The following is a 47,057-nucleotide window of genomic DNA, read 5'->3' as shown; positions in this document are numbered from 1 at the left end:
CTTTGGTTTCGCCTGATAATATTGTATACTAACGCGAGTTTCGTATTAAGATGCCTAAATTATGGTTAATGAATATGCTATAATCCTTATCCTTTCAAGGTTTGTAAGAGGTATGACAAGTTTTACAATTTAATAGTTATAGTCAAAAAAGACAATTTACTAAAAATTTATGCAGTTTTAAGTACATTTTATAACAAAAACAATATTACTAATATCCTCATAACCCAGTTACTATCAGCTATTCAGTTCCTCTATTAATACGAAACTCGCGTTAATTGAATGTCCAAGGCTAAATATATTTTGATTAAAGATAGTAACAGAGCGGATATTTTTAGACATTCCCATTAATAATGATACTTCCCCTAAAAAATCTTCTTTAAGTTTTTTCTCTTACTCATTAAAATTTTATGCTGAGCCGAAATAACAAAATCGTTATCTTCAAATAGCTTCAATTTATAGTAAATAGAAGCATCCGTGCTTATGTTTTTTTCATTCAAAAATTTATCTTCTTTGTACAAAAAATGTACTCCAATATTTTGATTATCGGTACGTATTCTACAGTACTACTTACAAATTGCTCATCTTGGTAAGATGATAATTCTACTATCTTCTGCTCTAATCTTTTTATTTGTCGTAAGATTTTTGTATAAAGACTCGGCTGATCACTCACTTTTTTGAGGTATTCCCATAGATAAGCTACTCTTTCTCTTATGTATAAAACGGCTTCTTCTCTTTGCTTTTTCTCGTTTTTTGATATCTTATTAACTTTATTACCCCCTACAATATATCTATATCTTCCCTGCTCTAACAACCATGCCTAGGCATGCACTTTATTAATATTTAAAATAATTATAAGACATATTAGACAATAATATAATCTTAATGCCATAGACGCTTAAATTTAAAAAATACACTATAATAACAATTATAAATTGAATAAAGAGCTAAATTAAAAAAATTTTTAATTGAAGTAGTATATGGAATATTRTAGTAATGATTTTACAACTTAAAATTCATTCAAAGAGGAAAATATGAACGATCCGAAATATGGAACTATTACTTTTACCAAAGATAAGTAGAACAGCAAATATTAATATATCCCATGATAAAATAACAATTGGAGCTAATCAGCGTGTTACGTTTGAAACCATAGGTGATATTAAGGAATTGATCTTAGGACCATATAGTAATGTTAAAGTAACAGACCTTAATCATAAGGTATTTATAAATAATACCAATCGAGATAAGATAATTACATTATCAGGTGAACATATTGCTTTTGATTATAATCTATACGCTTAATAAATATGTTATTCCTGTGGAAGCTTGATTGCGTGGATACATGAACCGTCGTTGCAAGGAGGCATTGTTGCATGGACCGGTAAAACCCACTTTGTCATCCCGTGGTCAAGCCACGGGATGACAAAGGTGAAATTGATCCATGCAACAATGCTTTGCGAGGAGCGAAGCAACACGGTAATCCAGAAAAATAACAAAAAAATGCTATAAATCAGCATTTTTTACTGGATTGCTTCGTCAATAATAACGGGAAAACTGATCCACGTAGCAACTTTCTAAGACCCAAGTAGTACTTGATTTTGTAGTTTAAACAATTCTGCCACGCCGCCTTTGGCAAGTTTTAACATTGCTAAAAACTGCTCTTCGGAAAAAGGATTTTTCTCTGCCGTGCCTTGTACTTCGATTAAATTACCGTTACCTGCAAACACAAAATTACTATCCACTTCGGCATCACTATCTTCCAAATAATCCAAATCTAGTATTGCCTCGCCTTTATATATACCGCAAGAAATAGCTGCAATTTGACTAATTAACGGATTCACCTTTAAAACTCTCTTTTTCATCAAGGATCTAATAACTAGGTGCAATGCTACATAGCTCCCTGTTATTGCTGCCGTTCTAGTACCGCCGTCAGCATTAATAACATCACAATCTATGATAATTTGCCTCTCCCCTAGTTTCTTCAAGTCAATTACACATCGCATCGCCCTACCTATCAAACGCTGTATCTCTTGCGTTCTTCCGCCTTGTTTTCCGAGTGCTGTTTCTCTTTTAATACGCTGTGATGTAGAACCGGGAAGCATACCGTACTCGGCAGTAATCCAACCTTGATTTTGTCCCCTCAAGAATGGCGGTACGGTAGTTTCACAAGTAGCACTACACATAACATGCGTATTACCGATTTTAATAAGGCATGAGCCTTCCGCATTAACAAGCGGGGATAATTCTAATGAAATAGGACGTAATTGGTTGCTTTTTCTTCCTGACTGTCTCATAATATTAATTTACCATTGAAAAAATTTTTATTATATCTATATATATCTCAAAAAAGAATATAAATATAAAGTAAATAATATGATAGATGATAATATAGAAAATAATGAACAAACAATAAATGATATTGCTGAAGAGATAGTTGAAACAGCAAATCCAGAGATAACAGCGTTAAAAGCAGAAATTGAAGAGCTAAAAGACAAGCTAATTAGAACTACTGCCGAAATAGACAATACAAGAAAGCGTTTAGAAAAAGCACGTGACGAAGCAAAAGATTATGCAATTGCTACATTTGCTAAAGAACTACTAAATGTTAGTGATAATCTTTCAAGAGCATTAGCACATAAACCGGCAAATTCTGATATAGAAGTCACAAATATTATTGCAGGCGTTCAGATGACTAAAGATGAGCTGGACAAAATCTTTCATAAACATCATATTGAAGAAATAAAGCCGGAAATAGGTTCAATGTTTGACTATAATTTACATAATGCAATTTCGCAGATAGAACATCCTGATCATGCACCGAATAGCATTATTACTTTAATGCAATCAGGATATAAAATTAGAGATAGACTACTTCGTCCTGCTACCGTACAAGTAGCTAAAAAATCTTAATACTAAGGTAGAGCTTCAAAAATTGGCTCAATGTTCTACAAGAGCTTCGGTTCGAACTATATTAAGTATACGCAGCTTACCTTGCCTTGTGAACTCCTAGCTCTTTTTGAAGTTGATCTTCGTATAGAAAATGGGGAAAATAATATGAATAGAACCGCTATATTTTGGCTAGTTTTTTTAGGGCTTTTTATAAGCGGTTTTATGCTAATTTCAGACGCAGTAAAACCATTTTTTATCGCATTTATAATATCTTACTTACTACAACCTGCTATAGGTTTTATCGCATCAAAATTTAAAATATCAGATAAATTTGCATCAAGCATAATTTATCTGATATTTTTGAGCATATTTTTCTTAAGCTTAACTATTTTAGTGCCGATAATTTATAGACAAATTTTTACTTTTATAAATAATATTCCAAAATATAAAAATTATTTACAAGCAGAAATATTACCGCCTATAATGGCAAAAATTTATTCGATAGAACCTGATATTGCCGATAAAATCAAGAATTCTTTAAGCAATTTTATAAATAGTATATTTACTATACTTGGCAGTATTGCTAATAATTTTTGGCGTTATACCATTATTACCATTAACATATTTGTTTTATTTTTACTTATACCTATAATATTATTCTATTTCCTACGTGATTGGGCTAAAATTATTGCAAACATGAAATCATTATTACCTATAAAAACCCGACCGAAAATCCTTGAAATATTATCGGCAATTAATAATCTGTTATCTGCTTACATAAGAGGACAGCTAAATATTTGCTTATTATTATCTACTTATTATAGTATTGCATTTACCGTAATAGGTATTGATCTCGCTCTTTTACTTGGCATTTTAACGGGATTTTTAGTTATTATTCCTTTTATCGGTACTTTTATATCGTTTCTTTTGACTCTAATTATCGGTTATTTAACTTTCGGCATGACCGCAAAATTATTATATATAATGATAATTTATTTAGTTGGGAATATTTGTGAGTCTTATATTTTAACTCCTAAAATTATCGGTGATAAAATAGGGTTGCATCCTCTTTGGATTATATTCTCGATTTTTGCCTGCGGCAGTTTATTTGGAATTATTGGAATATTTTTTGCTATACCGATTGTAGGGATTACAAAAATTTTACTCCTGAATCTAATTAAATTTTATAAATCTAGCAAATTCTATCGAACAGATGGCTAAAAAATTCTTATAACAGTGCAGCAATATATATTTCGTTTTACTACTTCTAATAAATATCATCCTGATGAGTTTATTGTTTCTAGTTCTAACGATCAAGCTTATAATATTATAAAAAATTGGCAGTGCGGCTTTGGCGTTAATCCTTATAAATTTACTTTATTAATTAAAGGACCTTCTTCGTCAGGCAAAACTTATTTAACCAAAATATGGCAAAATTTAAGCAATGCCTATATTATTAAAGATATTTTTTTTAGTGAAGAAATTTTAGAAAAATATAATGCTTTTATCATTGAAGATATTGAAAACTGGCAAGAGCCGGAATTACTTCATATATTTAATATTATTAACGAAAAACAAAAATATCTTTTACTTACCTCATCTGATAAAAGCAGAAATTTTACTTTACCCGATTTATCTTCACGTATTAAATCAGTACTTAGTATTGTATTAAACTCACCTGACGATGAATTAATCAAAATTCTAATATTTAAGCATTTTTCTATTTCTTCGGTAACAATATCCAGACAAATAATAGATTTTCTTTTAGTAAATTTGCCTAGGGAATATTCTAAAATTATAGAAATATTAGAAAATATTAACCATTTTGCTTTAATTTCCAAAAGAAAAATAACAACTTCATTAGTCAAAGAAGTTTTAAATAACTATAATCATAAAATATTGTAACTTTTTCCTTGACTTTAAATCTTCTCAATATAATCTTTCTATAAATTAACTTTTTAACGCGAGTTTCGTATTAATAGAGGAACTGAATAGCTGATAGTAACTGGGTTACGGGGATCTTGATAATACTGTTTTTGTTATAAAATGTACTTAAAACTGCATAAATTTTTAGTAAATTGTCTTTTTTGACTATAACTATTAAATTGTAAAACTTGTCACACCTCTTACAAACCTTGAAAGGATAAGCATTATAGCATATTCATTAACCATAATTTAGGCATCTTAATACGAAACTCGCGTTATTTTAAAATGAATTCACACAACAACACTAACTAATGTGAACCATCACATTTAAGGTTTAAAATTTTTATTATTCGGATGATCAGCTCCGAATTTTTCTATTTGATTATTACGGAATTTTTCATACCAAAATTTCTTAGGTAAAGTGCAACTAGCTTTAGCGGCTGCAAGATACATATTAACGCGAGTTTCGAATTAATATAGCATAGGATTTAGCATATCAAGAGAGATGTAATAGAAGGTTTATTATCAGACATTTGATAATTTATCAGTGCTGCAACCATATGCACAAAGGCATTTGTAACTGATCTATGCCTTGAATGCTCAAACTTCCCCAATAGTTTAATTTTACTAAACACAGATTCTATTAATGCTTTTTTAAGCAATAATATTTTATCCAACATAGACATAAGTTTATTTTTCATATTTTTCTTTACCCTAGTTACCATAAAAATTCCTTGCTCTAAAAGTTGTAGAAATAATTGTTGCGAAATATAACCACGATCTCCGAATACTTTACCAAAAAGATTTTTGATTATCAGTTCCAGCTGTTTTCTATCATCCTTATTGCCAGGGCTAAAAGATGCTTTAACTATACCACCGGCTCTATTAATTATTAGATGTAGTTTAAGTCCATAGAACCAACCTTTTGTTGTCTTACTGCTTGCTGCTATGCCGGCGAACACTTTATTCATTGAAATACGGTATCTCTTACATACCTCTATACTACTTGAATCTACAAAAGAGAGTCCGTCACACTGATCCAAAATAGAATTGAATATTAGTACTAATAGTGGTAAATGTGGACCTATTATTTTTATAAATTGACTATAGCTTACTAATTGAAAATCTCTTTGATGATGAATTCATATTTGCTTCAGATAATAATTCTTAAAACAATCATAAGATGACTGCCAGTAGCCTATTATAATTGTTATTACCTCACTTCTGTTCAGTCGACTTTTAGGACCAGATTTGTTGTTATGGTTAGTAATTGAATTTGTATGCTTGTCTAATTCTTGAAAAAAATCATCGACGTAACAAAATATTTCTGTAAAATCCATTATCATAGGTTATTGCTCTTAAAGTTTTTTCAATAACCTATAAACTTTTTTCTAATACTATAAATACCATATTTTAATTAGCAATTTGTATTTTGTACTCACTTTATAACAAAAACAGTATTATCAAGATCCCCGTAACCCAGTTACTATCAGCTATTCAGCGACTTTTTGAATACGAAACTCGCGTTAACATCTTTCTCCTTTTGGGCTCCAGCCATGTTCTCGACACGCATTATCTTCTATTCCTGATTCATCCAAAAACACTAGTTTATCTTTGTCTATGGTGGTTATCTTTTCTATAAACTCATTTCTTAATTTATGATTTCTTTTGGGATGAAGAAAAGTTTTTTTATAGCTGTAACCAACTTTTCTAATCATGTTTATTATAGTTCTTGCTGACACTTTACTAGGATACAAGATGGCTAGCTCTCGACTGCTTTTATCTTTATTAGATTCCAAAAATTTTTTAAATCCTTCCATATCTGTTATTTTATGACTATGCCCTTTTTGATAGCCAGTTTTTAATTGAACATCTCCTGTTTCTTTCTTTAATTTCTTCCAATCATATATTACTTTACGGCTGATATTAAATACTTGACTTGCTTCTATTATTCTTTTCCCTGACTCAATATATTGAATCACTCCCTTTCTTAAATCATATGAATATGGACTTGGCATAACTATTTTCTAATTACTTTACCATATCCTTTTATTAATATCACTATCTTAATTGCCTATGCTATACTAGCAGGGTGATCGCTAACTTGATCGATTACATAATAATTATATCCCCAACCTTCTAAAGTTTTTGTTTCCAGCTTACCGCCAAACCAAACACGATTACAATCTTTCATTGCATCTTTTGTAGCTTGTAATTCTACTTTCAACCTTTCCTCATTAGGTTCTGTAGGTAAATGAATTACATAACGCTTTTGATTTTCAAGTGGCGTAGGATAGAGTGCAATATCTTTTAACCGCTTATCGCTATTAGCCTAGTAAATGAGTATTTAAAAAACATAATGTAAGAAGTAGTATAATTTTGTTTATCATATTATTATTTTTTAATTCAAATCTATTATCTCGCCTAAAGGAGTTATATAAGAAGAATTTATTTTGCCATCGGCTATATCAGCACTAAAGCCTTCATTATAGTCAACATCACCATTTTCGTTTATTTTTTTACTTAAAAATAATATAGCATTTTCAAATTTATTTTCTTTTAATATAGGCTGATTATTTAAACTAAAAACTTTCATGGCAAGCCTTTTATTATTAGGTAATCTAAAATATATTTCTGATCTGTTATTGGATTCAAAAAAATTACATTTATTATTAGCACCTAATAATAAATTATTTAATACATCTATGGTAACTTGTTCTTCAAGGTTTATAATTTTAGGAAATAATATGTAATTATTGTGATTATTTTGTATATTTGAAATAAGAATACTCTGAGAGTTATATTGCTGTTTTTCCAAATATATATTTGCAAAATTATTTTGTTTTAATTCTGTAAAAACTAGTTCAGCTTTATATTTTTGTTTATCACTAGAAAAGTTAGGTAGTGTTTCTATTAAACTAAAGAACCCTCAGCTATAAGCTGAGGGGTTATAAAGTGGAATCGATTAGAAATCGATCATCATTCACAGGTTCACCTTCCTGTTCATCAATATAGTGCTGTATCATTTCATCAGTTATATTACCTGAACTGACCGCCATATAGCCCCTAGCCCACAAATGATTGCCCCAAAATTGTTTTCTTAAATGAGCAAATTCTTGCAATAAAATTCTTGAGCTACTACCTTTTAAATACTGTACTAACTTGCTAAGAGATATTTGTGATTTATATGAGATAAACATATGCACGTGATCACATGATATTTTCCCTGAAATTATATATACTTCATGTTCCATACAAATCTGCCTTAGTAAATCTCTAGCCCTTTCCGCTACTTTGCCTATCAATACTCTCTTCCTATATTTTGGTATCCATATAAGATGTACTTTTAAATCATACTGACTATGACTATTCTTTCTATAACTTCTCATGTTTCTTGATATAAATTCATTGCTAAAGCAATTTCATTTAAAATCAAGAGAGGTTTCACTAAATCTTGTATTCAGCATATTATTTTGATTTAATTCGATAAAATCTAATTCGGCATGTATGTTGCTCCATCAATGTCTAAACTATATACAGGCTTATCTCCCAATATCTCTTCAAATAAATCTTCCCATAGCTCTTGTAAAAAATTTTGAGCATGTTCTTTAGTTTTACAAACATCAGTTTGATTTGCAAAGCTTTTTGCTATAAAAAACTTTAAATCTTTTTGATCCGATAAAGATAAATCATGAATGTGACATTTAAATGTTTTATTTATATAATTTATTAGTGATGCAATATCTGCAGGAAAATTTTCAGTTATTTCTAATAATTCTTTTTTATTCTGTTCTGAAATTATATTCATATTCTAATCTAATCCCGTTTCTTTCTTAAAAAAGCCGGTATTTCATGAATATCAGATTCTTTATTATCTTGATCTAGAGTACTAACAACAACGTTTTTGTGTTCTAAAGTTTGATTATTTGAAGCACGCAGAGAGCCCCATATTTTCCCTAAAAATGATGGTTTTGGTGAGTCATCTTCAGATTTGTTGAAAGTATTTGCATGTAACCCTAGCTCTTTTTCATTTCCGATAAAATTTTGATTCATTGGAGAGTCGGTAATTTCAATATTTTCGGTACTGTAGCTGTTAAAATCAGGAATTTCTTCTATTTGTGTAGGTTGTGCTATAGCTTCATTATAAGTTTCTTCAGGAACTGTATTGGTAGTTTCAGCTATTGCGGGTTTATATGTCGGTACTTTATCAGTATCAATACCGGTAGCAACAACCGATACTCTGATAATTCCTTTTAGTTCCGGATTAAATGTTGAACCGAAAATAATATTAGCATCAAGGTTATCTACTTCTTCTCTAATTCTATTAGCAGCGTTGTCAACTTCAAATAAGGTCATGTCGGAACCACCGGTAATATTGATTAATACACCTCTTGCACCGCACATTGAGCTATGATCTAGCAGCGGATTTGAAATTGCAGATTCTGCCGCTTTAATAGCTCTATCTTCGCCACTAGCTTCACCCGTACCCATCATTGCTTTACCCATTTCGCTCATTACTGCTTTAATATCGGCAAAATCAAGATTAATAAGTCCCGGCATAATCATTAAATCCGTTACTCCTCTAACGCCGGCATGCAATACGTCATCTGCCATTTTGAAAGCATCGGCAAACGTCGTTTGTTCATTAGCAATACGGAATAGATTTTGGTTCGGTATTACAATTAAAGTATCAACGAATTGCTGTAATTCAATAAGTCCTTTATCGGCAGTTTTCATACGATGACCGCCTTCAAAATGGAAAGGTTTAGTTACTACCCCAACCGTAAGGATGCCTAGTTCTTTAGCAATGCGTGCAATAACCGGTGCAGAACCGGTACCTGTACCACCGCCCATACCTGCCGTAATAAATACCATATTGCTATTTTCTAGGTAACTAAGAATTTCGCTTTCTGATTCTTGAGCAGCAAGTGCTCCAACCTCAGGAGAAGCTCCTGCCCCAAGACCTCTAGTCGTAGAAACACCGAGTTGTATTTTGTTGGTGCATAAAGAATGTTCAAGCGATTGTGCATCAGTATTAGCTACTACAAAATTAGCACCTTGCAGATTAGCACTAATCATATTATTTACTGCATTACTACCTGCACCCCCAACGCCGAAAACCGTAATGGTCGGCTTTAATACTATATTTTCAGGGGCTTTTATATTTAAAATCATGATAATCTAACATTTATTTTATATAATTAATGTTTAAGTATAATAAAAGATTTAGAAATTTCCATAAACTTTTTATGAAAAATGTGGATTATTTTCTTTTATAGTGAATTAACTTGAATTAGGGATGGAATTAGGGATGATTTATAAGAAATATTTTATTTTTTTAAGGGCATAGTGAATACCGCTAATGCTAATCCATTTACGGTATATAGCATAGGCAATTAAGATAGTGATATTAATAAAAGGATATGGTAAAGTAATTAGAAAATAGTTATGCCAAGTCCATATTCATATGATTTAAGAAAGGGAGTGATTCAATATATTGAGTCAGGGAAAAGAATAATAGAAGCAAGTCAAGTATTTAATATCAGCCGTAAAGTAATATATGATTGGAAGAAATTAAAGAAAGAAACAGGAGATGTTCAATTAAAAACTGGCTATCAAAAAGGGCATAGTCATAAAATAACAGATATGGAAGGATTTAAAAAATTTTTGGAATCTAATAAAGATAAAAGCAGTCGAGAGCTAGCCATCTTGTATCCTAGTAAAGTGTCAGCAAGAACTATAATAAACATGATTAGAAAAGTTGGTTACAGCTATAAAAAAACTTTTCTTCATCCCAAAAGAAATCATAAATTAAGAAATGAGTTTATAGAAAAGATAACCACCATAGACAAAGATAAACTAGTGTTTTTGGATGAATCAGGAATAGAAGATAATGCGTGTCGAGAACATGGCTGGAGCCCAAAAGGAGAAAGATGTTATGGTGAAAAAGTTTATCAGCACAAACACAGAATTAGTATGATTGCTGGCCTATTTAATAGCAATATTGTAGCACCTCTAATATTTGAAGGCAATTGTAATAAAGCTATTTTTGAGACGTATGTCAAGGATATACTCATTAAAGAATTAAGGGCAGGACAAGTCGTAGTAATGGATAATATTAATTTTCATAAAAACTCTAAGGTAAAAGAATTAATTGAATCGGTAGGGGCAAGTATTTTATTCCTTCCTACTTACAGTCCTGATCTTAATCCTATAGAACATTATTGGTTTAAAATTAAACATCAAATTCTTACTACATGACAATTTTTAGAGATGTAAGGACTAAAGGATTGAATTTTGCTGATAATTCATGATGATAACGGGGAAAGAACTTGGTTTACATATGAAAGATCATTCCGCCCCTCTAGTCGAATTATTACAAAAACATATTTCACTTAATTTATCAAGAGCAAAATGTTTAGGATTATTTATCATTTCAATGCTTAACAGCAGGACAGTAAACATGTCATTGTTATGCAATAGAATGCCGTCTGGGATTAAAGCAGCTTCATGGTATAGAAGGATGCAAAGATTTATCTCTGAAATCTCAATATCATGGAGAGTATTACCTGTTATGTTAGTCATGATGACTGGGTTTGAGCAGGAGCAAAAATGGGTATTGTGTTTAGATAGAACGAATTGGAAATTTGGTAAACGACATATAAATATTTTATATTTAGCTGTCAGTTTTCATGGTATAGCGATCCCCCTTTTTGGAATTTTCTAAGTGATAAAAAGTGTGGTAACTCTGATTATATTGAGCGTATTGATCTGATGGAGTGTTTTTTAGAAGTTTTTGACAAAAACCGCATTGAAGCATTAACCGCTGATAGAGAATTTATAGGTAAGGAATGGCTCTCTTGGCTTAGAACAAATCAAATAAGATACGTTTTTCGAGTTAGAGAAAATRGACAATATATCAGTAATGCAAGGGGAAAAATGGTTAAAATACAAGAGTTATTTCGCCCTCTAGCCATAGGATCGCATGTGAGTTTGTCACAACGTAGAATTGATACAAAAGGTGAAATATTTAATGTAGTAGGGATCAGAAATAAGAAGAGTGAACTTGCAGTCTTAATACATAGTGATGAGATCAAAAATCCTGCTGAGATATATGCTCAAAGATGGCAAATTGAAACAATGTTCAAAGCTTTTAAATCAGCAGGATTCAACTGTGAAGCAACTCATATTACTAATGATTTACGATTAGATACATTGATGCAAATATTGTCTATTGCATTTTGCCTAGCTTATCAAACTGGAGAGATTATAGTTTTAGATAAACCAATAGTTATTAAAAAACATGGTTATAGGCAAAATAGTATATTTCGTGTTGGATTAGATACATTGGTTAATATCTTGTATAATATTTCTACTCAATTAGTACGTTGGATACAGCTGTTGTCCTTGATATTCCAATATCCAAAGATGATAAAATGAAAAATTGTCATATAGTAAGCATCAAATTAGAAAAGATACTAGTAACTTTACATATTTTTTTGATGCTGTTTATCACGTATTACAAAAAGTAACTACCTTACCTGCTTAAGCTATATACTAGAAAAAATTAAACGAGTATATATGTTTTTAAAAAATTAAAAGATGATATAGAAATTGTCCGTAATTCAAGTTAATTCACTATATAATAGCGGGATGTCGTTATTATGACATGCTTTGATTAATGCTTTATCGTTAGTGGCCATAGGAAGCCCTTCATGCATGGCAGTTAATATACGCGAGTTTCGTATTAATAGAGGAACTGAATAGCTGATAGTAACTGGGTTACGAGGATATTAGTAATATTGTTTTTGTTATAAAATGTACTTAAAACTGCATAAATTTTTAGTAAATTGTCTTTTTTGACTATAACTATTAAATTGTAAAACTTGTCACACCTCTTACAAACCTTGAAAGGATAAGGATTATAGCATATTCATTAACCATAATTTAGGCATCTTAATACGAAACTCGCGTTAGTAAGGGTAAAACATTAGCTCCTTATACTATTAAAGAGCTTAGAGATGAAGGTAGAAGATGAATAACCGCTCTTTTATATTAACGCGAGTTTCGTATTAAGATGCCTAAATTATGGTTAATGAATATGCTATAATCCTTATCCTTTCAAGGTTTGTAAGAGGTGTGACAAGTTTTACAATTTAATAGTTATAGTCAAAAAAGACAATTTACTAAAAATTTATGCAGTTTTAAGTACATTTTATAACAAAAACAATATTACTAATATCCTCGTAACCCAGTTACTATCAGCTATTCAGTTCCTCTATTAATACGAAATATCTTCCCTTCGCCTGAAGGCGAGGGATTTCTTATCCCCGAAGGGGGACATACTCGCGTTTACTAAATTCAGCGAATTTTTCTACTATATTATCCATTTTAGGCTTTTGAGTTATAGGTATAATTTTTGCAACCGGCGTATTATGCTTACAAATGGTAATTTGCTCTCCGTCTTGCACACGTTGTATGAGGTTTGAGAAATGAGTTTTTGCTTCGAGTAGGTTAATTTGATTAGATAAATTTTGTTTCACATAGATAATATAATAAATAGACTAATTTAATATTATCCTATTTATATTATAAGATTTTGTACAGTAATAGTTTAAACTAATATCTTTATCTAAAATCTAAGATTGACCAACCATTTTTTCAGGTACTACTATTTTATCAAACTCTTCTTCGGATAAAAGATTGAGTTTTTTAGCTGCTTCTTTTAAAGTGATCCCGTGCTTATGTGCTTCTTTAGCAATTTTTGCGGCATTATCATAGCCGATATGCGGATTAAGAGCTGTAACAAGCATTAGCGATTTATCACGTAAATCATTAATGCGTGCTATATTGGGTTCTAATCCTTTAACACAGTGAGTAACAAAGCTATTTACGCTATCGGATAACAGCTCTATAGATTGTAGGATATTGTATATTATTACGGGTTTAAATACGTTAAGTTCAAGATGTCCGTTTGAGCCGGCAATAGTAACCGTAACATGATTTCCCATCACCTGACTGCACACCATTGTTAAAGCTTCGACTTGTGTAGGGTTTACTTTACCGGGCATAATCGAAGAACCAGGTTCATTCTCGGGTAAATGCAGCTCACCAAGACCGCACCTTGGACCGGAGCCGAGCAGTCTTATATCATTTGCTATTTTCATTAAGCTAACTGCTATAGTATTAAGAGTTCCTGAAAATTCTACTAGTGCGTCGTGGGCAGCTAGACTTTCAAATTTATTAGGAGCCGTCTTAAAGGGTTGTTTAGTAAACTCTGCCACTTTCTCGGCAAATTTTATATCAAAGCCTATTTTTGAGTTAATACCTGTGCCGACTGCTGTTCCACCTTGAGCAAGTAGATAAACTTTTTTTAGTGCATCTTCTATGCGTTCTAAAGCATACTCTATTTGTGTAATATATCCGGAGAATTCCTGTTTAAGAGTTAAAGGAGTTGCATCCTGCAAGTGGGTACGTCCTATTTTTATGATTTTATCCCAATCTTTTGACTTGTCTTGCAAAGAGGTAAATAAATTATTCAAAGCCGGTATAAGTTGCTGTTTAGTTGCAAGTACGGTTGCTATATGCATAGCGGTTGGAAAAGAGTCGTTGGATGATTGTCCTTTATTAACATGATCGTTAGGATGTACTGGAGATTTGCCGCCTTTCTTGCTTGTTAATTCTTCATTAGCAATAGAGGCAATAACCTCGTTCATATTCATGTTTGTTTGTGTACCTGAACCTGTTTGCCAAACTACTAAAGGAAAATTATCCTCAAATTCGCCTTCTAAGATTCTATCCGTGGCTTTATCGATACTTGTAGCTATTTTAGCTTCTAAATAACCAAGCTCATAATTAACCTGTGCTGTACATTTTTTTAAAATAGCAAGAGCACGAATTAAAATTTCAGGCATTTTTTGCTTGCCTATTTTAAAATTTTCTAAAGATCTTTGAGTTTGAGCCCCCCAATAAAATTTTTCTTCTATTTGAATTTCTCCAAAAGAATCGCTTTCGGTTCTGTAATTTTTCATAAATTGTTAAATGTTATATAATTATCTATTTTTTTCCTTACTACATGACAATTTTTCATTTTATCATCTTTGGATATTGGAATATCAAGGACAACAGCTGTATCCAACGTACTAATTGAGTAGAAATATTATACAAGATATTAACCAATGTATCTAATCCAACACGAAATATACTATTTTGCCTATAACCATGTTTTTTAATAACTATTGGTTTATCTAAAACTATAATCTCTCCAGTTTGATAAGCTAGGCAAAATGCAATAGACAATATTTGCATCAATGTATCTAATCGTAAATCATTAGTAATATGAGTTGCTTCACAGTTGAATCCTGCTGATTTAAAAGCTTTGAACATTGTTTCAATTTGCCATCTTTGAGCATATATCTCAGCAGGATTTTTGATCTCATCACTATGTATTAAGACTGCAAGTTCACTCTTCTTATTTCTGATCCCTACTACATTAAATATTTCACCTTTTGTACCAATTCTACGTTGTGACAAACTCACATGCGATCCTATGGCTAGAGGGCGAAATAACTCTTGTATTTTAACCATTTTTCCCCTTGCATTACTGATATATTGTCTATTTTCTCTAACTCGAAAAACGTATCTTATTTGATTTGTTCTAAGCCAAGAGAGCCATTCCTTACCTATAAATTCTCTATCAGCGGTTAATGCTTCAATGCGGTTTTTGTCAAAAACTTCTAAAAAACACTCCATCAGATCAATACGCTCAATATAATCAGAGTTACCACACTTTTTATCACTTAGAAAATTCCAAAAAGGGGGATCGCTATACCATGAAAACTGACAGCTAAATATAAAATATTTATATGTCGTTTACCAAATTTCCAATTCGTTCTATCTAAACACAATACCCATTTTTGCTCCTGCTCAAACCCAGTCATCATGACTAACATAACAGGTAATACTCTCCATGATATTGAGATTTCAGAGATAAATCTTTGCATCCTTCTATACCATGAAGCTGCTTTAATCCCAGACGGCATTCTATTGCATAACAATGACATGTTTACTGTCCTGCTGTTAAGCATTGAAATGATAAATAATCCTAAACATTTTGCTCTTGATAAATTAAGCGAAATATGTTTTTGTAATAATTCGACTAGAGGGGCGGAATGATCTTTCATATGTAAACCAAGTTCTTTCCCCGTTATCATCATGAATTATCAGCAAAATTCAATCCTTTAGTCCTTACATCTCTAAAAATTGTCATGTAGTAAGGTTTTTGTTATAAAATGATCACTTACTGCATTCAAGTCTAATTGTTCGGCTAATTAGCAAAGCTATAATATAATTTGTCTGTTAAAAAAGCTTTTTTTAGATTCTTAACGCGAGTTTCGTATTAAGATGCCTAAATTATGGTTAATGAATATGCTATAATCCTTATCCTTTCAAGGTTTGTAAGAGGTGTGACAAGTTTTACAATTTAATAGTTATAGTCAAAAAAGACAATTTACTAAAAATTTATGCAGTTTTAAGTACATTTTATAACAAAAACAATATTACTAATATCCTCGTAACCCAGTTACTATCAGCTATTCAGTTCCTCTATTAATACGAAACTCGCGTATTCTTAGCAATAAATACTAATGTGCTTTCTATCATAAGATTACGATTAAAACTATAAAATTTTTGCCAATGTTCGTTATATTTAGGTTCGGAAGATTCTATATAATCGGAATATATAGGTTTAGTAATTACTGCTTTACCTTGATATATATCAAATATAGTATTATTAATTAATCTTTCATTCTTGAGGTTATTTGTCACTTTATCAAAAAAATTGTTTAATATAACCGTTGTTATCTCTTCTTCTGTAAGTTCATTTATAAATATGTCTAATTGCTTTTTAAAACTCTCGATAATTTGTTCATTTGGTCCCCTTTTTATGACTTTTCTCTCAAATTAATTAATATAATAAAAGTTTATGACTTTAATTTTAGTAGACTAAATATTTATATCGAAGTAAATAAAAAACAATATTTGATTTATTAAAAATATTATTTATGTAATGAATGAAAAATTATAGAAGCGGCATTTGATACATTAAGACTTTCTACTCTCTTAGAAATAGGGATTTTGGCTAAATAATCACATGTTTCTTCGACTAATCTTCGCATGCCTTTATCTTCTGAGCCAAATACTAATGCTATTTTGTCGGAAATTAATTTATCGGTAAAGTAGTCATTTGCAGAACCTGTTAGGCCTATAATCCAAAAGCCGTGTTTTTTAAGATAATTCATACATGAGCGTAAGTTAGTAACTTTAATTATAGGTATTAATTCTAAAGTACCGCAAGCCGCTTTAGCAATGCCGCCGCTTTCATTCGGAGAATTATCTTGAGGTAATATTATAGCATTTATATCAAAAGCAGCGGCACTACGAATAATTGCTCCAATATTTTGTGTATCTGTTATTTGATCAAGAATCGCAATTTTACATTTTGGGTTTTTTATATCTATGTTCTCTAGATTGTAAGAAAAAATTGGTCTAACTTTTGCAGCTATTCCTTGATGTATTTGGTTTTCCAGTAATTTAGATAAAATATCGTTATTAACAATTTCATAAGATCTAGTACCTATTAATTTTTTGTTTGTATCAAAAATTTCCCTAGTGCATAAAATATTTTCAATTTGACGTTTTGGATTATTTAGAGCAGAAAATACAGGATGTTTCCCATACATATAATAACAATTTTTAGAATCAAGTTTTTTATTTTGCATCTTATTGAAAACCGTCAGTAATTTGTTCTTGACAGAAACTATTATTTATTATAGAAAGTTACAACTAAATAAATGTGTAAGCTGCTATTTGTTTATTTGATGATTCGGCAAGAAGTTTTATTAAGTCCTAATATAATACTAATTATATATTGTATTTTACAGTGAATTAGTCTATATTAATACAGTAAAGTTCTTTAGGAGGGGTGGCCGAGTGGTCAATGGCAGCAGACTGTAAATCTGCCCGCGTAAGCGTTCGAAGGTTCAAATCCTTCTCCCTCCACCACTTAAATGGTTCAGGGAATCATATCATATCATATCATTTTATTTTAAAAGATTTCATTGTGTATATATTTATAAATCTGAATAAAATTGATATAGCATTGTTAACAAAATAGCTTTGAAATTATTTTATTAACAGTGCCACAATGCGGGTGTAGCTCAATGGTAGAGTCCCAGCCTTCCAAGCTGGCTGTGTGGGTTCGATTCCCATCACCCGCTCCAGAGATAGTGGTAACAAATAAATTTAGCACAAAAATGCACTTATAAAAAATTAACTTGTATTAAACCTAAAAAATTGTAGAGAGTAATAATATGGCAAAAGCAAAATTTGAACGAACTAAACCGCACGTTAATATAGGTACGATCGGTCACGTAGATCACGGTAAAACTTCCTTAACGGCAGCAATAACTATAGTACTTGCTAAGACAGGTGGAGCAAAAGCTACAGCGTATGATCAAATTGATGCTGCTCCTGAAGAAAAAGAAAGAGGTATAACTATTTCTACTGCACACGTAGAATATGAGACTAAAAATAGACACTATGCACACGTAGATTGTCCGGGACACGCTGACTATGTAAAGAACATGATAACCGGTGCCGCTCAGATGGACGGTGCAATATTAGTAGTTTCTGCTGCTGATGGTCCTATGCCGCAAACTAGAGAGCATATATTACTAGCAAAACAGGTAGGTGTACCTGCTATGGTAGTATTCTTAAATAAAGTAGATATGGTGGATGATCCTGATCTATTAGAACTAGTAGAGATGGAAGTAAGGGAATTATTATCAAAATATGGTTTCCCAGGTGATGAAATACCTATTATTAAAGGTTCTGCACTTCAAGCTTTAGAAGGAAAGCCTGAAGGTGAAAAAGCTATTAATGAGTTAATGGATGCAGTAGATAGCTATATACCGCAGCCTGTAAGAGCTACGGATAAACCTTTCTTAATGCCGATAGAAGATGTGTTCTCTATTTCAGGAAGAGGTACTGTTGTAACCGGTAGAGTAGAATCAGGAATAATTAAGGTAGGTGAGGAAATTGAAATAGTCGGTCTAAAAGATACGCAAAAAACTACCTGTACCGGTATAGAAATGTTCAGAAAATTACTTGATGAAGGACAAGCCGGAGATAATGTCGGTATATTACTACGCGGTACAAAAAGAGAAGAAGTTGAAAGAGGACAAGTTCTCGCAAAACCTGGTAGCATAAAACCGCATGATAAGTTTGAAGCTGAAGTGTATGTGCTTAGTAAAGAAGAAGGTGGGCGTCATACCCCATTTACTAATGACTATCGTCCGCAGTTCTATTTTAGAACAACAGACGTTACTGGTACAATAAAATTGCCTGCTGATAAGCAGATGGTTATGCCTGGAGATAATGCTACTTTTACAGTGGAATTAATTAAACCGATTGCTATGCAGGAAGGGTTAAAATTCTCTATACGTGAAGGTGGTAGAACAGTGGGGGCCGGCGTAGTAACTAAAATAAATAATTAATTGATTTTATAAATACCTATTATTTTTTAATAATAGGTATTTATATTTTAAGATGTAATAGACATCTTTCTGAACCGGCTTATAGAGAGGAATTTGAAGAAGACACGGAACCAGAACCGCAGTGTACATAAAAGTACGTGAAGATTCGAATACCGAATCGACTTACAAATTACCTCTAAAAGTGAAGTTTGGGAAGATGTCTAAAAACATCTTGCTGTTTAAATATTAGGTTTACTGAATGAAAAATAAAATCAAAATTCGTTTAAAATCATTTGATCATCGTAGTCTTGATCAAGCTACAAAAGAGATAGTTAGTGCTGTTAAAAGAACATTTGCTAACATTAATGGTCCTATTCCTTTACCTAGACAAATTGAAAGATTTACCGTAAATAGGTCTCCTCATGTACATAAGAAGTCAAGAGAGCAATTTGAAATTAGAAAGCATAAAAGATTATTAGTTATAGATGATCCGAATCCGGCGGTTGTTGATGCTTTAAGTAAAGTTGATTTAGCAGCAGGTGTTGATGTAGTGATTGAATTAGAGAGTGGGGAATAAATGAGAACCGGTATAATTGCTCAAAAAATTGGGATGACTAGTGTTTTTAATGATAAAGGAGAAAGAATTTCTTTAACATTAGTAAAAGTTGATGATTGTCAAGTAGTAGGGCATAAAACTCTAGAAAAACATGGATATAATGCTTTAGTTATAGGTGTAAAAGATAAAAAAATATCTAGAGTAATCAAACCTATGAAACAAGTTTTTGCTAATGCTAAAATATCTCCTAAAACTAAATTAAAAGAATTTAGAATTTCTGAAGAGAATTTTATTGATATAGCAGCAAGTCTAGAAGTAGATCATTTTACGGCAGGACAATTTGTGGATATAACGGCAATTACTATAGGTAAAGGGTTTGCCGGTAGTATGAAAAGACATAATTTTAGAGGTCTTGAAGCTTCTCACGGTGTTTCTATATCCCATCGTTCGCACGGTTCTACAGGACAAAGACAAGATCCAGGAAAGGTTTTCAAAGGCAAAAAAATGGCCGGTCATATGGGATGTAACCAAGTTACTATTCAAAATTTGAAAATATTTGCCGTTGATAAAGAGCGTAAGCTTATTATGATTCAGGGTAGTATACCCGGTCACAAAAATTCATATCTTTTAGTAAAAGATGCAATAAAAAAGGTTTCAATAACTGTATAATAGATATTTAGACATGTTTGTTGAGGTTAAAGATTATTAAATTAACAAAATGCCATGCAATATTATTTATATAAAAGTTTTATATAAGACTATATAAGGTTAAATAAAGATGAAAACTAAAATATTAAGTCTTGCTAATGAAGAAGTTGGTGAGATTAGCTTAAATGAAGATATATTTGCTGTTGAATTTATCAGAGATGATATAATAAAGCAGGTTATTGATTGGCAGAGAGCTAAAGCAATGTCCGGTAACCACAAAACTAAAACAGTATCAGAAGTATCAGGAACCACAAAAAAACCTTTTAAGCAAAAAGGTACAGGTAATGCAAGACAAGGCTCCCTTAGATCGGTACAGATGCGTGGTGGTGGTGTAGCTCACGGACCTAGAGTACGTAGTCATGCAACAAAATTACCTAAAAAAGTACGAAAACTTGGTTTAATTCATGCTTTATCCGAGAAATTCGCTGAAGGAAAATTATTAGTAATAGATTCTTTAAAGCTAGATAAGCCTAAAACTTCTGCTCTTGTAAATATATTAAACAAGTTTCAAGGAAAAAGTTTCTTTGTAATAGACAGAAATGAAGTAGATATTAATTTTTCTTTAGCTGCAAAAAATATTTATAATACTGTGATTGTTCCGCAAATAGGAGCAAATGTTTATGATATAATACGACATGAATATGTCTTATTATCACAAGAAGCAGTGAGCGTTTTAGAAGAGAGGTTAAGATGAGTTCTTATAAATACTACGATTTAATTAGAAAGCCTATTATTACAGAAAAAACTACAACCCTTTCAGAACAAAATAAATACGCTTTTTATGTAGATAAATTTGCTGAAAAACTTACCGTTAAAAAGGCTGTGGAAGAAATATTTAAAGTAAAAGTAAAAAAAGTGAATATTTTAAACGTTAAAGGTAAGAAGAAAAGATTTAAAGGAATTATAGGGACTCAAATCAATAGAAAGAAAGCTATTGTTACATTAGAAAAAGACCATAATATCGATTTTGCCGGAGGAATTAAATAAATGGCTTTAAAAAACTTTAATCCAATTACTCCTTCTCTTAGAGAGTTAGTTCAAGTTAATAAAACTAGTTTATGGAAAGGCAGACCTTTAAAATCTTTGACCAAAGGTATATCTAAAACCGGTGGACGAAATAATCAAGGTAGAATTACTTCTTGGCACAGAGGTGGAGGACATAAAAAATTATATCGTGTTATTGATTTTAAAAGAAATAAAATAGATATTTCTGCTATTGTTGAAAGAATAGAGTATGACCCTAATAGAACTGCTTTTATTGCTTTAATAAAATATGAAGACGGGGAATATTCTTATATTCTAGCACCGCAAAAATTATCTGTAGGTGATAAAGTAATATCAAGTCAAGATGCTGATATAAAAATAGGAAATTGTTTACCTTTAAAATTTATTCCTATCGGTACTACTTTACATAATGTTGAAATGAAAGTCGGTAAGGGTGGCCAAATTGCAAGATCTGCAGGTACTTCAGTAGATCTAGTAGGTAAAGATTCAGGATATGCTCAGATTAAATTAAGATCAGGTGAATTTAGGTTAGTACCTTTAGATTGTAAAGCTACTATAGGTAGTATATCTAACCCGGATCAAAAAAATATTAATTTAGGCAAAGCAGGTAGAAATAGATGGCTCGGTTGGAGACCGCATGTTAGAGGTGTAGCAATGAATCCTGTAGATCACCCTCATGGCGGTGGTGAAGGTAAAACTTCAGGAGGACGCCATCCTGTTACTCCTTGGGGATTCCCAACAAAGGGTAAGAAGACACGTAAAAATAAACGTACTTCAAAATTTATCATAAAGAAAAGAAAATAGATTTTAAATTAATTAGGTATTAGTATGGCACGTTCAATATGGAAAGGGCCTTTTGTAGACGGTTATTTAATAAAGAAAGTTCAAAAATTAATGGAATCAGGTAAATCTGAAATGATTAAAACTTGGTCTAGAAGATCAACGATTTTGCCTATTTTTGTAGGGTTTACCTTTTCTGTTCATAATGGAAATAAATTTATTCCGGTTTCTGTAAATGAAGAAATGGTTGGAAGAAAATTAGGTGAATTTGCTCCTACTAGAACATTTCACGGTCATGGAGCAGATAAAAAAGTCAAAAGAAAGTAAAGATTTATATGGTACAGGAAAATAAAAATTTTGCTACGGCAAAAGCTAAATCTATTAGAGTAAGTCCAAGGAAGCTAAATTTAGTTGCAGCCTTTATTAGAAATATGAAAGTATCTGAAGCATTGGTACAATTAACTTTTTCTCCTAAAAGAATTGCAAAAGTTGTAAAAGATTGTTTACAATCTGCTGTTGCAAATGCTGAAAATAATTTAGGTCTAGATATAGATAGATTGGTTATTACTAAAGCGACTGTAGGTAAGGCTTTAGTAATGAAAAGAGTTATGCCAAGAGCAAAAGGAAGAGCAACTAGAATAAATAAGTTTTTTAGTAATCTTTATATAACTGTTACAGAAAAAGAGGATAATTAAAATGGGGCAGAAAGTTTGTGCACATGGTTTTAGAGTTGGACCGACTTTAATTAAAGGTTGGGATTCCGTATTATATGCAGAAAAACATTATAAAACTCTTTTTATACAAGATTTAAAAATTAGGGATTTAATAAATAAGGGTTTTAATCAAGCTCAAATTAGCAGAGTTTTAATCGAACGTCCTTCTAATAAAAGTATTATAATTAATATTAATGCCAAAAAACCAAATATCATTATTGGTAGAAACGGTAGTGAAATTGATAAGCTAAAAAAAGCTATCGAGAAAATGACTTCTTTAAAAGAAGTTTATATAAATATTCACGAAGTTAGAAAGTTTAATATAGATGCTGCTATAGTAGCTCAAACTATAGCACTACAGATTGAAAAAAGAGTTTCTTTTAGAAAAGCCATGAAAACAGCAATTCAGGCTTCATTTAAACAAGGTGGACAAGGTATAAGAGTTAATTGTTCAGGACGACTTGGAGGTGCTGAAATTGCTAGAACCGAGTGGTATATAGAAGGAAGAATGCCGTTACATACTTTAAGAGCTGATATTGATTATTCAACAGCTGAGGCTATAACTACTTATGGAGTTATAGGGGTTAAAGTGTGGATTTATAAAGGTGAATATACAGAAAATAAAAGATATAATTAATTTTAAGTATTAAAATGTTAGCTCCGAAAAAACAAAAATTTAGAAAAGCTCATAAGGGTAGAGTTGTTTCAAAAGCAAAAGCAGGTACGACGCTTGCTTTTGGATCATTTGGTCTAAAATCTATAGACGGTTGGCGTGTTACTGCAAGACAAATAGAAGCAGGAAGAAAAGCTGCTACTAGATGTATGAAAAGGCAAGGAAGATTATGGATTCGCATTTTTCCGGATGTTCCCGTTTCTAAAAAGCCTGCCGAAGTAAGAATGGGTAAAGGTAAAGGTTCTCCTGAATTTTTTGCAGTTAGAGTTTCGCCTGGAAGAATTATATTTGAAATTGAAGGGGTAGAAGAAAATGTTGCACTTAGAGCTTTGGAGCTTGCAAGTGCAAAATTACCTGTTAGAACAAGGATAGTGAGACGTTATGAATGATTTGAAATTATTAAGAAGTAAGTTATCTACTGAAACAATAGAAGAGCTTTATAAAAACCTTAATCTTTTAAGGAAAGAATTGTTTAATTTAAGATTTCAACAAGCTTTAGGTGAGTTAAAAAATACTAGTAGGTTTTCGTTAGTCAAAAAGTCTATAGCACGTATTAAAACTGAATTAACAAAAAGATCTAATAGTGAGGAATATTAAAATGCCGAAAAGAGTGTTACAAGGCGTGGTTATAAGTTCAAAAGCTGATAAGACGGTTACAGTAAAAGTAGAAAGAAAGTTTAAGCATCCTATTTATAAAAAATTCGTGAAAGTATCTAAAAAATATGCTGCTCATGATTCAGAAAATAAATATCAAGAAGGAGATAAAGTTAGTATAATTGAAAGTCGTCCTATCTCAAAAACCAAAACATGGATAGTGGTAAATGGGGAATAAAGTTTTTTAATCTTTGACTTTATAAGGTGGATTGTTTATTTTATCTCTCGTGTATAAAAAATTGGAAGTAGTTTATGATTCAAATGCAGAGCATCTTGGAAGTTGCAGATAATTCCGGTGCTAAAAAAGTTATGTGTATTAAAGTTTTAGGTGGCTCTCACCATATGGTGGCAAAGCTGGGTGATGTTATAGTTGTATCTGTTAAAGAAGCTATACCCGGCGGTAAGGTTAAAAAGGGTGATGTTTATAAAGGCGTGATTGTTCGTACAAAAACCGGAGTAGTAAGACCTGACGGTAGTACAATAAAATTTGATAAAAACGCATTAGTGCTTTTGAATAAACAAGATGAACCTATCGGTACTAGAGTTTTCGGTCCTGTTACAAGAGAACTTAGAGCGAAAAAATATGTTAGAATAATGTCGCTTGCAGAGGAAGTGTTATAAATGATTAAATTAAAAGTAAAAAAAGGTGATGAAGTTGTTGTTATTACCGGAAAGCACAAAGGAAAAAAAGGTAAAATATTAAAAGTTTTTCCTGAGGACAGTAAAGTAATTGTTTCTGGAGTAAATTTAGTAAAAAAGCATACTAAACCTAATCAAATGAGTGAAGGCAGGATAATAACTAAAGAATTACCTATACATATCTCAAATATTGCACACATCGATCCAAAAACTGGTAACCCTACCAAAGTAGCTTTTAAATTCTTAGAAGATGGTTCTAAGGTTAGAGTAGCAAAGAAATCAGGGGAAATTATCGGTAAGGAAAGTAAATAATGTTAAGATTTAAAGAATTATATCAGCAAAAAATTATTAAATACTTACAAAAAGAATTTTCTTATAAAAATAAACACGAAATACCGCAAATTAAGAAAATTGTTATAAATATGGGAGTAGGGGAAGCAATAGCCGATTCCAAAGTAATTAATAATGCAGTAAATGATCTTACTTTGATTTCCGGTCAGAAGCCGGTTGTAACGTTAGCAAGAAAATCTATTGCAACCTTTAAGTTACGCGAAAATATGAAAATAGGCTGCAAGGTTACATTACGTAAAGATAGAATGTATGATTTTTTAGAAAGGCTAGTAATTGTTGCGTTACCTCGTGTTAAAGAATTTCGTGGTTTTTCTTATAAAAGTTTTGATGGTAAAGGAAATTTTACTTTTGGATTAAAAGAGCAGATAGTTTTTCCTGAAATTAATTACGATAAAATCGATACAATAAGGGGTATGGATATTACAATCGTTACATCTGCTAAAACAGATAAAGAAAGTAAGTTTTTGTTATCAGGGTTTAATTTACCTTTTTATAATTAATTTTTTAGGATATATATAATGGCAAAAGTAAGTTCTATAAAAAAGAACGAAAGTAGGAAAAAAAAATCACAAAGTTTACATAATAAACGTTTAGCGTTAAAAAGTAAAATTTATGATAAAAATATTTCATTAGAAGAGCGTTTTTCTTTGGTAATGTCGCTTGCACAATTACCTAGAAATTCATCATCTACTAGAATAAGAAATAGATGTGAGCTTACAGGTAGACCAAGAGGTGTTACAAGAAAATTCGGTATATCGAGGAATAAGCTTAGGGAATTAATAGGTAGAGGCTTAGTTCCTGGTGTAGTTAAGTCAAGTTGGTAAAAGTCGATAGGTAAATAATATGTCAATGACGGATAATGTAGCAGATATGTTAACTAGAATTAGAAATGCTTATAAAAGTAAATTAATAAATGTTTCTTTTCCTAGTTCTAAAATTAAAACTTCAATTTTAGATGTTTTGCAAAAAGAAGGTTATATAAAAGATTATGTAACTACTCAAAAAAATAATATTAGTTATACTGAAGTAGCTTTAAAATACTCTGTTAACGGTGATGCTTCTATATGCGAAATTCATAGAGTATCAAAGCCCGGAAAAAGAGTATATTCTGCTATTAAAGATTTGAAAGGATATTATAATGATATGGGTATATATATTCTTTCTACTCCTTACGGTATTATGTCTGATAGAGAAGCTCATATTAAAAATGTCGGCGGCGAAGTAATTTGTAAAGTATTTTAAGGTAAAAAAATGTCACGTGTTGGAAAATTGCCGATTACTATACCTAAAGGTGTAAAAGTTGGTTTAAATGATTTAGAAGTAAAAATATCCGGACCTAAAGGCGAATTATCAAAAACTTTTAAAGGTAATATAGCAATTTCATTGGCAGAAAATAAGCTTTTAGTAAAACCTTTAGCCGCAAATAAAAATGCACGTGCTATGTGGGGTACTGCAAGAAGCATAATATCAAATATGGTTACCGGCGTTAAAGAAGGGTTTAAGCTTAAACTCGAAATTAACGGAGTCGGTTACAGGACAATGATAAAAGGTAAATATTTAAATTTAATGCTTGCTAAAAGCCATAATACAAAAATTGAAATACCTTCAGATATTAAAATAGAGGTGCCTAAGCAAAATATTATTATTCTTGAGGGAACAGATAAAGAAAAGTTAGGACAATTTGCTTCAATTATTATAAAACAGAGACCACCTGAGCCTTATAAAGGAAAAGGGATTAAATTTGAAAATCAATTTATACCGCGTAAAGAAGGTAAGAAAAATTAAATTTAAGAGTTAAATATGCGTAGTGCTAAGCTAAAATTTGAAAAAAGAAGAAGTAGAATAAGACATAAAATATCTAAAACATCTAATAGAGTTAGATTATCGATATTTAAGTCAGGTAGACATATATATGCACAAATTATTGATGATTCTAAGTCTATAACGATTGCTTCTGCTTCAACTTTAGATGAGAAATTAAAAAAATCTCATTGTAATATTGAAAATGCTATCAAAGTAGGTGAAGAAATAGCAAAAAAAGCTGATTCTGCAGGGATAAGAGAAGTAGTATTTGATAGAGGCGGATATAAGTATCACGGTGTTGTAAAAGCTCTAGCTGATGCAGCTAGAGAGAAAATAAAATTTTAGGTTATAAGGTTGTAGTAATGTCTAAAGTTAAAAAAAATGAAGAGACTTTAAGTGAAGTTTTAGTTGATGTAAATAGAGTTACAAAAGTAGTAAAGGGCGGTAGAAGATTTGCTTTTTCTGCTTATGTAGTTGTCGGTGATAAAGTCGGCAGAGTCGGAGCGGGACACGGAAAAGCTAAAGAAGTAAACGAAGCTCGAGGAAAGGCAAAACAAGCCGCTAAAAAGAGAATGATGAAAGTGCCTTTATATCAAAATAGGACTATTCACCATGATGTTGTGGGTAAAAGTGGAGCTGCTAAAGTGATTTTAAGAAGAGCTAAAGCAGGTACGGGCGTTATAGCCGGAGGGTCTATGAGAGCAATTTTTGATTCTTTAGGCGTTCATGATATTGTTGCTAAATCAATAGGTTCAACGAATGTTTACGCAATGATTTCTGCAACATTTGATGCATTAAATAAACTTGCATCACCAAAATCTATTGCTATGAGAAGAGATAAAAAAGTAAATGAAATATCTGTAAAATCTTCTGATATCCAAGTTAATGAATAATGTTGCGTAAGTAAGGTGAAGTTATGAATAATAAGATCAATAATATAAAAATTACTCAAGTTAAAAGTGCTATAGGTCGTAAGTATGATCAAAGGTTGACATTAGTTGGGCTTGGTTTAAACGAAATTAATAAGACTGTTATTCTTGAAAATACTAATTCAATCAAAGGGATGGTTGAAAAAGTAAAGCATTTGTTAAAAATAGAAAATATGTAATTAGAGTTTTTAAATGAAATTAAATGAATTATATAATAATATAGGTGCTAAAAAAAATAAGAAAAGAATAGCACGCGGTATTGGTAGCGGTAAAGGAAAAACCGGCGGTAGAGGAATTAAAGGTCAAAAATCTAGATCCGGCGTTGCAATAAAAGGTTTTGAAGGTGGTCAAACACCTATGATCAAAAGACTACCTAAAAGAGGGTTTAATTGTATTTCAACTAAAAAATACAATATAATAAATATTTATAATATTGAAGAAGCATTAGCCGATGGGCGTTTAAGTGCTGATGATACTATTACGAAAGAAAAATTGGTAGAAGTCGGAGTAGTTAATAATAAAAATAATAAGAAATTATTGAAATTATTATCTATTTGTAGTGATGATTTCGCTTCTCCTCTATCATTAAAATTAGATGCTTATTCTTCTAAAGCTAAGGATTTAATCGAGAAAGCAGGTGGAAAATTATTATAGTATATGGGGCAGAATTTTTCTAAAAAATCTGGTAATGATTTAGTTAGTCGCATTGTTTTTACTATTCTCATTCTTATAGAATGTAGATTTGGGTCTTTTATACCTATACCCGGTATAGATTCAATTGCTTTAAGTAGTGTGGCTGAAAAGAATCAATCCGGAATACTCGGAATGTTCAATATGCTATCCGGAGGATCGCTAGGTAGAATGTCCATTTTTGCTTTAGCAATTATGCCGTATATTACCGCCTCAATTATTATCCAATTAATGTCAGTTGCATATAAACCTTTGGAAAATTTAAAAAAAGAAGGGGAAGTCGGCAAAAGAAAAGTAAATCAGCTATCGAGATATTTAACGGTTCTGCTTGCTTCTTTTCAGGCTTATGGAGTTGCTATAAGTTTAGAGTCAATTGTAACAAATACTGGTCCTGTAGTAATTTTAGCGGGTTTTTTCTTTAGAGTTACAACCGTAATTACTTTGGTTGTAGGTACTATGCTATTAATGTGGTTAGGAGAACAAATTACACAACGTGGAATAGGTAACGGTACGTCTTTAATTATATTTATAGGTATAATTTCGGGAGTACCTAGTGCTATTATTAGTATGTTTGAATTATCAAGAAAAGGAGCATTATCGCCTTTAATAGCGATAGCTGTTTGTATTGGAGTAGTTGTATTAATAGCTATAATTATATTTTTTGAAAAAGCCCAAAGAAAATTATTGGTGCAGTATCCTAAAAGACAAGTAGGAAATAAAATTTATGGAGGAGAAGCAACGCATATGCCTCTCAAGTTAAATACTTCTGGTGTAATACCTCCAATATTTGCTAGTTCAATTTTACTATTTCCTGCTACGCTTGCTAATTTTTCTAATAGTAATTCAGAAACTATGGGCATGCTTACTTATTACTTAGGGCATGGAAAACCCGTATATATTTTATTGTATGTAGCATTAATTATGTTTTTTAGTTTTTTTTATACTGCAATAGTATTTAATTCTGAAGAAACTGCTAATAATTTAAGAAAATACGGTGCTTATATTCCGGGTAAAAGACCAGGGAAAAATACGTCTGATTATTTTGATTATATACTTACAAGGCTTACGGTTATAGGTGGGATATATTTAAGTGTAATATGTGTAATTCCGGAGCTATTAATGAATAAGTATGTAATCTCTCTTTCTTTAGGAGGTACGAGTTTTTTAATTGTAGTGAACGTGGTACTTGATACTATGACTCAGATTCAAACTTACTTATTTAGTAGTAAGTATGAAGGTTTAATGAAGAAAGTAAAATTAAAAAATTAAAAATGAGCTTAAATAGTGATAGTAATTTTTTTAGGTCCTCCAGGAGCTGGAAAGGGAACACAAGGAAAAAAGATAGCTAAAAAAATTGATTTACCACATATAGCAATCGGTGATATATTTAGAACAATTATTAAAACATCAACTAGTGAAGCTGAGTTAATTAATAATTATGTTAAGCAAGGGGAGCTTATCCCTAATGAAATAGTTAATCAAGTAATCAAAAATTTTTTATTATCCTCTGAATATAAAAACGGTTATATATTAGATGGATATCCGCGTAATTTAGAGCAAGCGAAATTCTTTGAATCATTTGTTAAAGAAAAAATTAAAATAATATATTTTGATGTTTCAGATGAATTATTAATTAAAAGAGTTTTAGGAAGGTATAGTTGTAAAAATTGCGGTAAAATATATAATAGTTACTTCTTGCAGCCTAAAACTGATAATGTATGTGATGTTTGCGGTTCAAGTACATTTGATTATAGAAAAGATGACAATGAAGAAGTAATAAAAAAAAGAATTGAAGTATATAAAACAGAAACATATCCGTTAATAGATTATTATAAAAATAGTGGTAATTTTTATATAGTTAATGGAAGTAAAAATGAACAAGAAATAGAAATTGATATACAGAAAATACTAAAAATAAATTGACTTTATAAAGATTTTTATATTATTTTCTAGTTACCAGTAAAATTTTGGAGATTATTTGTGGCAAGAATTGCAAGTGTTAATATTCCCGATAATAAACGTTTAGTTGTGAGTTTAACTTACATTTACGGTCTTGGACCTACTATGGCAGCAGAGATCTGTAATAAAGCAAAAATATCGAAAGATAAAAAAGTTAAAGAACTTACGGATCAAGAGTTAATAAGCTTACGTAATATTATTGAAAGCGAGTATAAAGTTGAGGGTGATTTAAGACGAGAAGTTACGCTTAATATTAAGAAAAAGAAAGATATAAGATGTTATCAGGGGCTTAGACATATACGTAAGTTGCCGGTGAGAGGACAGAACACGCATTCTAATGCTCGAACTAGAAAAGGTAAAGCTATTGCGATAGCCGGAAAGAAAAAAGCTGTTAAATAATAGTTTAAGTTATAGAGTATAAATAATGAATCAGACGGTTAAAGTTAAGAAAAAGAAAAAAACTATCACTCTTGGTGTTGTGCATATCCGAGCATCATTTAATAATACTATAGTAACATTTACTGATATCCAAGGTAATACTATTTCTTCTGCATCGGCAGGAGGTAATGGGTTTAAAGGGGCAAGAAAAGCAACACCTTATGCAGCTCAAGTAACAATTGATAGAGCGTCGGAAAAAGCAAAAGAATATGGTCTAAAAACTATTTCTATTAGGATTGGAGGACCGGGAGCTCAGCGTGAATCAGCAATGAGAGCTTTATTCGGACAAAATTTTGTGGTTACATCAATTTTAGATGTATCGTCAATTGCTCATAATGGAGTAAGACCGCCAAAAAGAAGAAGAGTATAAGAGAATCATAGGTATTAAATGTTATCGTTAAGTAAAAATTGGAATACTTTAATAAAGCCGAATAAAGTCGCTTATGAAAATTTTCCGGAAACCAATAATAAAGCTAAAATTGTAGTTGAACCTTTAGAAAGAGGTTTTGGTTTAACACTCGGTAATGCTATGAGAAGAGTATTACTTTCTTCTTTACAAGGAGCAGCTATCACTTCTATAAAGATCCCTGCTATAGAACATGAATTTTCTTTTATACCCGGTGTAAAAGAAGATGTATCGGAAGTGATTTTAAACATTAAAGGTATTGAAGTAAAAATGCATGTTGCAGAAAAACGTATCATGAAATTAAAAGCAACAGGACCTTGTGTTGTAACGGCCGGTATGATTGAAACAGGTCATGATGTAGAAATACTGAATCCGGATCATGTAATTTGTAATATAGCTAAGAACAAGCAGCTTGAAATGGAATTAACTTGTAAGGTTGGTAAAGGATATGTACTTAGCACAAATAGTTATGAGGATAATTTACCTATTGGTGAAATAGCTATAGATGCTTTATTTAACCCAGTAAAGAGTGTTACTTATAAGGTAGAAAATACTAGGGTAGGTCAGGTTACTGACTATGATAAATTAATTATGTTTGTAGAAACTAACGGTGATTTATTACCTGAAATGGCTGTAGGTTTGGCTGCACGTATTTTACAAGAGCAATTACGATTATTTATTTCTTTTGAAGAACAGGAAGAAGATAAGCAAGTTAAAACTGATGCTTTACCGTTTTCACCTTATTTACTTAAGAGAGTTGATGAATTGGAATTATCGGTTAGATCGGCAAATTGTTTAAAAAATGATAATATAATATATATAGGGGATCTAGTAAAAAGAACGGAATCCGATATGCTGAGAACTCCAAATTTCGGTAGAAAATCTTTAAATGAGATTAAAGAAATATTGGCAAAATTTAATTTAAGATTCGGTATGGATGTACCGGATTGGCCACCGGAAAATATTCAGGAATTATCTAAACGTTATGAAGATTCTTATAATTAAGGACTAATAAAAATGCGACATAAAATTAAAGGTAGAAAGTTAAATGTAACAAGTAGTCATAGGCAAGCAATGCTCGCTAATATGGCTGTAGCACTTGTAACCCATGAACAAATTAAAACTACTTTACCAAAAGCTAAGGAATTAAGACCTTACATTGAAACTCTAATTACTAAAGCTAAAAAAGCTGATTTAACGGTAAGAAGAAGCATTTTATCAAAAATAAAAGATAAAAAAGCAGTAGAAAAGCTTATAAATATTTTAGGTACTAGATATAAAGATAGACCTGGCGGTTATACTAGAATAATAAAAGCCGGATTCCGTTATGGTGATTTAGCACCGATAGCATATATTGAATTTGTAGATAGAGATATTAATGCTAAAGGAAATATACAGCAAGATGCTAATGAAGAAATTAAAAATTAAAATATAAGGGACTCGGTAATGGCTAATCATTCTTCAGCAAAAAAAGCTGCTAGACAAACAGTAAAAAGAACTCTAATCAATAAAAAAAGATCTAGTGCAATAAAAACTTTTATAAAGAAAGTTGTACATGAAATCAGTCTTGGTAATAAAGAAAATGCTAACTTAGCTTTAGCTGTTGCTCAGTCTAAGATAATGCAAGGTGTGAAAAAAAATATAATTAAATTAAATACCGCCTCAAGGAAAATCAGCAGATTATCAAGACAAATAAAAAGTTTGAATGATAAGTAAATAACACTTTATAGGTAATTTAAAAGCAAAAACTAATAAAATTTTACTAAATTATTTATATATACTTCTTATTAATTATAAATAATGTTATTTTACTAATTGATAAAAAATATGGGCGATTAGCTCAGTTGGTAGAGTATCTCGTTTACACCGAGGAGGTCGGGAGTTCAAGTCTCTCATCGCCCACCATATTCCCCATCAGCCTTTCAGGGTTTCCTTAAGCTTCCTCGAAATTTCATATGCTGCGTATATGCTGCTTTTAAATGCAATTATGACTATTTAAATTGCTCTAAAACCCTTATCAGACCTGATGTTCAGACAGAGGGATTATGCAGCAAATAGTCAACTTTCCTTCCACTCCCCATATTCCTACTGATAGTAGCAATGATATTATCTTCTATAATTTCGTTGGTAATTTTATCCCTCCTGAATGGTGTAGTCTTACTGCTAATAACAATAAACCATTAAGTAAAACTGCTCGTCAACTTCTTTCGTTAATAGTTTTTCGTTTACAAGTTTGTCATAATGACAATATGGATGAGCTACAAGAATCTTATCATTTCTTTGAGCAGGCACTCGGAGTTTGTCAAAGACGTATTAGACAATGTATGCTTGAGTTGCAAGAAGGAGGTTTTATTCATCTATATAATGCCACCATTATCAAGCAACACATTAAGTGTAGAAATACTCCATGCATAAAATTGGCAAAAAATTTTCGCCCTTACACGAAAAAATTTTCGCATGAAAGCGAAAAAAGTTTCGGGTCAACCCGAAAAAAATTTCAGCCACACAATATTATAGATAATAATAATAAATCTAATATATCTAGATCTAGCGAATCTGATTTTTTAAAAAATTCTGTTGATAGAAATGAGCTAACACGGGAGCACCTGCAAGAACCACACCAGAAACAAGCAAAACAGAACCAGGAACAAGTCGCACATCAAATAGCAGCTCCGTTACAAGAGCAGAGATATGCACAAAACTTACAACTCGCAGAGGTTCATCATGAAAAAACAATAATAAATACAACTAAAACTCTTACTGAAAATGCTATAGCAGGCCCAGTTCCATTAAGCGTAACGTTGCAAGCTGTAACAGAAAAGGTATTTAAACAAAATGATCGAGCAACAACAGATGCTTCTAACCAACACAGTTCGGCAAGTGATAACAATAATGGCTGGTTCAAAAGAAAAAGATTAGCAGAATTCCATCCATTAACCGAAGAGGATGCTGATTTACTGCAGCTCCGATCAAATCGAGAGTTTAACTTAAGCTTTATTAATCAGCTGTTACTAAAACTTGCAGAACAATATCCTGATCATCATTTTTGTAACAAAAAAGTGGTAATGAACTATATGACTAAAGCCTTAATACATGAACTAAGAGAAAGTAGAAAAGTCAATTGCAGCAATTTTCGATTTAAATCTCATGATCCAGAGAAGCTTAAATCACAATATTTAGAAAAAATAGAACGTAACTTAAGCACCAGTAAACAAGTGCAGCTAAAGAGGAAAATAGCAGGCAGTTTTGAGCAAGATACCGCTTATGCACTACTTACCTCTTGTGAATTTGTTAAGGCAGCAGGTGATCAGTATCAATTGAAATTGATTAAAGATATTTTACTGACAGATCACATTAAAGCTAAGATATTAGAACAAGTCCAAGTAGTTTATGGTAGTAAAATTAACCAATTACAAATAATACCAGTTACTCAAAGTATAGTACAGAAACAAGAGAATAAAACTGAAGATGACCAAACTTATCTTTCAGAACTAAATAAGCTAGATCCCGATTCAGTATGGTACAAGGTTAGATGTTCTTTAATTAAAAATCATGGTAAACATACGGACAGTAACGTATTCAGTAAATTAGAAGTAGTAGAAGAAAATATTATCAACCGAAAAATAATTCTGAAACCAACTACGGCTTTTATTGATTATTGGGTAAGACAACGTCATATGCAAGATCTTCAATTAGCTTTTCAGGTGCAAGGCTTTACTTTTGAATTAGTTGAAATGGATAAGAATGGTTAAATTAATAGAATGACACAGAGTAGCAAAACTATAATTATTAGTTAATTTAAATTAAATAATTTGTAATAATCACTTCATAAGAAATTTTTCGTTGTTGCGGTATAGAATATTTAATATCTACAGTCCTAATATTAAAACCTTGATATAAATCTCTAATAAAAGGCGTATCACTATTAGAGATCATGGTTTTCACCCCTTTATTATTTAACTCTTTAGCAAAATCGCGTAGCCTAATTTGTTCATTCTCGTCAAAAGGTGATTTAGTGTAAAATCTCTCACCTGATTGGTGATAAGGAGGATCCAAATAGACAAAATCATTTGCCTTAGGCTCAATAAAGGAAAAATCTATAGCGTAAATAGAAGTATTTGCTAAAAAACTACTACATTGCTGTAATCTTTGATCAATATTAAAGCTCTTATGTTTTTTGCTAGAAAAAGATACTACCGGCTTACCATCCATCTTGATGCGATAAATACCTTTAAAAGCGTATCTGGTCAGGTAAATAAACCTGGCAGTGATTTTGCTAGGATCATTGGTATTATTATGATCCCTCACTTGATAGTAATATTCTTTTGAATAATTTTCTTTATGGTCTTTCAGTAAACTGCTTACAGTAGCTGGATCTTTTTTAACAGAATTATAACTAGTCACTAAATCAAGATTAATATCAGATAGAAAACATTGGTTGAACATATGTTTGACTTGAAAAAATAATGCCCCACCACCAAGAAATGGTTCATAATAATTATTTAGTCCTGATGGAATATGTTCAATTAATTTATTAACGATTTTTCTTTTGCCGCCAACCCATTGTAAAAATGGTTGTGGTTTATCAGAGGTAGGTAAATTCATAACAATTACTTAAAAATATCTTAGGAAAATTATACTATAAATATCCTGTAGATGCCAGTAAAAGTGCTGAGATTACAGGTTTTTACTGCTTTTGACGGTATAAATATTGCTTATTTGTTTAGGTTTTTTGAGGATTAGTTAGCGAGTAATTTATAACATGTCTCTTTTCTGCAGCTCTTTAGATGTGCCTGAAAAAATCTGAGCGAAATGCTCGGAAATCCTCTGTACTCTGCAATATAATGGTGATATCTGTGCTGATGATACTGCGTTAATGTAGTAGCAAGCACGGAGGTTAAATTAACCGCAAAGTTACGTTTTAACCTCCGTGCCACTATTTTTCAACAAAACAGTAGAGGCATGGTATGACAGATAATGTTAAAAATCAACAGCAAGAGCAAAATCGAATTGCAGAAAAAGGATGGATTGTCAAATTAGCCCCCATATTTGTCACATTAATACCAGCATCTGAGCAAGATGCTAACATAATTGATTATACAGAAAATTATGTTGATATTACGAAATTCAAAAAAATAGAATTGGAATTACAACAAGCAAAGAATAAACTCAAAGAAGAGGCATTAATTAAGATAGATCTGATCCAAAATATTGGTCACAGTATCAATATTCCTTGTACCGGGATTTTTACACGAATAGTGGTACTCTATGAGATAGAACAAAATCCTGAAATGAAGGAATACTTAGCTACTATTATGGATTGTGCTAAAGCACTACTAGACTACTCTAATTATGTAATAGATTTTCTGCAAGCTAATGCTGGACTGACTTCTACAGTTTTGAAAGCCTTTAACCCGAAGAAATTAGTAAAGCAATCTATAGAAAAAGCAACACCAGCAGCACAGCATAAAGGATTAAGGTTGGTTCCTAATATTCATTATGAAATGCCAGATGTTATAGTAGGTGATACTTATCGCTTGCAAGCAATATTAGATCAGTTAATTAGCAATAGCATTCAATTTACTGAGCAAGGAACTATTGTGATTACAGTTAATTTATTCCCTGCTAGAAGTTTTGAAGATGCTAATGATTTTACCGATAACACCCAAGCACAAGATGATAGGAAGAGGATATTACAACTTATGGTTCACGATACTGGTATTGGTATCCATCAGGAAAAACAACAATATATTTGTGAGGAATTTGTAAAATTCAATTCCGCTCTTCAATGTAAAGGTCTAGGTCTAGGATTAATGTTTGTTAAACAACTTATCAATGAAATGCATGGTGAGATTACATTATCAAGTGAAGAAGGAAAAACTACTACTGTTGAATGTAAAGTGCCAGTTAAATTGCCGTTAATTCATGGTATTATTGCTGATATCTAAACTATGTTAATGAAGAAAGTTACAGAGCTGTTTTATTTGTTGTAATTATTAGTGATATTAGCTTTATTTATGATATAATGCCTTTAAGCAAATAATTTATTCTTAAATAATAAAATAGTAATGACTGTTAGAGTTTCTAGTGCAAGTAGCCCATTAGAGGAAATTAGACTGCCAAAAATGAGGGTAGGTACTGATGATTTTAAAACGTTATTGCTAAATAGTGAAGTCTTTGTTGATAAAAGTCTAATGATCAAAGAATTTCTGGAGGATAGTGGAGATGTAATTCTCATTACCCGCCCAAGACGCTGGGGTAAGAGCTTGAATATGAATATGCTGGGGAAATTCTTTGAAATAGAAGTAGATGATAAGGGCGTACCTTTACCGCAAGAAAATAGAGTGAATCATAAATTATTTGTTGGTGGTGAAGTTGATTTGGGTTTTAACGAAAACAAAGAGCTGAAACCATTAAAAATAGCCAATTATCTTAGTGTCATAGCACGTCAAGGCCAATTTCCTGTTATTTCTATAAATTTTAAAGATGTTAAGGGTAGTAGTTATCAGGAAATAGCAGAAGGAATAAGAATAAATGTTAAAAATTCTTACGACCATCACAAATATTTAGAAAATAGTAGTAAAATTAGTGTAGAAGAAAAAAAAGATTTTCAAGAATATTTAACAGGCAAAGTAGAAATAACTCATTTAAAAGCTAGTTTAGCATTCTTAAGTAAACTATTGTTCAAACATTTTAATCAAAAAGTATATATTTTAATTGACGAATACGATACGCCAATTAATAGTTCATACCTTAAATTCGGCCACAAACTAGAAGAATTTGAACAGGTGCTTGAACTATTCCGTGGAATATTCGGTAGCGCCCTCAAGACCAATATATATTTAGAAAAAGGAGTAATAACCGGCATTTTGCGGGTTGCTAAGGCTAATTTATTTTCCGATTTGAATAATGTTACTGAATATACTTTACTAGATGAAGATTTTTCGCAGTTTTATGGCTTTACTCAACGCGAAGTTGATGAGTTATTAACTATCGTCCCAACAACCACTAATCCTAAAGAAATTAAAGATTGGTATAATGGTTACACTTTTGGTAGAGAAATCATTTACAATCCCTGGTCTATTATGCAATGTTTAGCTCATAAAGGTAAGCTCGATCATTATTGGTTAGATAGTGGTGGTATTGGGCTTGTGGATAAAGTATTGTTGTCAGATGCGATGCAAGAGGATTTACAAAATTTAGTGGCAGGAAAAACTATCATTTCCTCTGTTGCCAAACAGATTAATTTTAGCGATATTAACACGCGGTCTGGATTATTTAGCTTATTACTATTTAGTGGCTATTTAAATCCGACTGCTGTTGAGCCAGCAAAAAACATTTATGAACTATCCGTACCTAACAAGGAGATAGAATATATATATGAAACAAGGCTATTGCAATGGGTAAGCGATAAATTACAGATCGATAGTTCTAGGTATTATTCTTTCGTTAGTTTACTGCCTGTTGGTCGTGTAGAAGAGTTTAAAGACAAATTACAGAAATTACTGCTTAACTCTACTAGTTTTTATCAAACTGGCGAATCAAGAGCTGAATTGTTTTACAGTGGTTTTATGCTTGGGTTAGTACATACATTAGCCGGAAGTTATATAATAGAAAGTGAGAAAGAATCAGGCAGTGGCAGAGCTGATGTTATTTTACTACCTAAAGTGGGTAAGAATGATAATGCGATTATTATTGAATATAAAACAGCTAAAACTGTAGAAGATTTAGAATCTATTGCTAAAGCAGGGCTCACTCAAATTAATAACAAACAATATGATGCTAAAATAAGAGAACAGTCCCATGTTCAAAAGATCATTAAGATTGCTATGGCCTTTTATGGGAAAGAAGTGGCTTTAGAATATCAAATTGACACTATCCCTTAATTTTCTTCTGGCTTGATTATCTCAAGTTCATATTCTATATCCAGCAAACCATTTTTTAGGGATCCGATATCTAATACATGGCCATACCATTCTTTTCGTAAACTATTCCACTTAAGGCCATGTTGTCTAATATGGGTACGGATTGACTGGGTAGGTTTGGAGGTAAATTTTAGGATAATAGCTGATCTGCTGTCGTTCTCGTGGTCAAGGATATCCCGGCCTATTTTTGTCCAACTATCTTGGATATCAGGATGTTTTGTTAATTCATTTTTTATAGAAACTAAAGCCCCAAGTAAGCTATTGGTTGGTAGATCATCAAGCTTGACTTTAGCAACTAAACCTCCTACTTCAATTAAATGACGAGTACGCATTTTACGTTCTTTAATTTTAAAGTTTATTTCTTCCATAATCAAGCGAGCTTTTTTCTGCTGTAAGCGTTGTTTTTGCTGGGCAGTGTCAATCATATGGTTTGCTACTGCTGTTGCAGAGTTTTGTTCTTTATTGGTTAACATAAAAATTCTGCATTAATTGTATATGCATGTCATGATGTGCAAAGAGCTAAGTACAGTCAAGAGATAAATATGCTTCTTGAAAATTTTTCCTTGAACCAGCATTGCTAACTCTAAACAAACACCTCTTACCATTCCATTATACTGATCCCCAAGACCTACCACGCCATGAAACATAAACACAAATCCTGGTGTCTCTTACTGGAGACAGGGAAAAAATAACGAGCGACAGGGTTATAGACAGCATTCGTTAGAATCAGGCTATACGCAATATATAAACCTGAAGTTTATAAGCGATATTCTTGCTCTTTATGCTCGCATCTACAATTTTTCCATGTTAATCTATTCATGCAAAGTAATGCCAGATTGAATAACAGTAAAATCATGGCAATACAGTTTGCAAGAATTGAGATAGTTAGCAGAAGTAAAGGTGGGAACGCTTGCTGTAAAGCTGCTTACAATGCTAGGATAAAAATCAAAGATGAGCTTACAAATATTAAGTACGATTTTACCAAAAGAGGAGACAATGTTTACCACACAGTTTTACTACCCAATTATGTAGATCAAAAATTCAAAGATCCAAAAATATTAATGAATGAGGTAGAAAAATCGGAGAAAAGAAAAAATAGCCAGTTACTAAAAGATGTAGTGATTGCTTTACCAGATGACAAGGAACTGGCCCTAGAAGATCGATTAGCCATCACTCATGAAATAATTGATGAAATGGGATGGGTAAAAAATGGCCTTGGGGCACAAGTAGATATTCATAAGCCGCATAAAGGTGAGAGGAATTGGCACGCACATGTTCTAGTAACAACTCGCAGATTTACTAAAGATGGTAAAAATTTAGGTGCTAAGGCCGTAGATTTAAATCCACAATTTAAAAAGACCGCTGCTGGTAAGGCTTTTATTATTCCTGAAGAAGAAATAATCCATGAGAAAGCTAAGGAAGTGATCAATAGATACTTCGAAAAATTAGGTTTAGACAATAGAGTAGATGCCCTAGGCGCGGTACCGCAAGAACATATTGGCCCTGTTCGAATGAGAAGCCTGATCAATAAGGTAGCTGCAAGCAATGAATTAGTTAAAGATGCCAATTTAAAGATTATAAAAGAAGCAAATGGATTATTGGATCATATTACCAAATACCAAGCTATTTTTAGTAAAAAAGACGTGCAGCAAGCCATCCAGAAGGTAGAAGATGAAACAATACAAGAGCAAGTAATAGTACAAGTAATGCGTTCCCCAAGGTTAGTGAAATTATACCACCAAGATGGCAAGGCAACCAATTATTATACTACTACCGAAGTACGGGCAGAGGAATTACGATTACTTCGAGTAGCTGACAAAGTAAACCAGCAGGCTAATTATGATAATATCTATGCATTTAAGAGCAATATAGAAAATCTAACGAATGTCAGCGAACTGCAAAGAGAAGCGCTAAAAACTATATTAGTAACCGATAAAGGAATCAGAATTTTAAGGGGCAGAGCTGGCACTGGCAAATCGCATGTTTTAGGCATTGCCTATCAACTTGCAACTAGTCGCCGGCAAAATGTAATAGGTTTGGCGCCAACCCATAAGGCTGTCACAGAGCTCAAAGATAAGGGTTATGAGCAGTGCCATACAGTTAAAGGGTTTTTATTTAAATTATATAATAGCCGCATAAATCTGCCCCGCAATAGTCTGCTGGTAGTAGATGAAGCTGGCATGGTAGGAACTAGTGATTATCTAGAATTATTTAAGGTTGCTAGGAAATATAACTGTCAAATCATATTAGCAGGAGATGAGCGGCAGTTAACTTCCATCGAGCGCAGCGGGATGTTTGAAGTATTCACAAGTAAGTTTGGTTCATATGTTTTAAGTGACATTAGACGGCAAAGCCAAGCGTGGGGGCGCCAGATGGCTATGTGCTTTGCTGAAGGAGATATTGTAGGAGGGGTGCAATTACTAGCCAGGCATCAAGGCCTAAAGTTTAATGGGATATTACAGCAATCTATAGATAGGCTAGTTAATGATTGGAGCAATAGCCAATTTCCCGTAGAAGAGCGTCTAATAATCACTGTAGGTAACAAGGAAGTAGCCTCCCTAAATCTAGAGATACGGAAATTATTAAAGGAACAAAAGGTGCTGACAGGTACGGAATATAGAGCTACTGCCTTCGACGTGCAATTAAATAAAGAAATATCTGAAGAATATATGAAAGGTGATCGTATTATCTTTAAGACCAGTAATAAAGAGCTACAAACAAAAAATGGTGAATTTGCTAGTCTGATTGCAGTAAGCCAAAATAAATTTATTGCCAAGACAGATAAGGGCCAGACAATAATATTTAATCCGCAAGATATCAATTTCAAACACGGCTATGCCAGCACAGTCTATAAAGCGCAAGGCGCCTCGATCAAGGATGTCTACGTGTTACATAATTTAGCCGGCAATAGCAGAAGCTCTTATGTTGAGATGACCAGACACGTCGAGAAAGTAGGGCTTTATGCCAATATGGATGCTACCAAGGGAGCAGTAGGTTTGATATCTCAGCTGAACAGAATAAATGATAAATCTGCTAGTATAGATTTTTGTACTCAAGAAGATTTAATACCAGAGAAAAATAATAAACAACAAGGTTTTTTAGAGAAAGCAAGTAGTTGGCTTAAATCTCTGACCATCAATATTGGCGATAGATTACACTTAAATCAGCAATATTACCAAATTGAAAATAACATAGAACCTACAGCCAAAGTAGAAGAAGTGTTGACGCAAACTGCTGCAACATTAAAAAACACTGACGCTATTGCTATTAATGATAATAATCAACAAGCTGGTAAAATCCGAGAAGTTGCAGTTGATAAAATAGCCGTAGGTCAGCAAGAAATACCAAAGATTAAGAATGATCTAAAAGCTAACAGTCTCGATAGCAGTACCAATCCTTCTACCCTTACTTATAATTCCTATTCCCATAAGAAATATCTTAATGAGCTAAGCCGCAAGCAAGAAATGACTGACTTAAAGCGGCAACTATTCTTGAGAGTGGAAAGAGTAGCTTACTCTTTACTGGGTTCGCCAAATAAATATTTATCCAATAACCACACGCTGCGCTGGGGAGAGAATGGTAAAATAGTGATGAAAATTACGGGTAGCAAAGCCGGTATCTGGCATGATTTTAGCAATGATACAGGGGGAGATTTATTCACCTTAGTACAAAGAGAAAACAACTGCAGCTTCATACAAGCTAAAGAATATCTGCAAGATATGGTTGGCATGGTTAATAACTATCAAAATAAAGCAACTTGGCTAAAAGATTTAGCAGCAGATGAATTTTATCAAAAAGCTAAAACTCGCGACCAAAAGGAACAATATGTTGAAGAAGCTAAAATCAAATATGCCCAAGATTTATATGACAAATCCAATTCTATCAAATATTCTCCCCCCAATAATATCACAAGGAAATACTTATCAGAACATCGTAGCATTGAAACAATTCTAACAAAATATCAGCTAAGGCAAGACCTCCGAACCAACATGATGTGGGATAATACAAGCAAACAACATTACCCAGCTCTAATTGCTTTTGCCAGGGACACTGAAGGCAAAATTACCGGCGGACAATCAATATATCTACACAAAGAAACAGCTGCCAAAGCTGATATTGCAGTTAATAAACGCTCTTTTGGAAAAATTACTGGTTCTTTTGTAGCAGTACAACAAAGTAACGAACAAAACAACAATATCACCATTATCGCAGAAGGAGTAGAAACAGCCTTAAGCTTGCAAGAAGCAGGGCTAAAAGGCAATATCCTCTGTAGCCTTGGAGTTAGTAACATCAAGAATTATCAGCCTAAAGCCAATGAACGGATCATAATTGCCGCAGATAATGATGGTCAAGAAGCACCATCGTTAAAAGCTGTAAACAACGCAAAAAAGACATTAGAGCAGCAAGGTGCTATAGTTTCTATGATAATGCCTAAAGAACACGGTGACTTTAATGATGTTCTTAAAACTCAAGGCAAAGAAGCAGTGAGAGAACTGCTAACACCAGAAATTAAGAAATTAGCACTTGGTCATAAGAATAATCAGATCAAATCTATCGAGTTAGAACTCTTAAAGTCAACTAATACCAATGTGCTTCAAAATTTCCAAAATGAGATAAAAGCCTTAGAAAGATTTACTACAACAGAAAATTTGACTACAGCACTGCAAATATACAAAGATCAAGGCATGGTAGCCTTTATCACCTATAGTAATAAGACTTGTTCTACAGCAATTGGGCAAAAGATAACAACAGACTTACAAACCATGAAAAATAAATTTAATCCTAATTATAATCTTGGTAATGTGAAATTTAGTGACATAGTAATACATGACTTTAAAGGCACAAGTCACACAATACCAGAAGATTATTTAGCAGCCATAGGTGAAGATAAGCAAGTAATGCAATATTTAAGCCCAAAGTCGAATATAGCTGAACAGATTAAAAACGAGCTTAACTGTTTTGAGAAAAAGCACATACAGCTAAGCATGAAATGGTGATTAGTAAGTTTTTATTTAATAATAATTTTTAAAAAGTGCACAATTCAGTATAAAAAGTTTGCTACATTGACTTAATTAGAGAACTAATATAACATTAGTATAGATTTTAATAATCATGCTAAAATGGTAGTGGGTATATATTACAAATGTCAGATGAAACACTTACTTAACAAAAGAGTGATCCCATATATAGTTACTGCTATTATATTTTTATTTTATAATATTAGTGTATATCAATATCTGCAATATAACCAGAAAGAAAAGAACAAGTTAGTTTTAGAAGCTGTTCAACATAATATAATCACTTTATTATCAACGGATATAGAAACAGCTTTAAATCCGAGTGTATTTGATAAAACTTTTCTTCTTCTTAAGAAATTCATTAATCAAGGTCCCGAACAAATATTAACTCAAAATGGTTTATTTAACTTTATCTTATCTGATCAATCTGCTCTTTATATTAATAATTTTAAAAATATGTTAGTCTTTGATTTACAGAATTTAAAAGACATCATTACCAAAATATTTCCAACTTTTCTCCTTTATAAAATAGAACTTAATGGCAATAACGTAGCTACTAATAATGCTAATAACCATAATTATTTAATAACCAAACATCATAAAATTAATAATAATACAAATCTTTTAGTCAAATTGGATATTAATCCAAACTCTGATTATTATTTTAGTAATACTAATAAATTATATAAATATTTATTCTCAAATATAATAGTTTCTCTTATTCTTTGTCCTATAATTTTATATCTGTATCTGCAAAAAAGGCTCAGTATTATCTTAAAGATAGAACAATTAGAAGATGATTTATTTGCTCTAAATAAGATGAATAATGCCCTAAATTTACATCAAAAAGCTAATAAAAACTTAAATAGTTTTTTTATTCGCAGTGCAACTGAAGAATATATCAAACAACAATTAACAGCTGATTTAAATCAAGAAATCAAATTAGAGAAAATAGATCCCAGCAACTATTTATTTCCAATTGCTTTTACTAATCATTCTACAACAGAGATTGATGTGAAGAAATTAATTAGTTATCTGTAGGATTATTTTGCTAATCATTTTTTATATACCGCAATAAAATATCAAGATAAATCAGATAAATTAGTAACAGATTGTGGACAGCATGTTTTCTACCAAATAATTTTTAGTATCGTTTATAATGTGCTAAAATTTATGGAAGACCAAAGTGATACGCCTAAATTATTATTGATAACATTTACTATTGATAAATTGGTTATTTCTCACGAGGGATTTTTATTGACAGAAGCAACAATGATCAACTTATCTAACAGTTTGATTTTAGAAACGATAGATCCATTTTTACTAAGTTGTAATAAAATATTCCAATCGTTAAAAGAACATGGGTTGCACTACAAAATATTTACTGAAAATAAAAATAACATAATAGAAATTACCTTACGTAAAACTATAGCTACTAGTAAAGATAAAACCACAGTAATAAATTTTGCAAAGTACAAACAAAAAAACGATTTGCCTAAACTTAAGTAAAGAAAGATGAATAAATATTTATTAATAATAATGGTAATAATTATGCCTTATACTGCACTTGCCAAAGAGCAAATATCTAATTTTATTATACCGGTAAGCTATTTTGTGAATCATGTTAAACAATTATCTTTGGTTACCAATAATTTAACTAAGTACAGGAAAGCAAGTATAGTTGGTATTAGTGGCATGGGTAAGACGCAGCTGGCTAGAATGTATGCTTATGAGAATAAGGATAATTATAAGCTTATTTGGTTTATTGACTGTAATTTAGATATTAATGAAGAATTTCTAAAATTAGCTAAATTAATTAACAAGAAGGCTAAGACTCACTTAATTTTAGAAGATGTATCATCTGTTAAAAAAGAAGTATTATCTTACTTATCAAGCAAAGATAAATGGTTATTAGTATTTGATAATTTGAAAGTTAAAGAAAATCACAAAATACAAGAATTCATTAATTGGGAGCATAATGGCCATATTATCTTTGGCTCTCAGGATGGTGAATTATTATCTAATATAGTTAAGATGACTGCTTTTGACAAAAGTGATGCTATAACTCTTGCAAATAATATTTTAGAAAATAGAGATACTAAGCTAGCAGAATTCTTAAACCAAGAATTTGCTGGTTACCCGATCATGATAGTGCAAGGTGCTCAGCTGCTCAATCAAGTACCAGGTTTAGATAAGGAAGAGTATAGGAGACAAATAGGACAATCTACTGATAAAATTAAGTTGAATATTACCTTAGCTATTAAGGAATTAAAACCAAGTGCTAGAGAACTGTTAAATAAGATAGCTTTAATTAATAATCAGGCTTTTTCTAAAGATTTACTACAAATTATCACTGGGGATAAGAATAACCTTGATGATGATATTTATCAATTATCTAAATTTGCTTTGATAGCTAACATTGATCCAAATGACACTAATCCTATCTTTGAAATGCATGATG

Annotated in this window: 59 protein-coding genes, 3 tRNA genes and 2 pseudogenes (1 of these 64 cut by a window edge); 46 read left to right on the top strand and 18 right to left on the bottom strand. The window is 31.7% G+C overall.

The annotated features are described in order from the left end of the window. Nucleotides 1-270: 270 nt before the first annotated feature. A pseudogene (locus REIS_RS08280) lies at nucleotides 271-518 on the bottom strand (hypothetical protein); the annotation flags it as partial. Continuing rightward, complete coding sequence (locus tag REIS_RS14980) at nucleotides 494-811, bottom strand: hypothetical protein (protein ID WP_179943708.1); 318 nt, start codon at nucleotides 809-811, stop codon at nucleotides 494-496. The gene REIS_RS14980 and the pseudogene REIS_RS08280, both read right to left, overlap by 25 nt. Before the next feature lie 236 nt (nucleotides 812-1,047). Here REIS_RS14980 and REIS_RS08270 point away from each other — a divergent pair, with 236 nt between their 5' ends. After that, nucleotides 1,048-1,302: a hypothetical protein gene (locus REIS_RS08270; protein WP_008581005.1), complete on the top strand. Its 255-nt coding sequence runs from the start codon at nucleotides 1,048-1,050 to the stop codon at nucleotides 1,300-1,302. Between the two features lie 272 nt (nucleotides 1,303-1,574). Here the strand turns inward: REIS_RS08270 and rph are convergent, their stop codons facing one another. Next, nucleotides 1,575-2,294 carry a ribonuclease PH gene (gene rph, locus REIS_RS08265; RefSeq protein ID WP_008581004.1) on the bottom strand — a complete coding sequence of 240 codons (720 nt, stop codon included), beginning with the start codon at nucleotides 2,292-2,294 and terminating at the stop codon, nucleotides 1,575-1,577. Nucleotides 2,295-2,373: 79 nt separating this feature from the next. Here rph and grpE point away from each other — a divergent pair, with 79 nt between their 5' ends. The 3 genes from grpE (at nucleotide 2,374) to REIS_RS08250 (ending at nucleotide 4,794) form a co-directional block, all read left to right on the top strand. Next, nucleotides 2,374-2,910 carry a nucleotide exchange factor GrpE gene (gene grpE, locus REIS_RS08260; RefSeq protein ID WP_008581003.1) on the top strand — a complete coding sequence of 179 codons (537 nt, stop codon included), beginning with the start codon at nucleotides 2,374-2,376 and terminating at the stop codon, nucleotides 2,908-2,910. Nucleotides 2,911-3,054: 144 nt separating this feature from the next. After that, nucleotides 3,055-4,110 carry an AI-2E family transporter gene (locus REIS_RS08255; protein WP_008581001.1) on the top strand — a complete coding sequence of 352 codons (1,056 nt, stop codon included), beginning with the start codon at nucleotides 3,055-3,057 and terminating at the stop codon, nucleotides 4,108-4,110. 15 nt (nucleotides 4,111-4,125) lie between these two features. Continuing rightward, nucleotides 4,126-4,794, top strand: coding sequence for an HdaA/DnaA family protein (locus REIS_RS08250; protein WP_008581000.1), 669 nt, complete (start codon nucleotides 4,126-4,128; stop codon nucleotides 4,792-4,794). Nucleotides 4,795-5,303: 509 nt separating this feature from the next. On the opposite strand, the gene REIS_RS11390 is transcribed toward REIS_RS08250, so the two are convergent. From REIS_RS11390 to ftsZ, 7 genes are all read right to left on the bottom strand, one after another. Next, nucleotides 5,304-5,957: an IS982 family transposase gene (locus REIS_RS11390; RefSeq protein ID WP_083787731.1), complete on the bottom strand. Its 654-nt coding sequence runs from the start codon at nucleotides 5,955-5,957 to the stop codon at nucleotides 5,304-5,306. Nucleotides 5,958-6,341: 384 nt separating this feature from the next. Then, the gene (locus REIS_RS08240; protein ID WP_008579378.1) at nucleotides 6,342-6,833 is read right to left on the bottom strand and encodes an IS630 transposase-related protein; all 492 of its coding nucleotides are present in this window, start codon (nucleotides 6,831-6,833) and stop codon (nucleotides 6,342-6,344) included. A gap of 56 nt (nucleotides 6,834-6,889) precedes the next feature. Further along, nucleotides 6,890-7,075 carry an ecotin family protein gene (locus REIS_RS15960; RefSeq protein ID WP_241760962.1) on the bottom strand — a complete coding sequence of 62 codons (186 nt, stop codon included), beginning with the start codon at nucleotides 7,073-7,075 and terminating at the stop codon, nucleotides 6,890-6,892. A gap of 141 nt (nucleotides 7,076-7,216) precedes the next feature. Further along, nucleotides 7,217-7,633: a hypothetical protein gene (locus REIS_RS08230; RefSeq protein ID WP_008580994.1), complete on the bottom strand. Its 417-nt coding sequence runs from the start codon at nucleotides 7,631-7,633 to the stop codon at nucleotides 7,217-7,219. A 130-nt stretch (nucleotides 7,634-7,763) separates the two neighbouring features. After that, nucleotides 7,764-8,204, bottom strand: a complete 441-nt coding sequence (tnpA, locus tag REIS_RS08225; protein ID WP_008579210.1) for an IS200/IS605 family transposase — start codon at nucleotides 8,202-8,204, stop codon at nucleotides 7,764-7,766. A gap of 104 nt (nucleotides 8,205-8,308) precedes the next feature. After that, nucleotides 8,309-8,623 carry a hypothetical protein gene (locus tag REIS_RS08220; RefSeq protein ID WP_008580992.1) on the bottom strand — a complete coding sequence of 105 codons (315 nt, stop codon included), beginning with the start codon at nucleotides 8,621-8,623 and terminating at the stop codon, nucleotides 8,309-8,311. An 8-nt stretch (nucleotides 8,624-8,631) separates the two neighbouring features. Further along, complete coding sequence (gene ftsZ, locus REIS_RS08215) at nucleotides 8,632-9,990, bottom strand: cell division protein FtsZ (protein WP_008580990.1); 1,359 nt, start codon at nucleotides 9,988-9,990, stop codon at nucleotides 8,632-8,634. A 273-nt stretch (nucleotides 9,991-10,263) separates the two neighbouring features. On the opposite strand from ftsZ, the gene REIS_RS13250 reads away from it, so the two are divergent. From REIS_RS13250 to REIS_RS11370, 3 genes are read left to right on the top strand one after another with little or no spacing between them, the layout of a single operon-like run. Continuing rightward, nucleotides 10,264-11,076 carry an IS630 family transposase gene (locus tag REIS_RS13250; protein WP_008579510.1) on the top strand — a complete coding sequence of 271 codons (813 nt, stop codon included), beginning with the start codon at nucleotides 10,264-10,266 and terminating at the stop codon, nucleotides 11,074-11,076. 49 nt (nucleotides 11,077-11,125) lie between these two features. After that, nucleotides 11,126-11,542, top strand: coding sequence for a hypothetical protein (locus REIS_RS11375; protein WP_008579269.1), 417 nt, complete (start codon nucleotides 11,126-11,128; stop codon nucleotides 11,540-11,542). Next, on the top strand, nucleotides 11,488-12,255 hold the full coding sequence (locus REIS_RS11370) for an IS4 family transposase (RefSeq protein ID WP_371256176.1): 768 nt from the start codon (nucleotides 11,488-11,490) through the stop codon (nucleotides 12,253-12,255). The genes REIS_RS11375 and REIS_RS11370 overlap by 55 nt, the downstream gene beginning before the upstream one ends. Nucleotides 12,256-13,139: 884 nt before the next feature. On the opposite strand, the gene REIS_RS08200 is transcribed toward REIS_RS11370, so the two are convergent. From REIS_RS08200 to rlmB, 6 genes and pseudogenes are all read right to left on the bottom strand, one after another. Next, nucleotides 13,140-13,358, bottom strand: coding sequence for a type II toxin-antitoxin system Phd/YefM family antitoxin (locus tag REIS_RS08200; RefSeq protein WP_008580982.1), 219 nt, complete (start codon nucleotides 13,356-13,358; stop codon nucleotides 13,140-13,142). Nucleotides 13,359-13,454: 96 nt separating this feature from the next. After that, on the bottom strand, nucleotides 13,455-14,846 hold the full coding sequence (gene fumC, locus REIS_RS08195; RefSeq protein WP_008580981.1) for a class II fumarate hydratase: 1,392 nt from the start codon (nucleotides 14,844-14,846) through the stop codon (nucleotides 13,455-13,457). Nucleotides 14,847-14,901: 55 nt separating this feature from the next. Further along, nucleotides 14,902-15,576, bottom strand: coding sequence for a transposase (locus REIS_RS13240; RefSeq protein ID WP_241760926.1), 675 nt, complete (start codon nucleotides 15,574-15,576; stop codon nucleotides 14,902-14,904). 38 nt (nucleotides 15,577-15,614) lie between these two features. Further along, on the bottom strand, nucleotides 15,615-16,031 hold the full coding sequence (locus REIS_RS13235; RefSeq protein ID WP_008579269.1) for a hypothetical protein: 417 nt from the start codon (nucleotides 16,029-16,031) through the stop codon (nucleotides 15,615-15,617). A gap of 409 nt (nucleotides 16,032-16,440) precedes the next feature. Continuing rightward, nucleotides 16,441-16,761: pseudogene (locus tag REIS_RS08185) on the bottom strand (hypothetical protein); the annotation flags it as partial. A gap of 110 nt (nucleotides 16,762-16,871) precedes the next feature. Further along, the gene (gene rlmB / locus REIS_RS08180; RefSeq protein WP_008580976.1) at nucleotides 16,872-17,594 is read right to left on the bottom strand and encodes a 23S rRNA (guanosine(2251)-2'-O)-methyltransferase RlmB; all 723 of its coding nucleotides are present in this window, start codon (nucleotides 17,592-17,594) and stop codon (nucleotides 16,872-16,874) included. Between the two features lie 197 nt (nucleotides 17,595-17,791). On the opposite strand from rlmB, the gene REIS_RS08175 reads away from it, so the two are divergent. From REIS_RS08175 to REIS_RS15950, 33 genes are all read left to right on the top strand, one after another. Continuing rightward, nucleotides 17,792-17,877 (top strand) — tRNA-Tyr (locus REIS_RS08175). 144 nt (nucleotides 17,878-18,021) lie between these two features. Beyond that, a tRNA-Gly gene (locus REIS_RS08170) sits at nucleotides 18,022-18,095 on the top strand. Nucleotides 18,096-18,185: 90 nt separating this feature from the next. After that, complete coding sequence (tuf, locus tag REIS_RS08165; RefSeq protein ID WP_008580974.1) at nucleotides 18,186-19,370, top strand: elongation factor Tu; 1,185 nt, start codon at nucleotides 18,186-18,188, stop codon at nucleotides 19,368-19,370. A gap of 238 nt (nucleotides 19,371-19,608) precedes the next feature. Continuing rightward, complete coding sequence (gene rpsJ, locus REIS_RS08160) at nucleotides 19,609-19,926, top strand: 30S ribosomal protein S10 (protein ID WP_008580972.1); 318 nt, start codon at nucleotides 19,609-19,611, stop codon at nucleotides 19,924-19,926. Further along, complete coding sequence (gene rplC, locus REIS_RS08155; protein ID WP_008580970.1) at nucleotides 19,927-20,574, top strand: 50S ribosomal protein L3; 648 nt, start codon at nucleotides 19,927-19,929, stop codon at nucleotides 20,572-20,574. 109 nt (nucleotides 20,575-20,683) lie between these two features. Next, nucleotides 20,684-21,307, top strand: a complete 624-nt coding sequence (gene rplD / locus REIS_RS08150) for a 50S ribosomal protein L4 (RefSeq protein ID WP_008580969.1) — start codon at nucleotides 20,684-20,686, stop codon at nucleotides 21,305-21,307. Then, nucleotides 21,304-21,600, top strand: coding sequence for a 50S ribosomal protein L23 (gene rplW, locus REIS_RS08145; protein WP_008580967.1), 297 nt, complete (start codon nucleotides 21,304-21,306; stop codon nucleotides 21,598-21,600). The genes rplD and rplW overlap by 4 nt, the downstream gene beginning before the upstream one ends. Then, entirely contained in the window at nucleotides 21,601-22,422 is an 822-nt protein-coding gene (rplB, locus tag REIS_RS08140) for a 50S ribosomal protein L2 (protein WP_008580965.1), read from the top strand. It abuts the gene before it with no gap. A gap of 24 nt (nucleotides 22,423-22,446) precedes the next feature. Continuing rightward, a complete protein-coding gene (gene rpsS / locus REIS_RS08135; RefSeq protein WP_008580964.1) occupies nucleotides 22,447-22,725 on the top strand; it encodes a 30S ribosomal protein S19 in 279 nt (92 codons plus the stop codon). An 8-nt stretch (nucleotides 22,726-22,733) separates the two neighbouring features. Next, nucleotides 22,734-23,093, top strand: coding sequence for a 50S ribosomal protein L22 (gene rplV / locus REIS_RS08130; RefSeq protein ID WP_008580961.1), 360 nt, complete (start codon nucleotides 22,734-22,736; stop codon nucleotides 23,091-23,093). 1 nt (nucleotide 23,094) lies between these two features. Next, entirely contained in the window at nucleotides 23,095-23,748 is a 654-nt protein-coding gene (rpsC, locus tag REIS_RS08125) for a 30S ribosomal protein S3 (protein ID WP_008580959.1), read from the top strand. A gap of 14 nt (nucleotides 23,749-23,762) precedes the next feature. Continuing rightward, nucleotides 23,763-24,173 (top strand): 50S ribosomal protein L16, encoded by a 411-nt coding sequence (gene rplP, locus REIS_RS08120; protein WP_008580957.1) that lies wholly within the window; start codon nucleotides 23,763-23,765, stop codon nucleotides 24,171-24,173. After that, a complete protein-coding gene (gene rpmC / locus REIS_RS08115; RefSeq protein ID WP_008580956.1) occupies nucleotides 24,166-24,381 on the top strand; it encodes a 50S ribosomal protein L29 in 216 nt (71 codons plus the stop codon). Before rplP ends, rpmC begins: the two co-directional genes overlap by 8 nt. A 1-nt stretch (nucleotide 24,382) precedes the next feature. Continuing rightward, nucleotides 24,383-24,616, top strand: a complete 234-nt coding sequence (gene rpsQ, locus REIS_RS08110) for a 30S ribosomal protein S17 (protein ID WP_008580954.1) — start codon at nucleotides 24,383-24,385, stop codon at nucleotides 24,614-24,616. 74 nt (nucleotides 24,617-24,690) lie between these two features. Beyond that, nucleotides 24,691-25,059, top strand: coding sequence for a 50S ribosomal protein L14 (gene rplN, locus REIS_RS08105; RefSeq protein ID WP_008580952.1), 369 nt, complete (start codon nucleotides 24,691-24,693; stop codon nucleotides 25,057-25,059). Continuing rightward, nucleotides 25,060-25,389 carry a 50S ribosomal protein L24 gene (gene rplX / locus REIS_RS08100; RefSeq protein ID WP_008580951.1) on the top strand — a complete coding sequence of 110 codons (330 nt, stop codon included), beginning with the start codon at nucleotides 25,060-25,062 and terminating at the stop codon, nucleotides 25,387-25,389. Next, entirely contained in the window at nucleotides 25,389-25,928 is a 540-nt protein-coding gene (rplE, locus tag REIS_RS08095) for a 50S ribosomal protein L5 (RefSeq protein ID WP_008580949.1), read from the top strand. Before rplX ends, rplE begins: the two co-directional genes overlap by 1 nt. A gap of 18 nt (nucleotides 25,929-25,946) precedes the next feature. Further along, nucleotides 25,947-26,252, top strand: coding sequence for a 30S ribosomal protein S14 (rpsN, locus tag REIS_RS08090; protein ID WP_008580947.1), 306 nt, complete (start codon nucleotides 25,947-25,949; stop codon nucleotides 26,250-26,252). A gap of 19 nt (nucleotides 26,253-26,271) precedes the next feature. Then, nucleotides 26,272-26,670 carry a 30S ribosomal protein S8 gene (gene rpsH / locus REIS_RS08085; RefSeq protein WP_008580936.1) on the top strand — a complete coding sequence of 133 codons (399 nt, stop codon included), beginning with the start codon at nucleotides 26,272-26,274 and terminating at the stop codon, nucleotides 26,668-26,670. A 9-nt stretch (nucleotides 26,671-26,679) separates the two neighbouring features. Then, the gene (gene rplF / locus REIS_RS08080) at nucleotides 26,680-27,213 is read left to right on the top strand and encodes a 50S ribosomal protein L6 (RefSeq protein ID WP_008580934.1); all 534 of its coding nucleotides are present in this window, start codon (nucleotides 26,680-26,682) and stop codon (nucleotides 27,211-27,213) included. Nucleotides 27,214-27,228: 15 nt separating this feature from the next. Next, the gene (rplR, locus tag REIS_RS08075) at nucleotides 27,229-27,576 is read left to right on the top strand and encodes a 50S ribosomal protein L18 (RefSeq protein ID WP_008580933.1); all 348 of its coding nucleotides are present in this window, start codon (nucleotides 27,229-27,231) and stop codon (nucleotides 27,574-27,576) included. Nucleotides 27,577-27,593: 17 nt separating this feature from the next. Then, complete coding sequence (gene rpsE, locus REIS_RS08070; RefSeq protein WP_008580931.1) at nucleotides 27,594-28,124, top strand: 30S ribosomal protein S5; 531 nt, start codon at nucleotides 27,594-27,596, stop codon at nucleotides 28,122-28,124. 23 nt (nucleotides 28,125-28,147) lie between these two features. Next, nucleotides 28,148-28,339, top strand: coding sequence for a 50S ribosomal protein L30 (gene rpmD, locus REIS_RS08065; protein ID WP_008580929.1), 192 nt, complete (start codon nucleotides 28,148-28,150; stop codon nucleotides 28,337-28,339). Between the two features lie 13 nt (nucleotides 28,340-28,352). Beyond that, nucleotides 28,353-28,814 (top strand): 50S ribosomal protein L15, encoded by a 462-nt coding sequence (gene rplO, locus REIS_RS08060; protein WP_008580928.1) that lies wholly within the window; start codon nucleotides 28,353-28,355, stop codon nucleotides 28,812-28,814. A 3-nt stretch (nucleotides 28,815-28,817) separates the two neighbouring features. After that, on the top strand, nucleotides 28,818-30,119 hold the full coding sequence (gene secY, locus REIS_RS08055; RefSeq protein WP_008580926.1) for a preprotein translocase subunit SecY: 1,302 nt from the start codon (nucleotides 28,818-28,820) through the stop codon (nucleotides 30,117-30,119). Nucleotides 30,120-30,134: 15 nt separating this feature from the next. After that, nucleotides 30,135-30,773 (top strand): adenylate kinase, encoded by a 639-nt coding sequence (locus tag REIS_RS08050; protein WP_008580925.1) that lies wholly within the window; start codon nucleotides 30,135-30,137, stop codon nucleotides 30,771-30,773. A gap of 57 nt (nucleotides 30,774-30,830) precedes the next feature. Beyond that, the gene (rpsM, locus tag REIS_RS08045; protein ID WP_008580923.1) at nucleotides 30,831-31,208 is read left to right on the top strand and encodes a 30S ribosomal protein S13; all 378 of its coding nucleotides are present in this window, start codon (nucleotides 30,831-30,833) and stop codon (nucleotides 31,206-31,208) included. Nucleotides 31,209-31,233: 25 nt separating this feature from the next. Next, the gene (gene rpsK / locus REIS_RS08040) at nucleotides 31,234-31,617 is read left to right on the top strand and encodes a 30S ribosomal protein S11 (protein WP_008580920.1); all 384 of its coding nucleotides are present in this window, start codon (nucleotides 31,234-31,236) and stop codon (nucleotides 31,615-31,617) included. A gap of 18 nt (nucleotides 31,618-31,635) precedes the next feature. Then, nucleotides 31,636-32,658 (top strand): DNA-directed RNA polymerase subunit alpha, encoded by a 1,023-nt coding sequence (locus REIS_RS08035; RefSeq protein ID WP_008580915.1) that lies wholly within the window; start codon nucleotides 31,636-31,638, stop codon nucleotides 32,656-32,658. A gap of 12 nt (nucleotides 32,659-32,670) precedes the next feature. Further along, complete coding sequence (gene rplQ / locus REIS_RS08030; protein WP_008580913.1) at nucleotides 32,671-33,081, top strand: 50S ribosomal protein L17; 411 nt, start codon at nucleotides 32,671-32,673, stop codon at nucleotides 33,079-33,081. Between the two features lie 18 nt (nucleotides 33,082-33,099). Further along, nucleotides 33,100-33,369, top strand: coding sequence for a 30S ribosomal protein S20 (gene rpsT, locus REIS_RS08025; protein WP_008580912.1), 270 nt, complete (start codon nucleotides 33,100-33,102; stop codon nucleotides 33,367-33,369). Nucleotides 33,370-33,482: 113 nt separating this feature from the next. Beyond that, nucleotides 33,483-33,558 (top strand) — tRNA-Val (locus REIS_RS08020). 140 nt (nucleotides 33,559-33,698) lie between these two features. After that, nucleotides 33,699-35,405 (top strand): hypothetical protein, encoded by a 1,707-nt coding sequence (locus REIS_RS15950; RefSeq protein WP_008580911.1) that lies wholly within the window; start codon nucleotides 33,699-33,701, stop codon nucleotides 35,403-35,405. 46 nt (nucleotides 35,406-35,451) lie between these two features. On the opposite strand, the gene REIS_RS08010 is transcribed toward REIS_RS15950, so the two are convergent. Then, nucleotides 35,452-36,258 (bottom strand): DNA adenine methylase, encoded by an 807-nt coding sequence (locus REIS_RS08010; protein WP_008580908.1) that lies wholly within the window; start codon nucleotides 36,256-36,258, stop codon nucleotides 35,452-35,454. A gap of 362 nt (nucleotides 36,259-36,620) precedes the next feature. Here REIS_RS08010 and REIS_RS08005 point away from each other — a divergent pair, with 362 nt between their 5' ends. After that, complete coding sequence (locus REIS_RS08005; protein ID WP_008580906.1) at nucleotides 36,621-37,601, top strand: sensor histidine kinase; 981 nt, start codon at nucleotides 36,621-36,623, stop codon at nucleotides 37,599-37,601. Nucleotides 37,602-37,721: 120 nt separating this feature from the next. Further along, nucleotides 37,722-39,539: an AAA family ATPase gene (locus REIS_RS08000; RefSeq protein WP_008580904.1), complete on the top strand. Its 1,818-nt coding sequence runs from the start codon at nucleotides 37,722-37,724 to the stop codon at nucleotides 39,537-39,539. Here the strand turns inward: REIS_RS08000 and REIS_RS07995 are convergent. After that, nucleotides 39,536-40,003: a conjugal transfer protein TraD gene (locus REIS_RS07995; RefSeq protein ID WP_008580902.1), complete on the bottom strand. Its 468-nt coding sequence runs from the start codon at nucleotides 40,001-40,003 to the stop codon at nucleotides 39,536-39,538. The genes REIS_RS08000 and REIS_RS07995 overlap by 4 nt on opposite strands. 429 nt (nucleotides 40,004-40,432) lie before the next feature. Here REIS_RS07995 and REIS_RS07990 point away from each other — a divergent pair, with 429 nt between their 5' ends. The 4 genes from REIS_RS07990 to REIS_RS15125 form a co-directional block, all read left to right on the top strand. After that, nucleotides 40,433-44,575 carry an AAA family ATPase gene (locus tag REIS_RS07990; protein ID WP_008580901.1) on the top strand — a complete coding sequence of 1,381 codons (4,143 nt, stop codon included), beginning with the start codon at nucleotides 40,433-40,435 and terminating at the stop codon, nucleotides 44,573-44,575. A gap of 153 nt (nucleotides 44,576-44,728) precedes the next feature. After that, complete coding sequence (locus tag REIS_RS07985) at nucleotides 44,729-45,637, top strand: hypothetical protein (RefSeq protein WP_037213758.1); 909 nt, start codon at nucleotides 44,729-44,731, stop codon at nucleotides 45,635-45,637. A gap of 132 nt (nucleotides 45,638-45,769) precedes the next feature. Further along, a complete protein-coding gene (locus REIS_RS07980) occupies nucleotides 45,770-46,105 on the top strand; it encodes a hypothetical protein (protein WP_008580897.1) in 336 nt (111 codons plus the stop codon). Between the two features lie 6 nt (nucleotides 46,106-46,111). Further along, on the top strand, nucleotides 46,112-47,057 hold the start of the coding sequence (locus tag REIS_RS15125; protein ID WP_008580895.1) for a hypothetical protein. It continues 1,307 nt past the right edge of the window; 946 of the gene's 2,253 nt are visible here — the first part of the coding sequence; it begins with the start codon at nucleotides 46,112-46,114; the stop codon falls past the right edge of the window.

It is taken from the genome of Rickettsia endosymbiont of Ixodes scapularis, from assembly GCF_000160735.1.
GTDB classification, from domain to species: domain Bacteria; phylum Pseudomonadota; class Alphaproteobacteria; order Rickettsiales; family Rickettsiaceae; genus Rickettsia; species Rickettsia tamurae.
This window is presented reverse-complemented; position numbering and strand designations above follow the sequence as displayed.

What these genes read in the sequence shown, in the direction of transcription:
- ftsZ (WP_008580990.1), bottom strand. Translation starts at nt 9,990, where the DNA reads ATGATTTTAAATATAAAAGCCCCTGAAAATATAGTATTAAAGCCGACC.
- rpmC (WP_008580956.1), top strand. Translation starts at nt 24,166, where the DNA reads ATGAATGATTTGAAATTATTAAGAAGTAAGTTATCTACTGAAACAATA.
- rplO (WP_008580928.1), top strand. Translation starts at nt 28,353, where the DNA reads ATGAAATTAAATGAATTATATAATAATATAGGTGCTAAAAAAAATAAG.
- REIS_RS08255 (WP_008581001.1), top strand. Translation starts at nt 3,055, where the DNA reads ATGAATAGAACCGCTATATTTTGGCTAGTTTTTTTAGGGCTTTTTATA.
- grpE (WP_008581003.1), top strand. Translation starts at nt 2,374, where the DNA reads ATGATAGATGATAATATAGAAAATAATGAACAAACAATAAATGATATT.
- rpsH (WP_008580936.1), top strand. Translation starts at nt 26,272, where the DNA reads ATGTCAATGACGGATAATGTAGCAGATATGTTAACTAGAATTAGAAAT.
- REIS_RS08035 (WP_008580915.1), top strand. Translation starts at nt 31,636, where the DNA reads ATGTTATCGTTAAGTAAAAATTGGAATACTTTAATAAAGCCGAATAAA.
- REIS_RS07985 (WP_037213758.1), top strand. Translation starts at nt 44,729, where the DNA reads ATGAAACACTTACTTAACAAAAGAGTGATCCCATATATAGTTACTGCT.
- REIS_RS08220 (WP_008580992.1), bottom strand. Translation starts at nt 8,623, where the DNA reads ATGAATATAATTTCAGAACAGAATAAAAAAGAATTATTAGAAATAACT.
- rplQ (WP_008580913.1), top strand. Translation starts at nt 32,671, where the DNA reads ATGCGACATAAAATTAAAGGTAGAAAGTTAAATGTAACAAGTAGTCAT.
- rph (WP_008581004.1), bottom strand. Translation starts at nt 2,294, where the DNA reads ATGAGACAGTCAGGAAGAAAAAGCAACCAATTACGTCCTATTTCATTA.
- rplP (WP_008580957.1), top strand. Translation starts at nt 23,763, where the DNA reads ATGTTAGCTCCGAAAAAACAAAAATTTAGAAAAGCTCATAAGGGTAGA.
- rplC (WP_008580970.1), top strand. Translation starts at nt 19,927, where the DNA reads ATGAGAACCGGTATAATTGCTCAAAAAATTGGGATGACTAGTGTTTTT.
- secY (WP_008580926.1), top strand. Translation starts at nt 28,818, where the DNA reads ATGGGGCAGAATTTTTCTAAAAAATCTGGTAATGATTTAGTTAGTCGC.
- rpsS (WP_008580964.1), top strand. Translation starts at nt 22,447, where the DNA reads ATGGCACGTTCAATATGGAAAGGGCCTTTTGTAGACGGTTATTTAATA.
- rpsN (WP_008580947.1), top strand. Translation starts at nt 25,947, where the DNA reads ATGGCAAAAGTAAGTTCTATAAAAAAGAACGAAAGTAGGAAAAAAAAA.
- rplF (WP_008580934.1), top strand. Translation starts at nt 26,680, where the DNA reads ATGTCACGTGTTGGAAAATTGCCGATTACTATACCTAAAGGTGTAAAA.
- rplX (WP_008580951.1), top strand. Translation starts at nt 25,060, where the DNA reads ATGATTAAATTAAAAGTAAAAAAAGGTGATGAAGTTGTTGTTATTACC.
- REIS_RS08000 (WP_008580904.1), top strand. Translation starts at nt 37,722, where the DNA reads ATGACTGTTAGAGTTTCTAGTGCAAGTAGCCCATTAGAGGAAATTAGA.
- REIS_RS08270 (WP_008581005.1), top strand. Translation starts at nt 1,048, where the DNA reads ATGGAACTATTACTTTTACCAAAGATAAGTAGAACAGCAAATATTAAT.
- REIS_RS07980 (WP_008580897.1), top strand. Translation starts at nt 45,770, where the DNA reads ATGGAAGACCAAAGTGATACGCCTAAATTATTATTGATAACATTTACT.
- rpsE (WP_008580931.1), top strand. Translation starts at nt 27,594, where the DNA reads ATGTCTAAAGTTAAAAAAAATGAAGAGACTTTAAGTGAAGTTTTAGTT.
- tuf (WP_008580974.1), top strand. Translation starts at nt 18,186, where the DNA reads ATGGCAAAAGCAAAATTTGAACGAACTAAACCGCACGTTAATATAGGT.
- rplR (WP_008580933.1), top strand. Translation starts at nt 27,229, where the DNA reads ATGCGTAGTGCTAAGCTAAAATTTGAAAAAAGAAGAAGTAGAATAAGA.
- rplN (WP_008580952.1), top strand. Translation starts at nt 24,691, where the DNA reads ATGATTCAAATGCAGAGCATCTTGGAAGTTGCAGATAATTCCGGTGCT.
- REIS_RS08010 (WP_008580908.1), bottom strand. Translation starts at nt 36,258, where the DNA reads ATGAATTTACCTACCTCTGATAAACCACAACCATTTTTACAATGGGTT.
- rplD (WP_008580969.1), top strand. Translation starts at nt 20,684, where the DNA reads ATGAAAACTAAAATATTAAGTCTTGCTAATGAAGAAGTTGGTGAGATT.
- REIS_RS13250 (WP_008579510.1), top strand. Translation starts at nt 10,264, where the DNA reads ATGCCAAGTCCATATTCATATGATTTAAGAAAGGGAGTGATTCAATAT.
- tnpA (WP_008579210.1), bottom strand. Translation starts at nt 8,204, where the DNA reads ATGAGAAGTTATAGAAAGAATAGTCATAGTCAGTATGATTTAAAAGTA.
- REIS_RS08240 (WP_008579378.1), bottom strand. Translation starts at nt 6,833, where the DNA reads ATGCCAAGTCCATATTCATATGATTTAAGAAAGGGAGTGATTCAATAT.
- rpsJ (WP_008580972.1), top strand. Translation starts at nt 19,609, where the DNA reads ATGAAAAATAAAATCAAAATTCGTTTAAAATCATTTGATCATCGTAGT.
- rpsT (WP_008580912.1), top strand. Translation starts at nt 33,100, where the DNA reads ATGGCTAATCATTCTTCAGCAAAAAAAGCTGCTAGACAAACAGTAAAA.
- rpsC (WP_008580959.1), top strand. Translation starts at nt 23,095, where the DNA reads ATGGGGCAGAAAGTTTGTGCACATGGTTTTAGAGTTGGACCGACTTTA.
- REIS_RS07995 (WP_008580902.1), bottom strand. Translation starts at nt 40,003, where the DNA reads ATGATTGACACTGCCCAGCAAAAACAACGCTTACAGCAGAAAAAAGCT.
- rpmD (WP_008580929.1), top strand. Translation starts at nt 28,148, where the DNA reads ATGAATAATAAGATCAATAATATAAAAATTACTCAAGTTAAAAGTGCT.
- REIS_RS13235 (WP_008579269.1), bottom strand. Translation starts at nt 16,031, where the DNA reads ATGATGATAACGGGGAAAGAACTTGGTTTACATATGAAAGATCATTCC.
- rpsQ (WP_008580954.1), top strand. Translation starts at nt 24,383, where the DNA reads ATGCCGAAAAGAGTGTTACAAGGCGTGGTTATAAGTTCAAAAGCTGAT.
- REIS_RS07990 (WP_008580901.1), top strand. Translation starts at nt 40,433, where the DNA reads ATGGCAATACAGTTTGCAAGAATTGAGATAGTTAGCAGAAGTAAAGGT.
- rlmB (WP_008580976.1), bottom strand. Translation starts at nt 17,594, where the DNA reads ATGCAAAATAAAAAACTTGATTCTAAAAATTGTTATTATATGTATGGG.
- REIS_RS08005 (WP_008580906.1), top strand. Translation starts at nt 36,621, where the DNA reads ATGACAGATAATGTTAAAAATCAACAGCAAGAGCAAAATCGAATTGCA.
- rpsK (WP_008580920.1), top strand. Translation starts at nt 31,234, where the DNA reads ATGAATCAGACGGTTAAAGTTAAGAAAAAGAAAAAAACTATCACTCTT.
- fumC (WP_008580981.1), bottom strand. Translation starts at nt 14,846, where the DNA reads ATGAAAAATTACAGAACCGAAAGCGATTCTTTTGGAGAAATTCAAATA.
- rplE (WP_008580949.1), top strand. Translation starts at nt 25,389, where the DNA reads ATGTTAAGATTTAAAGAATTATATCAGCAAAAAATTATTAAATACTTA.
- rplB (WP_008580965.1), top strand. Translation starts at nt 21,601, where the DNA reads ATGGCTTTAAAAAACTTTAATCCAATTACTCCTTCTCTTAGAGAGTTA.
- rplV (WP_008580961.1), top strand. Translation starts at nt 22,734, where the DNA reads ATGGTACAGGAAAATAAAAATTTTGCTACGGCAAAAGCTAAATCTATT.
- REIS_RS15950 (WP_008580911.1), top strand. Translation starts at nt 33,699, where the DNA reads ATGCAGCAAATAGTCAACTTTCCTTCCACTCCCCATATTCCTACTGAT.
- rplW (WP_008580967.1), top strand. Translation starts at nt 21,304, where the DNA reads ATGAGTTCTTATAAATACTACGATTTAATTAGAAAGCCTATTATTACA.
- REIS_RS11375 (WP_008579269.1), top strand. Translation starts at nt 11,126, where the DNA reads ATGATGATAACGGGGAAAGAACTTGGTTTACATATGAAAGATCATTCC.